The 43,412-nt window shown below is 35.8% G+C and carries 46 protein-coding genes (2 of these 46 running past the window's edge); 37 read left to right on the plus strand and 9 right to left on the minus strand.

All coding sequences use genetic code 11. The features are described 5' to 3' along the window. Nucleotides 1–783, plus strand: the 3' portion of a protein-coding gene (locus tag QUF93_RS03555) for a DMT family transporter (protein WP_289357883.1). Its footprint begins 186 nt before the window's first position; the window shows 783 of its 969 coding nt (coding positions 187–969); the start codon falls outside the window, past its left edge; the stop codon is at nucleotides 781–783. Between the two features lie 21 nt (nucleotides 784–804). After that, nucleotides 805–945 (plus strand): YrzO family protein, encoded by a 141-nt coding sequence (locus QUF93_RS03560; protein WP_199661708.1) that lies wholly within the window; start codon nucleotides 805–807, stop codon nucleotides 943–945. Nucleotides 946–1,157: 212 nt separating this feature from the next. On the opposite strand, the gene QUF93_RS03565 is transcribed toward QUF93_RS03560, so the two are convergent. Next, on the minus strand, nucleotides 1,158–1,253 hold the full coding sequence (locus QUF93_RS03565; RefSeq protein WP_070127837.1) for a DUF3948 family protein: 96 nt from the start codon (nucleotides 1,251–1,253) through the stop codon (nucleotides 1,158–1,160). A gap of 337 nt (nucleotides 1,254–1,590) precedes the next feature. Here QUF93_RS03565 and QUF93_RS03570 point away from each other — a divergent pair, with 337 nt between their 5' ends. Further along, on the plus strand, nucleotides 1,591–2,196 hold the full coding sequence (locus tag QUF93_RS03570; protein ID WP_002115430.1) for a lysophospholipid acyltransferase family protein: 606 nt from the start codon (nucleotides 1,591–1,593) through the stop codon (nucleotides 2,194–2,196). A 215-nt stretch (nucleotides 2,197–2,411) separates the two neighbouring features. Here the strand turns inward: QUF93_RS03570 and QUF93_RS03575 are convergent, their stop codons facing one another. Then, nucleotides 2,412–2,507 (minus strand): DUF3948 family protein, encoded by a 96-nt coding sequence (locus QUF93_RS03575; RefSeq protein WP_078173584.1) that lies wholly within the window; start codon nucleotides 2,505–2,507, stop codon nucleotides 2,412–2,414. 305 nt (nucleotides 2,508–2,812) lie between these two features. Here QUF93_RS03575 and QUF93_RS03580 point away from each other — a divergent pair, with 305 nt between their 5' ends. The 5 genes from QUF93_RS03580 to QUF93_RS03600 all read left to right on the plus strand — a co-directional run bounded on the left by QUF93_RS03580 (nucleotide 2,813) and on the right by QUF93_RS03600 (nucleotide 7,243). Further along, a complete protein-coding gene (locus tag QUF93_RS03580) occupies nucleotides 2,813–3,790 on the plus strand; it encodes a LacI family DNA-binding transcriptional regulator (protein WP_289357890.1) in 978 nt (325 codons plus the stop codon). A 160-nt stretch (nucleotides 3,791–3,950) separates the two neighbouring features. Then, the gene (locus QUF93_RS03585; RefSeq protein ID WP_289357893.1) at nucleotides 3,951–4,280 is read left to right on the plus strand and encodes a PH domain-containing protein; all 330 of its coding nucleotides are present in this window, start codon (nucleotides 3,951–3,953) and stop codon (nucleotides 4,278–4,280) included. A gap of 117 nt (nucleotides 4,281–4,397) precedes the next feature. Next, on the plus strand, nucleotides 4,398–5,234 hold the full coding sequence (locus QUF93_RS03590; protein ID WP_289357895.1) for a YitT family protein: 837 nt from the start codon (nucleotides 4,398–4,400) through the stop codon (nucleotides 5,232–5,234). 137 nt (nucleotides 5,235–5,371) lie between these two features. After that, nucleotides 5,372–5,728 (plus strand): YxeA family protein, encoded by a 357-nt coding sequence (locus tag QUF93_RS03595; protein ID WP_002115439.1) that lies wholly within the window; start codon nucleotides 5,372–5,374, stop codon nucleotides 5,726–5,728. A gap of 744 nt (nucleotides 5,729–6,472) precedes the next feature. Continuing rightward, nucleotides 6,473–7,243: a TatD family hydrolase gene (locus tag QUF93_RS03600; protein WP_289357896.1), complete on the plus strand. Its 771-nt coding sequence runs from the start codon at nucleotides 6,473–6,475 to the stop codon at nucleotides 7,241–7,243. Between the two features lie 34 nt (nucleotides 7,244–7,277). On the opposite strand, the gene QUF93_RS03605 is transcribed toward QUF93_RS03600, so the two are convergent. After that, entirely contained in the window at nucleotides 7,278–8,927 is a 1,650-nt protein-coding gene (locus QUF93_RS03605; protein ID WP_289357897.1) for a DUF2334 domain-containing protein, read from the minus strand. A gap of 251 nt (nucleotides 8,928–9,178) precedes the next feature. Between QUF93_RS03605 and QUF93_RS03610 the strand changes: the two genes are divergently transcribed. After that, nucleotides 9,179–9,709: a transglycosylase SLT domain-containing protein gene (locus tag QUF93_RS03610; RefSeq protein WP_289357898.1), complete on the plus strand. Its 531-nt coding sequence runs from the start codon at nucleotides 9,179–9,181 to the stop codon at nucleotides 9,707–9,709. Nucleotides 9,710–9,877: 168 nt separating this feature from the next. Here the strand turns inward: QUF93_RS03610 and QUF93_RS03615 are convergent, their stop codons facing one another. Then, nucleotides 9,878–10,672, minus strand: coding sequence for a DUF4931 domain-containing protein (locus tag QUF93_RS03615; RefSeq protein WP_289357899.1), 795 nt, complete (start codon nucleotides 10,670–10,672; stop codon nucleotides 9,878–9,880). Nucleotides 10,673–10,807: 135 nt separating this feature from the next. Continuing rightward, on the minus strand, nucleotides 10,808–10,936 hold the full coding sequence (locus QUF93_RS03620; protein ID WP_098268925.1) for a spore coat protein B: 129 nt from the start codon (nucleotides 10,934–10,936) through the stop codon (nucleotides 10,808–10,810). 421 nt (nucleotides 10,937–11,357) lie between these two features. On the opposite strand from QUF93_RS03620, the gene QUF93_RS03625 reads away from it, so the two are divergent. Next, nucleotides 11,358–11,492, plus strand: coding sequence for an RAxF-45 family protein (locus tag QUF93_RS03625; RefSeq protein WP_289357905.1), 135 nt, complete (start codon nucleotides 11,358–11,360; stop codon nucleotides 11,490–11,492). A 124-nt stretch (nucleotides 11,493–11,616) separates the two neighbouring features. Further along, nucleotides 11,617–13,497 carry a ribosomal protection-like ABC-F family protein gene (gene abc-f / locus QUF93_RS03630; RefSeq protein WP_289357907.1) on the plus strand — a complete coding sequence of 627 codons (1,881 nt, stop codon included), beginning with the start codon at nucleotides 11,617–11,619 and terminating at the stop codon, nucleotides 13,495–13,497. Between the two features lie 266 nt (nucleotides 13,498–13,763). Here the strand turns inward: abc-f and QUF93_RS03635 are convergent, their stop codons facing one another. Beyond that, complete coding sequence (locus QUF93_RS03635) at nucleotides 13,764–13,961, minus strand: hypothetical protein (protein ID WP_002115459.1); 198 nt, start codon at nucleotides 13,959–13,961, stop codon at nucleotides 13,764–13,766. 231 nt (nucleotides 13,962–14,192) lie between these two features. On the opposite strand from QUF93_RS03635, the gene QUF93_RS03640 reads away from it, so the two are divergent. The 6 genes from QUF93_RS03640 to QUF93_RS03665 all read left to right on the plus strand — a co-directional run bounded on the left by QUF93_RS03640 (nucleotide 14,193) and on the right by QUF93_RS03665 (nucleotide 21,812). Next, complete coding sequence (locus QUF93_RS03640; RefSeq protein ID WP_289357908.1) at nucleotides 14,193–15,896, plus strand: ABC transporter substrate-binding protein; 1,704 nt, start codon at nucleotides 14,193–14,195, stop codon at nucleotides 15,894–15,896. A 241-nt stretch (nucleotides 15,897–16,137) separates the two neighbouring features. Beyond that, on the plus strand, nucleotides 16,138–17,865 hold the full coding sequence (locus QUF93_RS03645) for an ABC transporter substrate-binding protein (RefSeq protein WP_289357909.1): 1,728 nt from the start codon (nucleotides 16,138–16,140) through the stop codon (nucleotides 17,863–17,865). A gap of 103 nt (nucleotides 17,866–17,968) precedes the next feature. Further along, on the plus strand, nucleotides 17,969–18,925 hold the full coding sequence (locus tag QUF93_RS03650; protein ID WP_000860734.1) for an ABC transporter permease: 957 nt from the start codon (nucleotides 17,969–17,971) through the stop codon (nucleotides 18,923–18,925). A 13-nt stretch (nucleotides 18,926–18,938) separates the two neighbouring features. After that, a complete protein-coding gene (gene opp4C, locus QUF93_RS03655; RefSeq protein ID WP_002115466.1) occupies nucleotides 18,939–19,859 on the plus strand; it encodes an oligopeptide ABC transporter permease in 921 nt (306 codons plus the stop codon). 10 nt (nucleotides 19,860–19,869) lie between these two features. Beyond that, complete coding sequence (locus QUF93_RS03660; RefSeq protein ID WP_128283251.1) at nucleotides 19,870–20,850, plus strand: ABC transporter ATP-binding protein; 981 nt, start codon at nucleotides 19,870–19,872, stop codon at nucleotides 20,848–20,850. After that, nucleotides 20,847–21,812 (plus strand): ABC transporter ATP-binding protein, encoded by a 966-nt coding sequence (locus QUF93_RS03665; RefSeq protein ID WP_088057327.1) that lies wholly within the window; start codon nucleotides 20,847–20,849, stop codon nucleotides 21,810–21,812. Before QUF93_RS03660 ends, QUF93_RS03665 begins: the two co-directional genes overlap by 4 nt. 182 nt (nucleotides 21,813–21,994) lie before the next feature. Here the strand turns inward: QUF93_RS03665 and QUF93_RS03670 are convergent, their stop codons facing one another. Then, entirely contained in the window at nucleotides 21,995–22,867 is an 873-nt protein-coding gene (locus QUF93_RS03670; RefSeq protein WP_289357910.1) for a Cof-type HAD-IIB family hydrolase, read from the minus strand. Between the two features lie 464 nt (nucleotides 22,868–23,331). Between QUF93_RS03670 and QUF93_RS03675 the strand changes: the two genes are divergently transcribed. The 14 genes from QUF93_RS03675 (at nucleotide 23,332) to uvsE (ending at nucleotide 36,589) form a co-directional block, all read left to right on the plus strand. After that, on the plus strand, nucleotides 23,332–23,448 hold the full coding sequence (locus tag QUF93_RS03675) for a DUF3948 family protein (protein WP_025988984.1): 117 nt from the start codon (nucleotides 23,332–23,334) through the stop codon (nucleotides 23,446–23,448). Nucleotides 23,449–23,491: 43 nt separating this feature from the next. Continuing rightward, on the plus strand, nucleotides 23,492–23,602 hold the full coding sequence (locus QUF93_RS03680; protein WP_001058533.1) for a DUF3948 family protein: 111 nt from the start codon (nucleotides 23,492–23,494) through the stop codon (nucleotides 23,600–23,602). Between the two features lie 34 nt (nucleotides 23,603–23,636). Then, on the plus strand, nucleotides 23,637–23,756 hold the full coding sequence (locus QUF93_RS03685; RefSeq protein ID WP_002074222.1) for a DUF3948 family protein: 120 nt from the start codon (nucleotides 23,637–23,639) through the stop codon (nucleotides 23,754–23,756). 43 nt (nucleotides 23,757–23,799) lie between these two features. Continuing rightward, on the plus strand, nucleotides 23,800–23,910 hold the full coding sequence (locus QUF93_RS03690; RefSeq protein ID WP_001058532.1) for a DUF3948 family protein: 111 nt from the start codon (nucleotides 23,800–23,802) through the stop codon (nucleotides 23,908–23,910). Nucleotides 23,911–23,953: 43 nt separating this feature from the next. Continuing rightward, a complete protein-coding gene (locus QUF93_RS03695; protein WP_434476078.1) occupies nucleotides 23,954–24,064 on the plus strand; it encodes a DUF3948 family protein in 111 nt (36 codons plus the stop codon). 414 nt (nucleotides 24,065–24,478) lie between these two features. Then, nucleotides 24,479–25,597: a 4-hydroxyphenylpyruvate dioxygenase gene (gene hppD / locus QUF93_RS03700; RefSeq protein ID WP_289357912.1), complete on the plus strand. Its 1,119-nt coding sequence runs from the start codon at nucleotides 24,479–24,481 to the stop codon at nucleotides 25,595–25,597. A gap of 71 nt (nucleotides 25,598–25,668) precedes the next feature. Beyond that, a complete protein-coding gene (locus QUF93_RS03705) occupies nucleotides 25,669–26,625 on the plus strand; it encodes a fumarylacetoacetate hydrolase family protein (RefSeq protein ID WP_289357913.1) in 957 nt (318 codons plus the stop codon). Beyond that, entirely contained in the window at nucleotides 26,591–27,763 is a 1,173-nt protein-coding gene (locus QUF93_RS03710; RefSeq protein ID WP_289357914.1) for a homogentisate 1,2-dioxygenase, read from the plus strand. The genes QUF93_RS03705 and QUF93_RS03710 overlap by 35 nt, the downstream gene beginning before the upstream one ends. A gap of 252 nt (nucleotides 27,764–28,015) precedes the next feature. Continuing rightward, nucleotides 28,016–29,431: a branched-chain amino acid transporter BcaP gene (bcaP, locus tag QUF93_RS03715; protein WP_088057333.1), complete on the plus strand. Its 1,416-nt coding sequence runs from the start codon at nucleotides 28,016–28,018 to the stop codon at nucleotides 29,429–29,431. Between the two features lie 105 nt (nucleotides 29,432–29,536). After that, nucleotides 29,537–30,811, plus strand: a complete 1,275-nt coding sequence (locus QUF93_RS03720) for an MDR family MFS transporter (RefSeq protein ID WP_002115487.1) — start codon at nucleotides 29,537–29,539, stop codon at nucleotides 30,809–30,811. Between the two features lie 301 nt (nucleotides 30,812–31,112). After that, nucleotides 31,113–32,201: a D-alanine--D-alanine ligase gene (locus tag QUF93_RS03725; RefSeq protein WP_002115491.1), complete on the plus strand. Its 1,089-nt coding sequence runs from the start codon at nucleotides 31,113–31,115 to the stop codon at nucleotides 32,199–32,201. Nucleotides 32,202–32,261: 60 nt separating this feature from the next. Beyond that, on the plus strand, nucleotides 32,262–33,638 hold the full coding sequence (gene murF / locus QUF93_RS03730) for a UDP-N-acetylmuramoyl-tripeptide--D-alanyl-D-alanine ligase (protein ID WP_289357915.1): 1,377 nt from the start codon (nucleotides 32,262–32,264) through the stop codon (nucleotides 33,636–33,638). 305 nt (nucleotides 33,639–33,943) lie between these two features. After that, a complete protein-coding gene (gene cshA / locus QUF93_RS03735) occupies nucleotides 33,944–35,533 on the plus strand; it encodes a degradosome RNA helicase CshA (RefSeq protein WP_289357916.1) in 1,590 nt (529 codons plus the stop codon). Nucleotides 35,534–35,626: 93 nt separating this feature from the next. Continuing rightward, a complete protein-coding gene (gene uvsE / locus QUF93_RS03740) occupies nucleotides 35,627–36,589 on the plus strand; it encodes a UV DNA damage repair endonuclease UvsE (protein ID WP_289357917.1) in 963 nt (320 codons plus the stop codon). A gap of 48 nt (nucleotides 36,590–36,637) precedes the next feature. Here uvsE and QUF93_RS03745 read toward each other — a convergent pair whose 3' ends face one another. Continuing rightward, a complete protein-coding gene (locus QUF93_RS03745; RefSeq protein ID WP_289357918.1) occupies nucleotides 36,638–37,231 on the minus strand; it encodes a rhomboid family intramembrane serine protease in 594 nt (197 codons plus the stop codon). Nucleotides 37,232–37,323: 92 nt separating this feature from the next. Here QUF93_RS03745 and acpS point away from each other — a divergent pair, with 92 nt between their 5' ends. From acpS to QUF93_RS03775, 6 genes are all read left to right on the plus strand, one after another. Beyond that, nucleotides 37,324–37,683 (plus strand): holo-ACP synthase, encoded by a 360-nt coding sequence (gene acpS, locus QUF93_RS03750; RefSeq protein ID WP_002009969.1) that lies wholly within the window; start codon nucleotides 37,324–37,326, stop codon nucleotides 37,681–37,683. Between the two features lie 93 nt (nucleotides 37,684–37,776). After that, complete coding sequence (locus tag QUF93_RS03755) at nucleotides 37,777–38,790, plus strand: LolA family protein (protein ID WP_002115503.1); 1,014 nt, start codon at nucleotides 37,777–37,779, stop codon at nucleotides 38,788–38,790. A 117-nt stretch (nucleotides 38,791–38,907) separates the two neighbouring features. Next, on the plus strand, nucleotides 38,908–40,077 hold the full coding sequence (gene alr, locus QUF93_RS03760) for an alanine racemase (RefSeq protein ID WP_289357919.1): 1,170 nt from the start codon (nucleotides 38,908–38,910) through the stop codon (nucleotides 40,075–40,077). Nucleotides 40,078–40,377: 300 nt separating this feature from the next. Then, entirely contained in the window at nucleotides 40,378–40,665 is a 288-nt protein-coding gene (locus tag QUF93_RS03765; protein WP_000004570.1) for an antitoxin EndoAI, read from the plus strand. Nucleotides 40,666–40,669: 4 nt separating this feature from the next. After that, nucleotides 40,670–41,020: a type II toxin-antitoxin system endoribonuclease NdoA gene (gene ndoA / locus QUF93_RS03770; RefSeq protein WP_000635965.1), complete on the plus strand. Its 351-nt coding sequence runs from the start codon at nucleotides 40,670–40,672 to the stop codon at nucleotides 41,018–41,020. A 68-nt stretch (nucleotides 41,021–41,088) separates the two neighbouring features. Continuing rightward, a complete protein-coding gene (locus QUF93_RS03775) occupies nucleotides 41,089–43,257 on the plus strand; it encodes a Tex family protein (protein ID WP_289360954.1) in 2,169 nt (722 codons plus the stop codon). A gap of 57 nt (nucleotides 43,258–43,314) precedes the next feature. Here QUF93_RS03775 and cmpA read toward each other — a convergent pair whose 3' ends face one another. Next, nucleotides 43,315–43,412, minus strand: partial view of a cortex morphogenetic protein CmpA gene (gene cmpA, locus QUF93_RS03780; protein WP_001143642.1) — the 3' portion only. Its footprint extends 19 nt past the window's final position; the window shows 98 of its 117 coding nt (coding positions 20–117); its start codon lies off the right edge, out of view; the stop codon is at nucleotides 43,315–43,317.

Genomic DNA, 43,412 nt, shown 5'->3' on the forward strand with positions numbered 1-43,412 from the left:
GCATTTCGCTTAGAAGGAAGAGGAAAGTTACTCGTCTTTTTTGGAACAATGGCGTTTACCGTATATAATGTATTAATTTTTCTAGGACAAATGTTAATGGGGAAATCAGGTGTAATGGTAGCTTCTATTATGGAGGCGCTTATGCCGATGATTTCAATTTGTATTTTATGGGGATATAAACATATAAAGCCGAAGAAGTATATGATAACGAGCATGATTATCGCGTTTGTAGGGGCTATATTTGTTATTACGAAAGGTGATATGAGTTTCTTTTTAACATTGAAAGATAACATGTTTTCACTAGCATTTATATTTGTTGGTGTTGTAGGATGGGTTATTTATACGATGGGTGGTCAAACGTGTAGCGATTGGTCAACATTACGTTATTCTACGTTGACATGTGTATTTGGTACAACTGTCACAGGGATTATAACGGTAATCATTACGGCGCTTGGATATGTATCAATTCCAAGTATGGAAACGATCTCTATTGTGAAGTATGACTTGTTATTTATGATGACATTACCAGGTATCGTAGCGTTACTCTCTTGGAATTATGGTGTGAAAATTTTATCGTCTATTAATGGAATTTTATTTATTAATTTTGTACCCATTACGACTTTAGTTATTATGATGATGCAAGGATATCAAATAACAATGTTTGATATTGCAGGAACTTTACTTGTTATTGCAGCACTTATTCGCAATAACGTTTGTCAGAGAAAAGAAGAAAATATAAATAAGCGAGTTTTACAAGAAGAGCAATTACGCCAAGCTGTTTAATAGGCAATTGGAGGATTTTACATGCTAGAAAGTTTATTGTTTTTCTTTGCTGCTGGAGTTGCCTGCGAGCTTGCAGCAATTAATCGAAACGGTCGTAAGAATATAAAACAACAAGCGGAACTGATACAGCTTTTAAAAGAGTTAAAGGAAAGAAAAATTTAAAAAGAAGACCGGGCATAGACGGTCTTCTTTTTCTATATAAAGTGAAACTTTAATCAGTGGGGGTTTTGTTTATCCTCCACTGATTATTAGTTGAACCAATCGGGCGTTTACGGGCAGTGGATCTCCCATCTAACTTCTTTGTTCCAGCTGAATTTTGAGGTGGGAGTCTTACTGCCCGTTAATGCGGGATAAAGGGGAAAGGGGACACAAAGTTATATAAGCGTAGCAGCGTAAATAAAAGCAGTAAGAAGAACAGAGCCGCTAGCTAGTCCTAAAAAATCTAATTTGTTAAAAGTGATGTTATTCATAATGCATTCTCCTTACTTGTTTAATGTAGAAGCAACAGATTTTGCATCGATAAGAGCGGATAATACCATGCCCATTGTATTTAAGAAATTGTTTGATTTCATTTTGTTCATCATATAGATCCGCTCCTTTTCAAATGGTTGTTGCCCTGTTTCTGACTTAATTGTATGAAATGTTGCAAGAAGTAACTATCGAATTAGCTTACAAGAAAATTACACTTTTGTAAGAATTGAAATTTAACAATAAATACTTATTTTTATTACCAACTCCTAAAACTTAGTGTTATAATCGTTGTAAGAAAATAATTATACTTCGGATATTCAGAAAGGAACGAAACAAATGTATAAACCAATTACATTTTCGTTGAAATATATATTTAAAATGGCCGGGAAGGTAGAAGTACAAGGGAGAGAAAAATTACCGGAAGGTGGCCCTTACGTTGTTGCGTGCACACATACAAGTTTTATGGATGTTTTAATGTTAGCAGCAGGAATGTATCCAACCCAAATTCATTACATGGCAAAAAAAGAATTGTTTGAAGGGAAATTTAAAAATTGGTTTTTTAAAAATGTAAATGCGTTCCCTGTAGACCGTGCAAATCCGGGGCCAAGTACATTGAAAATTCCATCACGCTTATTAAAAGAAGGAAAAGTAGTAGGTATTTTTCCAAGTGGAACGAGATCATCAGAAGACGTTTCATTAAAAGCTGGTGCTGTTACAATTGCAATGCGTTCTAACGTTCCGTTAATACCGGCAGCTTATGTTGGGCCATCAAGTGTAAAAGAATTAATAAAAGGGAAAAAGGCACGATTGATTTTTGGAGATCCGATTCAAATTGATGCTGGAGAACAAGTAGACCGAAAAACGGCTATGAAAATGATGACAGATGAATTAAATGAAAAGTTTGAAGAGCTAAAGGAAGCTTTGCAACCAAATGTAAAATAAGAAAAGACGACCGGGCATAGACGGTCGTCTTTTTCTATATAAAGTGAAACTTTAATCAGTGGGGGTTTTGTTCATCCCCACTGATTATTAGCCTTCACCAATCGGGCTTTTACAGGCAGTTGATCTCCCACCTAACTTCCTCGCATTCGTCGAATTCTGAGGTGGGAGTCTTACTGCCCGTTAAAGCGGGATAAAGGGGAAGGGGGACACAAAGTTTATATAAGCGTAGCAGCGTAAATGAAAGCAGTAAGAAGAATCGAGCCGCTAGCTAGTCCTAAAAAATCTAATTTGTTAAAAGTGATGTTATTCATAATACATTCTCCTTACTTGTTTAATGTAGAAGCGACAGCTTTTGCATCGATAAGAGCGGATAATACCATGCCCATTGTATTTAAGAAATTGTTCGTTTTCATTTTGTTCATCATATAGATCCGCTCCTTTTCAAATGGTTGTTGCCTTGTTTCTGACTTAATTATATGAAATGTTGCGTAGAGTCACTATCGAATTAGCTTACAGGAAAATTACACTTTTGTAAGAAAAACGAGTGAAAGTGTCATGATGAGAAGATTTGACATATGTTCATGTGATTTATTAAGTTAAAAGTAGAGGTGAGTGTATGGCTAATATTAAAGATATTGCAAAGATGGCTGGGGTTTCAGTTACGACTGTTTCGAGGGTATTAAATGATCACCCATATGTAAGTGAAGAAAAAAGGAAAGTTGTTTTAGAAATAGTTGAGAAATTGAATTACTCACAAAATGCAAATGCTGTTCATTTATCAAAAGGGAAAACGAATATTGTTGGTGTGATTTTACCGTATATTAATCATCCGTGTTTTGATGCAATGGTGGGTGGCATGATGGAGGTCGCATTAGCTCACAACTATCGAGTACTTCTTTGTCAAACGAATTACAATAAAAAAGAAGAAATGAAAAGTTTACATATGTTGAAAACAAAGCAACTAGACGGTCTTATCATTTGTTCTCGTGCTAATGAGTGGGAAATTATAGAGCCGTATGCAGCATATGGATCAGTTGTCGCTTGCGAGGATAATGATATTGAAAGCATATCGAGTGTATATACAGATCATTTTAATGCCTTTCAATTAGGGATGAGTTACCTTATTGAAAAAGGTTATAAGAAGATTGGATATTGTACGGGAAGAAAGTTAGGGCCAAGTAGTAAGAAACGTTTTGATGCTTATAAACAACAGCTACAATTAATAGATGAAGAAGTGATGGAAGATCGGATTTTCACAGAATGCTTTACATTAGAAGATGGTGTAAGAGTTGCGCATCAATTCAAGGAGATGGAGAATCCTCCTGAGGCATTAATAGTGGCGGGGGATGAAGTTGCTATTGGGATCATGACAGAAGTTAAAAAATTAGGTATTAAAGTTCCTGAGGATTTAGCGATTATTGGTTTTGATAATCAACCGATTTCTCAAGTTTTACAACTGACAACTATTGACCAAAATTTAAAGGGAATAGGTAAGACGGCTTTTGAAATGTTTTACAGGCAAGTAAGTGATGAGAGTTCTAAACAAGAAAAGGTGGAAATTCCGTATAAACTTGTGGAACGTTCTACAGTTTAGCCTTAATCCGTTATGTGTATAATCACATAACGGATTATTTTTTGAAATGTCTTTGACAGGAAACGCGTTTCATACTTTATAAAAGAGTTACACCGGTCTGTAATAATCCATGGATTCTTTTCAAGTGTTAAAACAATGAATAGAATTTGGAGGAATATGCATGAATGAACTTTTATTAAGTATGAAAAAATATGTAGAGGATGACGAACAAATTTTAGCATTTGTGATGGGGATATTTGAGGAAGATGATTTTACCTTATCATATCGAAGTGGGATTTTCGTTGCTACTACTAGACGTCTCCTGTTTTACGGGAAATTTCCGTACTATCCCGCAACATTTAAAGATTACTCATATTTGCATATAGATGACATAGATTTCCGTCCGTGTTTCGAGTTTACTTGTAATCATGAAACCGTTAGAGCTAAGTATATTCAGAAAGGGAATGTGGAGCAATTTGTTCGTGCAGTTAGAGCGAATATGAATAATTAATCACCTCTTTGTTTAAACATAATATCTTGGTCTTTGTGAGGGAAAATGCGGAATAAAAACAACTTCTAAACCTCTAGGAGATAGTGATACAATGTCAAATGGGGGGAGGTATGAACTATGGTTAATCAACGTATAAAGGAAATAACACTAATTACAATTGGTTCATTATTATTCGCAATTGGTATTAATTACTTTGCAATTCCAAACCGTTTATCAGAGGGTGGAATTATTGGTGTAACGGTTGTTACGTACTATTTATTTGATTGGTCGCCGGGGATTGTGAACTTTGCTATAAATGCAATTTTACTAGCTATTGGTTATAAATTTTTTGATAAGAAAACGATGGTTTATACAATTTTAGGGATTGTAGAAACATCCTTGTTTTTATATGTTACGGAACATATTGAGTATCATGTAAATAGTGATACGTTATTAGCGGCTCTATTCGCTGGCTTATTTGTCGGTGTCGGATTAGGTTGTATGTTCAAAGCCGGAGGTACATCAGGAGGATCGGCAATTTTAGCTCAGTTAGCCAATCAATATTTAGGGTGGAGCGTTGGTAAAGGCGTACTTATTATTGATATTGTGGTAATTGCTGGTTCTGTATTTATAATAGGACAAGAAAAAGCAATGTACACACTTGTTGCAGTATTCATCGGAGCGAAAGTGATTGATTTCATTGTAGAAGGAATGGATACAAAAACAGCTGTTACAATCATTTCAAGTCAACCGGATTTAATACGTGAAACTATTACGAAAAACATGACACGCGGTGTCACTGTATTAGAAGGACGCGGCGGATATACTGGTAAAAATAAAGAAGTGTTATATGTTGTTATTAATAAACAAGAGCTTGTTAAGTTAAAGCAAGTTATTAGCCGAGTAGATGAAAATGCTTTCGTTGTTATTCACGATGTACGTGATGTACTTGGTGGTGGCTTTAAAGCGAGCTAAAAGGTGAACGAGTAAATTCGTTCGCCTTTTTTAATTCTTACAAAAATGTAAGGGTAATGTAATGGGATTGAATGGTAGATTTTATTTCGTCTTTTTAAAATGGATGTATAGATATCCTGCAGAGGAGGAAGGTTTATATGAAGAAAAAAATGATTACTACTGTAATAGCGATAGTGGTAATAGGAGTAGTGTTACTGCCTACGAAACTTGGGCCAGTTATTGATAAATACAATCCACTTTATAAGACGAAAGAATATTATACGATAGTGAATACGATTGGTCAGCATGTTGGTGATGAATGGTACGAATATGAATTTATTGCATTTGATGAACGTGGAAGAGAGCAAAAAATAAAGAAGACTGTTAAGCATATGTTAAAGAGAGATGAAGCATTAAAGGTGTTCGCAAAAGGGCGTTACGGTGAGTCAATTGAAGAGATTGAGACTACAAGTATTCCTATAAATGCGAAGAGTAAACTTTTAACGATGAGATAGTGGATTATACCCCCACCTATTTTTTGTCGAAAATAAAAATACTAGGTAGGGGTATTTTGAAGTGCATACAAAAGCCTTAGTCCATATGGACTAAGGCTCTTTTTATTATATAAAGGGGAAGGGGGTACATTGTAGTAGCATGAGTGAAAGGTATAAGAAGAGTAGCTACTAGCAATGTAATTTGGTTATGTGAGTGTTCTTCTTATTTGGCTTACTTTCTAACTTTATTGTACGAGATGTAGGTAAAGGAAACTATCGAATTACATTACACATAGCTTACAAACATGTAAGCCTTCTGTAATGTAATTCGATGGTTAATAGATAGTGAATTTCATATAGTGTAATTAGAAAGTCTCACTGTATTACTTTCTGTTTGTAATGTTAATGAAGAATGAAAAACCAACTACTTTTTAATAGCCCTCATCTCTATTTAGATGGGGCTCTTTTTATAAACCTTACAACATTGTAAGGTTTACGTAAGTTAATTCGATAGTAATTTTGTCATATTTTTTGCATAATAGATACAAATAGAAAAACTAATTAGGGATATCGTAAGAAGGGAGAAAAATGGGATGCGTAAAGAAGAAGTAGTGAAGTTTCCGATTAAAGATTTCTGTAGCTACTTTACTGTTGCCGTAGTGTGTATTGGATTATTTGATATAATAACAAATTTAATTGTTAAATAATATAGATGATAAAACAAGAAGGGAGATCCTTTCTTGTTTTTTTTATGGGGGCATAAAGATGAAATGGATTGATAGCCATATACATGTTGATCAATATGAGGATGAAGAGAAAAGTAGATTACTTCTAGATGTGGAAAACAGTAAAGAGATACAAGGGCTTATTGCAGTATCTATGAATTATCAATCATGCCTAGAAACTCTATCTTTAGCAAAGCGATATCCTTTTATACATCCAGCAATAGGTTTTCATCCGGAGCAACCGATTCATAAAGAAGAATGTGAGCAAATTTATAAATTAATTGAAGATCATGTAGAGGAAATCGTTGCGATTGGTGAAGTGGGACTCCCATATTATTTAAGGACAGAAGATGAAGGTATTACTGTACATTCATACATAGCGGTATTGAAAAGATTTATAGAACTAGCTAGTGAGTATGATTTGCCGATTGTATTACACGCAGTGTATGAAGATGCTGACATCGTATGTGATTTACTTGAGGAATATAAAGTGTCACGTGCACACTTCCATTGGTTTAAAGGAAGTGAAGAGACAATGAAACGGATGATGAGAAACGGTTATTATATTTCTATCACGCCGGATGTTTTACATAAGGAGAAAATTAGAAAAATCGTTTCGTATTATCCACTTGAATATATGATGGTAGAAACAGATGGGCCGTGGGAATTTCAGAAGGATACGATGACACATCCTTATATGATAAAAGATGTGTTACAAGAAATTAGTATAATAAAAAAAATATCAGTAGAGAAAGTTACTGAGCAAATATATGAGAATACGGTGCGATTTTATAAAGTTAGTGAGTCATAATAAAAAACACCAAGCATCTCGCTTGGTGTTATTATTATGACTCTAATTTTTTCGCACGTCTTAATAATAAAAGAAAGACAATTATAATGAACCCAATTATAAGGAAGAACCCATATTGTTTTATATAATCAATTATGTCATTCGCACTTGTTGGTTTTTCAACGTGAATGCCGTCTTTATCAGTAGTAATATGAATATCTTTCATTTTTACTTCATTCGTTTCTTTTTGTAAATCAATCCACTCTATGTTTGGAATACTTTCTAGTTCCTTTAATACTTCTTTTAATGGTTTAACGCCCAAGTAAGGATGATAAAATGCACCGATAATTCCATCGGATAATTTTTCGACAGATAAAGCACGTTCTTTCATTTTTGCTATAGCTTGTGGCTTATCTTCTTCAATAAAGCCAACAGTTTCAGGAATTAATTTCATCCCATGTAAAAATGACGGTGTACTTATATAAGCTGGTGAGTGCATTGATTTCCAAGTTGTATCGTTTAGTTGTAGTTGCCCTACATAAGTTGAAAAATATTGTGATAGTATTTCATATCCTTTTTGAGACATTGTATAGTGCGGAGCTTCAAAGGCAACTGGATATAATTTTGCTCCTACAAGCTCTGCAATCCCTTTTTCAATATGATCTTTAGTATATTTTTCTTCGAAGGCTTTTCCGTTTTCTACGTATTTATTATAGTCCTGTGTAGATTGGAAATCGTCTTTTGTTTTTGGTTTTTCATGGTGCGGTTGACGAATTGGTTGATCAGTTTTTACATCCCAAAATTCAAAACCTTCGCCAGTTTCACTATCATAAAATTGATGGGTGTAACCATGCATAACGATAGAGCCGCCATTATCTTGCATAAAGCGTAAAACATCAATTAATTTAGAGTTATCCTTTAAATGTACTGTTTTCCCTGTGTTTGGATCTTTGTAAACAGGGATAACGGTAATCATATAAGGAAGCTTTTTCTCTTTTAGTAATTCAGCGATTTCCTTTAATTGTTTTACATCTACAGCTGGATGAACGTCTTCAAGACGTAAATAAGCTGAAGTTTTAGTTGTTTCAGGTTGTTGCCCGAAATAAGAAAATAGCATCTCACCGACGTAATGAGACATCCAATCAAAAAGATTTGGAGTTGCAACATAGTATGATGTTCCTTGGTGAACGATTAACGGGTGAGTTCCACTTGAACTTAAAGCATTAGCAAGAACTGTTCCATTTGTATCAAGCGATCGAACTAACCGTTCTTCTTCTAAGGTGTTTTTCAGCTTATGGGATGGATATTCAATTTTTTCAACTCGTATATCATCATTTTTCAATGTAATGAAAGAAAAACGATTAGATAATTGTTCAACATTTTGCCCTAAAACTAATACTGGACCTGAGAAGTTTTCTAGAAATTGTTTTGCTGCAATAGAAAAATCTTCTTTTTTCTCTCCGATATAAACAATATGTGTATAAGGAGATGATTCAGTACTTTCCTTTACTTCGTTCAAACTTTTTACTGTTATATCATTTGTAAAGTGTCCTAACTGAGTATTAAGGATTTGTACATTGTTTGTAATTTTGTTGTCTTCGGTACTATACAAAATAAGTACTTTTGGTTTTGATGATGTTTGCGCAGAGGTATGTATAGGAATGAGTAGTAAAATGCTGAAAAAGATTAGTAGAGTTCTTTTCATTTATTTATGCTCCTATTCTATATGTATATAATTCAATTTACAATTATATACAAAAAATAAATTATAGTCTATGGAAGTTACATTTTTGCACGTATTTACCAACTGTTTTTTCGCAAAAATCGGTCTAAAGCATGATGATAATATGTATAGTTATTTGCTATGATTGAAGGGTAAGAGAATGATAGAGTGCTGGTAATTGTAAAGGGAAGGCTGAAAGGGGACAAATTTCAGCGGAGAAAGAGGTAGAGGTAGTGAAGAAATTCTTTGTAGGATTTTTAGTTGTTCTTGGAGTCTATTTATATCTTCAAGATAAGTCTGAAGGAATGGATAAACTAATGAATGAGACAAGCTATGTTGATTCAGAAGAAGCAAAACAAATGAAACAAATTATTATAGAGGAAGCAAAGAAAGTAAACCTTCCAGAATGGATACCTCTTACAATTGCCGAACATGAAAGTAGGTTAAATCCAAGAAGTGTTGGAGATAATGGAACTTCATTCGGATTGTTTCAATTGCACCGCGGTGGTGGGCTTGCACCAGATCATTTAACTGATGAAGAGTTGAAAGATCCGCGTACAAATGCGCAAATTGCAATGCCGCATTTAATGAAAGGATATAAGCGCGGGGTGCAAAAAGGTTTGACTGATTTTGCATTACTGAAATATATAGCGAATACATCTGGATGGCCCGGGAATTTAGGACCAGAGTGGACGGATAACAATATGAAGTATAACGTCGGATTAGAGGATGTATACTATCGAAATAAAGGTGTGATAAAGTGAAACTTTAATCAGCGGGGGAGTTTGTTCATCCCCCGCTGATTATTAGCCTTCACCAATCGGGCTTTTACGGGCAGTTGATCTTCCACCTAACTTTCTCGGATTCACCGAGTTTTGAGGTGGGAGTTTTACTGCCCGTTAATGCGGGATTAAAGAGTAGGTTTTCTATACCTACTCTGTTTTTTTATGAATAATTTCATCCTTTTCTCTCGTGAAATACTGCGCTAGTTGTATTTTTACATCTTCTAGTTTTGTAGAAACTTGCGGTATTTTATATCCTACATACAACGGTGAAACTACAAACCTAGGAACAACTTTACAAATGATTTTTCCGTTCAGGTGATAAAAGAATAAGTTATAACTACTACACCCTTTATGGAAATCTGTTAGTATGTAACGTACAGTTTGCTGAATGTAATTTGCCATTTCATCTATAAATGAAATATCTTCAATGATGATGTTAAATTCAGTAAAACCGATAATCGGACGCTCAGAAATATTAAGTTCAATGCGTTCGTTTTTTTGTACAATTACCCCTTGGAAATTTTCCTTGTCTACGTTTTCTAGATAGTCTACATATTTCATTCCGATAATTTGCATATGTGCATGATGCAAACTTCCGCCTGAAAATGGGCCGTGATTTTTATATAAGATAACAGATGTAAATTCATCACTTTTCTGCAAGTCTAACCAGTGTTTAATGGAGAAACGAATTAGTGATCTCATATGTTCTTCTGTGTATGTTGCGATATGATCATCACAATTATCGGTTTCGATTAGCACAGTCTGAAATGTATCTTTTAATGTAGGGAATTTATTTTTTAACCAAATAATAGAGCCTTCGGTTGCTAAAATATCAGTTAAATTTTCTCTGTCGCAAAAAGGACAAGTAGCGCTTCGGTTACGAATACTTTCTGGTTTTTGTTTGCCAATATCATTCAAAAAATAAAGTTGTTGTGTATCCATTTCTCTATACCCCTTTAAAATGTGTGTAAAACTGCCGTCTAATACATTCGGGAAAGGGAAGAGGAAATCCTTTAAAGGAAACAGAGCAAAAAATAAAAGACAAGATATCCTCATTACAATAGGGTACCTTGTCTTTTATTTTTTCTTTAATAATGTGTATGGATAATATAGAGTATTTTCATTTTGTTTCTTTTTTCTATTTTTTATTGTGTATAAGGCAATTGCTGTACTTGCGATTACAATAATGGCTTTCTTCATATTCATATACCCCTTTTTATTGTTGGTTTAATTCTTGGCTAACTGCTTTTGCATCGATTAAAGCGTGTAAAACCATTTTTACCATGTTCATCATTATTCCTTCACTCCTTTTTATAATTCGTTTAGTTCTTTTACAACTGCTTGTCCGTTCACTAATACCTCGAAGATTGCTTTTACGATTTCTTTCATCATGATTGTTTCCTCCTTGTTTTTGTCTCTCTTGCTTATATCTTTATTGTATAGGGAGGTATCTTTTCGTACTATCGCTTTCCATTACGTGAACATAACAGTTTTGTAAGATTTGATGTCACTTATTGAAATGTTTAGTCTATCTTCATTATTTTCAGAAAAATGACTATTCAAACATGGAATGGGAAAGTATAATAAAGAAGTAAGTATTAAATTCCGTACGAAAGGGGTGAATGAGATGAAAAGTTCTTTAGCTGTGCGTGCCAAATTTTTAGATTATATCTATTTTTGTCGTGCGATTTTTCATGATGTAGTTGTTAACGGGATACGTATGCCCTTTTTTAACAATTGCATAGTAGCTATTGAACGATAGAAATCTCTTCACCCATTTTTGATAAACGTGTGAAAAGGGAGCTATTTGGCTTCCTTTTTCTATGCCAAAAACCATGGGGAATGTTTCTTTCCCATGGTTTTTTATATTGAAAGGAGTACGGAAAATGACAATTTGTAGTGTAAATAATGTAACGAAATCTTTTGGTGGAAACATCATATTTGAAAATATATCGCTTGAAATAAAGAATGGAGAACGTATTGGATTAGTTGGTCGTAACGGTAGTGGGAAGACAACTATCTTTCAGCTCCTAACAGGAATGGAGAGTTTGGATGCAGGAGCCATTCATATGAAGAAAGGTACATGCATCGGTCATGTAGCACAAATTCCAAAATTCAATACTGAAATGAATGTATATGATGTATTAAGCTCCGCTTTTAAAAAGGAAAAAGAGTTGGAGATAGAAATGCATGCTTTAGAAAAAAATATGGCGGAAGAAAGGGAACCGTCTGCTTTACAAAAATTGATGGAGAGGTATGGGTTAATTCAAGAAAAGTTTGCGTTTCTCGGTGGTTATGAGATAGAAGCGAATATTATGAAGGTAGCAAATGGTCTACAGGTGACGGAACTATTTCCCCGATCATTTATGGAGTTAAGTGGCGGAGAACAAACAAAAGTAAGCCTTGCGTACATGCTATTGCAGAAACCGGATTTACTTCTACTAGATGAACCAACAAATCATTTGGACTTATTTGCAGTCGAGTGGTTAGAGCAATTTCTAAAAGAATATACAGGAACAGTTATGGTCATTTCGCATGATCGCTATTTCCTTGATGAAGTTGTAACGAAAATTTTTGATTTAGAAGATGGAGAAATTCACGTGTATCATACGAACTATTCTCAGTTCGTTGAGGAAAAGGAAGAAAGGCTGCTTCAGGAGTTTCAGGCTTATCAAGAACAGCAAAAGAAAATAAAGAAAATGAAAGAAGCAATTAAGCGTCTACGTGAATGGGCAAATCAAGCAAATCCGCCGAATGAAGGATTGCATAAGAGAGCGAGAAATATGGAACGTGCATTAGAGCGTATAGAGAAACTAAAGAGACCCATTTTGGATAGAAAACAGATGGGACTTCAGTTTGAGGGGCAAGAGAGAAGCGGGAAAGATGTTGTTGTAATGAAAGAAGTGAGTAAAGGGTTTGCTGACCGATCTTTATTCGAGAAAGTAAATTTGCATATTCGTTTTCAGGAGCGCGCAGCTATCGTTGGACGTAATGGTACAGGAAAGACTACGTTATTAAAATTACTACTAGAAGAAATGAAGCAAGATACTGGAGAAATTCGGATTGGTAGTAGTGTGAAAATCGGTTATTTATCGCAACATGCGTACGCAAATATGAAGAACAATGTATTGGAAGCTTTCAGAGATTGTGTAGCTGTAACAGAGGGAGAAGCAAGACATATATTAGCACGATTTTTATTCTGTGGTCCAGCTGTTTTTAAGAAAGTAACGCAACTTAGCGGTGGAGAAAAAATGAGGTTAAGACTCGCGCAACTTATGTATCAAGATGTTAACTTTCTTATTTTAGATGAACCGACGAATCATCTTGATATTGAATCAAGGGAAGTTTTAGAGGAAGCCCTTGAACAATATAACGGGACGATTTTAGCTGTTTCACATGATCGTTATTTCTTAAATAAATTGTTTGAAAAGACATATTGGATTGATGAGCACAAATTATTTGAGTTTGCAGGGAACTATGCGTGGGCTCGTCAAAAGTGGGAAGAAAAGGTTGAGAAGCAAGTAATAAAGCAGAAACGCCAAGGAAGAACAAGTATTGAAACAGCCCCTCTTAAAAAGAAAGAAGCTAGGAATTTTGAGGAGATTGAAAACGAGTTAATGTATATAGAAGAAAGCATATATGCATTAGAATGTGAAATGGAACATGTAGTTGATGTTGGAAGACTTGAAAAGTTATATGAGGAAAAAACGAAAAAAGAGTTGTTACGAGCGGATTTATATAATGAGTTAGAGAATATTGTGGAGTAAAGAGTAGAAAGCTAATCCCTTGCAGTTTTGCTGAAGGGATTAGCTTTCTTTTTTTATAATATTATTTTACGTAGAGGATGAAATAAAAATGTGTTTCACGTGAAACAGTAAATTTGATAAATCTTTGTTACGCAATTTTCATAGGTTGTGAAACATATGAAATGGTAAGAAGAAAAATAAACGTTATTAGAAGTTTTTGATAAGGATAAAAGTATTAGCTAATTATTTCCCGAGACATAAGTTTAAAAATAAAAAAGAAAGCAGAATTACAGCTTTACGCGCTGAACTCTGCTTTCTTTTTGTGTGGTATCTTCCCTCGTTGAAATTATAATAGCGATCCCGAGCATAATAAAAAAAGCTAAAAAGAGGACGAACTTTGGGAAGAACGGGAATAGTAATAGTGCCCCGACTATTATGATTGTTAATAGCACATAGTGCAGGACATATTGGAATAGGTTGTCCATACTTTCGCCCCCTTTTTGGTAGTGGATTGTTATTATTCTATGCGTGGCTATTAGGTAATAGAAGGTGTTTTTTATTTTTTTGAGAGAAAACAATTAGCAAGGATTGACATAACTATTGAAAAGGAATAATCTTGAAATTAATTCATACTATTTTTATGGGTAAAATAAAGATAGTTACAGAAAGGTGCGTTATGTTGTTACATACTTAAAAAGAAAGTAAAGGTGAGAGTGATGCGAAAGACTTTTAAAGGAGTACTTGCTACATGTCTTAGTGTGTCAGTATTGTTAGCCGGATGTGGTCAAGAAGAAGCAGGTACAAATGAAGTTGCAAAATTACCAAGAGTGAAAGATGAATTTATTAAAGCGAGTGACAAAGCAAAAAGTCCAGCAAAGGCAAAAGAAAGAAAGGATACCTTTGTAGTGGGAATGCCGAGCCCTGGCGGGATATTCCTTCCGCATTTTATGGAAAATGGGTGGGATGGTAATATAACGCAAGCTATCTTTGCTCCTCTCGTTGGATTGGATAAGGAAGGGAAACCAATCCCAATTCTAGCGAAGAAGTGGGATATTTCGGGAGATCAGCTTACATATACGTTTCATTTGAAAGATGATTTAAAGTTTAGTGATGGTTCACCGTTAACAGCGGATGACGTAGCATTTACATTAATGTTACTGCATGATCCAACTTATAGTGGTGCAACGGACATAAGCCAAACAGCAATAAAGGGTGGGCAAGCATATAAAGAAGGAAAAGCAGTAGCTATTGAAGGCATTCAAGTCATTGATCCGAAAACAATTACGATTACAACTGAGAAGGTAAATGCCCAAACATTATCGATAATTGGTGGAGAAGTTATATCAAAAGCTTATTACGGTAAAGAGTATAAGCAAGGGAATTTAGAGTATTTAAAAGAGTTATATGGCAAGCCGATGGGATCTGGAGCTTATAAACTAGATAAATACATTCCAGGCCAAGAAGTTCGATTTGTAGCGAATGAAAATTATTTTGAGGGTAAACCGAAGATTGAGCACTTTATTTATAAAATTACAAAAGGTGATACGAATTTGCAACAGTTTCAAGCGGGAGAAGTAGATTATGATGGATTTACGACAAATGCGGAGACAATCGAGCAATTAAAAGAGTTAGGTTTCGCTAATATTAATGTGTATACAGGAAGTTCTTACGGCTACATTAAAATGAATTATAAGAAACCATACTTTAAAGATAAACGTGTTCGCCAAGCGTTTATTTACGGATTAGAACGCCAAAAGGTAATTGATACGTATTTCCAAGGTTATGCTTCACTCGTCAATGTACCAATTACACCAGTTTCTTGGGCGTATACAGAAGAAGGGATTAATAAATACGAATATAATTTAGAAAAAGCAAAGAAATTACTTGATGAAGCTGGATGGAAAGCTGGTTCAGATGGAATTCGTGAAAAAGAGGGGCAGAAATTGAAGGTAAGTTATTATGCTTCTTCTGCAAGTAAGATTAATGATGTGATGATTCCTGTTATGAAAGAAGATTACAAAAAGCTTGGTGTAGACTTTAACCCAGAATATATGGACTTTAATACGATGATTTCCAAGGTAATTAAAGGAGATTATGATTTAGCGATGGTGTCCACACCGATGATTGATGATCCGAGTGGGACAATTGAGGAATTTGTTTCGACAAGTAAACGAAACTACGATGGGTATCATAATCCGAAAGTGGATGAACTAGCAACAGAGGCGCTACAAACGTTAGATATTGAGAAGCGGAAAGAGATTTATAAGAAATTGTATCAAGAATTAAGTGAAGATCCACCAGTGATTTTCTTAAATAATAGTAAAGTGGTATCTGCTCATAACTCGCGAATTCAAGGATTACAAGAAGATAATTATAATGGTATTTTACTAAGTTTACCTAAATTAAAGATTGATAAATAATTTTGAAAAAATTCTTGAAATATTTATATAGAAAGAATTGACAAAATATATTGAAAGATATAAGCTAATAACCATAAAGTCTACCGGAAAGATCGGAATAAGATTGTTACCCCTCAAAAACATCTTTTTTTGCGTTTAAAACCGACTTTTCCGATTGGTTATAAATGTTGCTGTGGGAGGCATACATAAGGCAAGCAGTTCATAAGGTTTAATTATTAAAAAAAAAGTTAGGGTGGGGACAATGAAGAAAAAGACAAAAAAATGGGCTGGTTTATTTTCAGTATTACTGAGTAGTTCGTTTGTGTTATCTGCTTGCGGGGGACAGGAAGATACGGCTTCTACAGAACCAGTTAAACAGCAAGATTTAAAAAATATAAAAATTGAAAAGATCGCTGCGACAGATAAAAAGAAAGTGCCAGATAAAGCGAAGAATCGAAAAGATACGTTAGTTGTGGGGATTAGTAAACCAGGCGGCGTATTTTTACCGTATTTCCAACAAAATGGATGGGATGGAAACGTGACTTCTGTTATTTTTGCATCTCTTGTATCAACCGATAAACAAGGGAAACCGATTCCGGAATTAGCTGAGAAATGGGACGTTTCTTCTGATCAGTTAACATATACATTCCATTTACGTAAAGACTTGAAATTTAGCGACGGGTCGCCATTAACAGCAGATGATGTAGCGTTCACATTGACACTTTTACACGATAAGGCGTATGAAGGCGAAGTAGACATCTCTCAATATGCGGTTAAAGGCGGTAAAGAATATAAAGAAGGGAAAGCAACTTCTATTGAAGGTATTCAAGTAGTCGATAAACAAACAATTAAAGTTATGACTGAAAAAGTGAATTCACAAGCTATATTTGTTTTAGGCGGTACGGTATTGTCAAAAGCTTATTACGGAAAAGATTACAAACAAAACACAAGTTTAGATTACTTAAAAGATTTATATGGAAAACCACTAGCTGCGGGTCCATATAAATTTGATAAATATATTCCAGGCCAAGAAGTACGCTTTGTGGCAAATGAAAACTATTATGCAGGTAAACCAAAGATTCCGAACTTCATTTATAAAATTACTTCTGGTGATACGAAACTTCAATTATTCCAAACAGGTGAAGTGGACTACACTGGCCTAGGTACTGGTGACGAAATTCTTGAACAGGCTAAAGCTTTAGAATTTGCAAATATCCAAATCGAAACAGCAGCGTCATTTAGTTACATTTATATGAATAATAATAAGCCATACTTAAAGGATAAAAAGGTCCGCCAAGCACTTATTTATGGATTAGATCGTAAAAAATATGTTGATACAGCATTAAAAGGATACGGTACGGTAGCTAACGTACCAATTCATCCAACTTCTTGGGCTTATACGGAAGAAGGCGTTAATAAATATGAATACGACAAAGAAAAAGCAAAAAAATTATTAGATGAAGCAGGATGGAAAGTTGGTTCGGACGGAATTCGTGAAAAAGATGGTCAAAAATTAAAGCTCTCTTATTTCGGTCCAAGTTCGGCTAAAGATAGTGATTTATTAATTCCAATTGCGAAAGAAAATTATAAAGAGATAGGTGTAGAATTTAACCCTGAATTTATGGACTTTAATACGATGCTTTCAAAGGTAAATAAAGGTGACTATGATTTAGCTTCTGTTTCGACACCGATTACAAGTGATCCGAGTGAAACAGCTGGTGAATATTTGTCTGGTGTCAATGAGAAGAGTCTTGGTTATAAAAATGCGAAAGTAGATGAGTTAATTCAAAAAGGTATTGAGACAGTAGATATTGAAAAACGTAAACCTATTTATAAAGAATTATATAAAGAGTTAAGTGATGATCCACCAGTAATTCTATTAAACTATCGTAGAACAATTACTGGTTATAACGGGAATATAAAAGGAATTGACCCTGAAAAATACAACAGTATTAGCGCAAACTTACCAGTATTATCATTTGAAAAATAACGATAAGAATGTATAAGTAGAAGACATTTTTTCATTCGGTTAGTAATGTGCCGCTTTGAAAAAATGTTCTTCTATTTTAAGCATAAGATTGGAGAGAAAAAGGGTGAAAACATATATCGTTCGTAGGCTGTTGCAAATGATTCCTACACTATTTGGTACATCAATTATTATTTTTTTCTTGTTTGCGCTTCTTCCAGGGGATTATATTGATTCGAATCCAAAGATTACACCAGAAAGAGCAGCTGAACTTAGGGAATTGTATGGATTAAATAAGCCGATTGTTGAGCGTTATTTCCATTGGTTAGGTAATGCATTACAAGGAGATTTTGGTTTCTCGCTTCAATATCAAGAACCTGTAACGTCATTATTAAATAAGTTTATTTGGAATTCTTTTAGTGTAGCAATTATTGCGTTATTTTTTATTTGGCTAATTGCCCTTATTATCGGTGTATTCTCAGCAACAAAGCAACATTCTTTGTTTGACAAGCTTGTAACAATTGGTGTCTTTGCAGCAATGTCATTCCCTTCATTCTTTATCGGTTTGTTTTTAATTAAAGTGTTTGCGGTTGACTTTAAGTTATTACCGATAGGTGGAATGATTGATGTTGGTAGTAATTCTACTGGGTTTGCGTATGTGATAGAAGTTGCAAAACATATGGTTTTACCGGTATTTATTTTGACACTTCTTGGAGTGGGTTCATTAACTCGTTATTTTAGAACAAGTATGTTAGAGGTTGTAAGGCAAGACTACATACGAACAGCGCGAGCAAAAGGTTTAAAGGAAAAGACTGTTATTTATAAGCATGCATTAAAAAATGCAATTTTACCGGCGATTACTTTATTAGCATTTGAGTTACCAGGTTTATTTTCAGGAGCGATTATTATTGAACAAATTTTTAACTGGCCAGGTATCGGTAATATTCAATTAGAAGCACTTAATTTCCGTGATTATACAGTATTAATGGCATTTACGATGTTTCTTTCTTGTTTAACAATCGTTTCAAACTTTTTCGCAGACATTGTATATGCAGTTGTTGATCCACGTATTCGGTTGAAGTAAGGGGGGGAACGAGATGGAAACTGTTACAGAGATTATAGAGAAAAAAGGAAAAAAGAGGAAAAATGAATCATCACCGTGGCGACAAGCTCTTAAAAAGATAAAGAGAAATAAGATGGCACTAGTAGGGTTGTATGCATTAATTTTTATGTTTTTATTTTGTTTTATTGGACCGTTTTTTTCACCATATGCATCAGGAAAAATACAAGTTGCGTTAATTAACAAACCACCTAGTTTTTCTCATTGGCTTGGTACAGATCAATTAGGAAGAGATATTTTAACGAGACTAATGCAAGCGGGACGGATTTCATTAACGATTGGCCTCGCTTCAATGGTTTTATCAGTGATACTAGGGGCTGTGTTAGGGGCTATTGCAGGTTTTTATCGTGGTATCGTTGATAATATTATTATGCGGCTTGCAGATATTTTAATGTCGATGCCAGGATTACCGTTACTTATTATAATGGGGGCGATTTTATCAGAGTGGAAAGTACCGTCTGATTATCGTCTGTATGTCATTATGATTATTTTAAGTTTAGTAGGTTGGCCAGGGCTTGCACGTCTTGTAAGAGGTCAAATTTTGTCACTCAGGGAGCAGGCTTTTATGCAAGCCGCTGATGTGCTAGGAATAAAAGATTACCGAAAAATTATATATCACTTAATTCCTAATGTTTTACCGATATTAATTGTTGTATCTACATTAGGCGTTGCTGGTTCTATTTTAGGAGAGTCCGCACTAAGCTACTTAGGCCTCGGCGTTGTCCCGCCTACACCATCATGGGGGAACATGATTAGCGCAGCTAACTCACTAATTGACTTCCAAAAGCGTCCGTGGTTGTGGATTCCGCCTGGCTTTGCAATCTTTATAACAGTTGTATCTATTAATTTACTTGGTGATGCACTTCGTGATGCGTTAGATCCAAAGATGAGACGGTAGGTGAGGAGATATGAGTAGAGCGGTAGTAGAACTGAAAGATTTACAAACACACTTTCAGACAGAGGAAGGGACAGTAAAGGCTGTTAATCATGTTAGTTTTGCAGTTCGAGAAGGTGAAACAGTTTGTGTTGTAGGTGAATCAGGGTGCGGGAAGAGTGTAACGGCACTATCTATTATGGGCCTTATTGCTGAATCAGGCAGTGTAGTAGGTGGAGATATTTTATATGAAGGAAAAAGTCTTTTAGAAATGAAGGAGAAAGAACTTCGTAGTTTAAGAGGCAATGACATTGCGATGATTTTCCAAGAACCGATGACATCGCTAAATCCTGTCTTCACTGTAGGGGAACAAATTGTAGAAACGTTAAGAGAGCATGAATTACTTAGTAAAAATGAAGCATATAAAAAAGCAATTGAATTAATTCGTAAAGTTGGTATAGCTCGCGCGGATGAAATCGTCCATTCTTATCCGCACGAACTGAGTGGTGGCATGTTACAGCGTATTATGATTGCTGTTGCACTTAGTTGTAACCCTAAGTTATTAATTGCAGATGAACCGACAACAGCTCTTGATGTTACGATTCAAGCACAAATATTAGATTTACTGAGACAAATAAAAGAGGAATTTAAAACATCGATCTTATTAATTACACATGATCTAGGCGTTGTAGCGGAAATGGCTGATTACGTTGTCGTTATGTATGGCGGAAAAGTTATTGAAGAAGCTCCGGTACTAGAGATATTCCAAAATCCGAAACACCCATATACGAAAGGTTTGTTGAAATCAAAACCGGTAATGGGAAAACGAATAGATAAACTATATTCTATTCCAGGGCAGGTTCCGAATTTAGTTGGCTTAGGTGAATTTTGCTATTTTAGCGGTCGTTGTGAGCATTGTATGGAAATATGTAAAGAAGAAGCACCAAATCTGAATGTGCATGATGAGAATCATAAAGTAGCTTGCTGGTTATATGAGGAGCGTGCGGAACAATGAGTGAACCATTATTAGAAGTGAAAAACTTAAAGACGTATTTTCCAATTAAAGGCGGCATATTTAGTAGAACGATTGGACATGTAAAAGCAGTTGATGGAGTAAGTTTTACTATTAATAAAGGCGAAGTATTTGGCCTCGTTGGAGAATCAGGAAGCGGGAAAACAACGATAGGAAAAACAATTTTACGTCTCGTCCAAAAAACGGAGGGGGAAGTGAAGTTTAAAGGGCACGATGTTCATTCCTTATCCAAGGAGGAATTGAGAAAACATCGCCCTAATATGCAGCTCGTGTTCCAAGACCCATTTAGCTCATTAAATCCAAGAATGAGAATTGGAGAAGCACTTGGTGAGCCAATGTTGGCTCACGGATTAGCGACGAAAGAAAATGTTCGTGAAAAGGTGATAGAAGTATTGGAGTTATGTGGTTTAGCTCCATATCATATTGACCGGTATCCTCATGAGTTTTCCGGTGGACAACGTCAGCGTATCGTTATCGCAAGAGCTATGGTACTAAATCCAGAATTTATTGTAGCTGACGAGCCTGTGGCAGCGTTAGATGTATCTATTCAAGCGCAAATCATTAATTTATTTAGTGAGTTACAGGAGAAAAAGGGATTATCTTATTTATTCATTTCACATGATTTAAGTGTAGTGGAGCATTTATGTACAAAAATTGGGATTATGTATTTAGGAACGATTGTGGAGACGGCACCGCGTGATGAGTTATTTGCGAACCCACTTCATCCGTATACAAAAGCTTTGTTATCGGCTGTGCCAATACCAGATCCAACAGTGAAGCGAGAGCGAATTATACTAGAGGGTGATATTCCAAGTCCTGCAAATCCACCATCAGGTTGTCGCTTTCATACACGTTGCCCGTTTGCAACAGATGTTTGTAAAAAAACAGTACCAGAATTTCGTAATGTTGGTGAAGAGCACTTCGTTGCTTGTCATCATGTATAAAAGAAAAGGACTCTTTCAAATTGAAAGAGTCCTTTTTTTACCCCGCTATTTGTGGGCAGTAAGACTCCCACCTGAAAATCCGACACATGCGGGGAAGTTAGGTGGGAGATTAACTTCCCGTAAAAGCCCGATTGGTGTGGGCTAATAATCAGAGGAACCCCACCTCTGATTAAAGTTTCACTTTATTTACTAGATGAAGTTTGTTTTAAAACAAATTGCTCGATTGCATGAGCGACACCATGTTCATTGTTTGTTAATGTTACAACGTCACATAGTTTTTTTACATCTTCTTCGGCATTTCCCATTGCTATAGATAAGCCAGCAACTTCTAACATTGGTACATCATTAAAATTATCACCAATAGCAACTGTATCTTCAATTGGGATATTAAAATGGGCTGCCATCTGCTTTAGACCGTTTCCTTTATGTCCATTCTTGTCCATGATTTCTAAATTAGTAGGAGCTGATGCAGTAACCATAATATCAGCATCTTCTTGTAACATGCTTAATAGCTGTGCGCGATGACCTGCATTAAATGTTAGAATGAAGAATTTAGATACTTCTAGTTCTTGGTTATTTACGACATCTTCGATTTTTTGGAAATCAGTAATTAAGTTGGATTTTTTTTGTTTTTCTGTAATTCTTTCAAGTTCCTCAAGTGTAACATCTAGTGTATGTTTGTTTTCTTCGAATGCCTGCATGACTTGACCTTGCCATGTATAAGGAGAATAAACCCCTTTATTTGTATACAACTTATATGGGAAACCTTCAGATTCTAATAATTTTGCAAGCTTGTATACTTTATCATTTTGTAAACAACGCGAGTTAATTACTTTTCCGTCCACATAAACAATTGCCCCATTGCTTGCTCCAACTGGAAGAGATAGTTTATATTCTTCCAATAATTTCAAAGCATCCTCTTTCGCGCGGCCAGAACAAATCATTACAATATGACCAGCTTCTTCTGCGGTTTGGATAGCTTGTAAGTTCTCTTTGGAGATTTCAAGATTAGATGATAGTAGTGTACCATCCATATCTAGTGCGATTAATTTCAAAATGACCACCTCTTTGTTTCCATTATACATAGTTATATAGAGGAAACATATAAACTTATCTTGGAAAAGTAGTATTTTATCCCGCATTAATTGCCAGTAAAAGCTCGATTGGTGAGGAGGAATAATCAGTAAGAAATGGAATCCTCGCTGATTAAAGTTTCACTTTGTTTTGTAACAAAATAGAGATGAATAATATTATATTTGCTTTATGACCGTAATGTTACACTAGTGTTACAAACATGTGCGTAGTAGAAAACGCATTAAAATAAGGTTTTTGAGTGTTTATTTAAAAAAACGTAAAAAAAGTGTAATAAAATTTACGTAATTATATTGCAACGTAATAATAGTTATGTTACATTAATGTTACAAACGTTACGTTATTAAATTTAATGTAACGGCAACATAAAAACTATGAAATAAACATTTCTTAGAAATTACATATAGATAACTTATTAAAAGGGAGGATAAATGATATGAAAGAGCAAGTATTACAAGTAACAAAAGGTGACTTCGTAGGATCAGCAAGTGGAGCAGTAGTATTAACAGCGTTAATCGTATTTCTATCAAGCGTATTAGTATAATAGAAGTTTTGTAACAAAAATAAGAGAAGGGAGAATGAAAATTATGAACAACGAGCAAGTATTAAATGTAACAAAAGGTGACTTCGTAGGATCAGCAAGTGGAGCAGTAGTATTAACAGCATTAATCGTATTTCTATCAAGCGTATTAGTATAATAGAAGTTTTGTAACAAAAATAAGAGAAGGGAGAATGAAAATTATGAACAACGAGCAAGTATTAAACGTAACAAAAGGTGACTTCTTAGGATCAGCAAGCGGAGCAGTAGTATTAACAGCATTAATCGTATTTCTATCAAGTGTATTAGTATAATAGAAGTTTTGTAACAAAAATAAGAGAAGGGAGAATGAAAATTATGAACAACGAGCAAGTATTAAACGTAACAAAAGGTGACTTCTTAGGATCAGCAAGCGGAGCGGTAGTATTAACAGCATTAATCGTATTTCTTTCAAGTGTATTAGTATAATAGAAGTTTTGTAACAAAAACAAAAGAAGGGAGAATGAGGAATATGAACAAGGAACAAGTATTACAAGTAACAAAAATGGATATTTTAGTATCAGCAAGTGGAGCAGCAGTATTAACAGCGTTTATTATATTCCTTGCAAATGTATTAGTATGATGAATATTGATAACAATAAGTTTTTATACACCGTACGTACCATTATTCTAAAAAAATAAAGACTCTAGCATATTAGTAAATAGTTAATATGTTGGGGTCTTTTTTGTTTTCCTCCCATATCCCCCCTCAAGTATTAATGTTATCCCCTTATCCCACAAAATCCCGATTGGTGCGGAATAATAATCAGTGGGATGAACAAAACTTCCACTGATTAAAGTTTCACTGTATTTTAAAGAGAAAAAGGTCGAATTTTATATGTAAGAAAAAAAGAGGAATTTGACAGAAAAGATAGAAAATTTTAAAAGTCAGAATTTGTTAGCTTGCTAACTAATTTCTATTAATGAACATTGGAAGCGTTTTTGGTTAGGTTTAATTATGGATCATTTAATCTATTTACAGGGGGATGAGGAATTTATGAAACAAAAATCTATGGATACGCTAGCTGCACAAATGGAGGATTTTTTTCCGGTACGTGATGTAGATCATATAGAATTTTACGTAGGAAATGCAAAGCAATCCAGTTATTATCTTGCGAGAGCGTTTGGATTCAAAATTGTAGCTTATTCGGGATTAGAAACAGGAAACCGTGAAAAGGTATCTTATGTTCTTGTGCAAAAGAATATGCGTTTTGTTGTGTCTGGAGCTTTAAGTAGCGATAGCCGTATTGCAGAGTTTGTAAAGACTCATGGTGATGGAGTGAAAGATGTGGCTTTACTTGTTGATGATGTTGATAAAGCTTACTCTGAAGCGGTGAAGCGTGGCGCTGTTGCGATTGCTCCTCCTGAAGAGTTAACAGATGAGGAAGGTACCTTGAAGAAAGCAGTTATTGGTACGTATGGTGATACAATTCATACGCTTGTAGAGCGTAAAAATTATAAAGGGACATTCATGCCAGGATTTCAAAAGGTAGAGTTCAATATTCCATTTGAAGAATCCGGTTTAATTGCTGTAGACCATGTTGTTGGTAACGTTGAGAAAATGGAAGAATGGGTTAGTTATTATGAGAACGTCATGGGATTTAAACAAATGATTCACTTTGATGATGACGATATTAGCACAGAGTATTCGGCATTAATGTCAAAAGTTATGACGAATGGAAGCCGTATTAAGTTTCCAATTAATGAACCAGCAGACGGAAAAAGAAAGTCACAAATTCAAGAATATCTAGAGTTCTATAACGGAGCGGGTGTACAGCATCTCGCTTTATTAACAAGTGACATTGTAAAAACAATTGAAGTACTTCGTGCGAACGGTGTTGAATTTTTAGATACGCCAGATACGTATTACGATGAGTTAACTGCACGAGTGGGGAAAATTGATGAAGAAATTGATAGATTAAAAGAATTGAAGATTCTAGTAGACCGTGACGAAGAGGGTTATTTATTACAAATCTTTACGAAACCAATTGTAGATCGTCCAACATTGTTCATTGAGATTATTCAGCGTAAAGGTTCCCGTGGATTTGGAGAAGGAAACTTTAAAGCATTATTTGAATCTATTGAAAGAGAACAAGAGCGCCGCGGTAATTTATAAAATTTATATCCACCAGTAAGAATTAAGTTTTTTGCTGGTGGAAATTTCATTTTTCATAGGGAGGAATTTTGATGAAATTTGTTACATTTCGTCTTCCTTCACAAGAAATGCGAGCAGGATGGGTCCAAGGTGACAAAGTAATTGATATGAATCTTGCTAGTAATGGCACGTTACCTTCATCTATGCTCGCCTTTTTAGAGAAAGCGGATGAGTATGTAGAAATAGTGCGTAATATTCAAAATCCAGAAAATGGCGTATACCCTTTAGAGGATGTGGAGCTCTTAGCTGCCATTCCAAATCCGAGTAGTATTCGGGATTTTTATGCATTTGAGCAGCACGTCAAAACAGCTCGTGGACGCCGTGGTTTAGAGGTTGTGTCTGAATGGTATGATATCCCAGTTTTTTATTTTACAAATCATCGTGCTGTTATTGGTCCAGAAGCTTCTATTACTGGTCCAAAACATTCTCAAAAACTTGATTATGAATTAGAGATAGCTTGCGTAATCGGGAAAGAAGGAAGAAATATTTCTCGTGAACGAGCAGAAGAATATATTTTTGGTTATTGCATTATGAATGACTGGAGTGCTAGAGATTTACAGGCTACAGAGATGAAAGTAGGGCTCGGTCCAGCGAAAGGGAAAGACTTTGCAACTTCATTAGGAGCGTATCTCGTTACGAAAGAGGAATTAGACGTTTATCGTAATGGTGATCGTTATAATTTAGAGATGACTGCGCATGTAAATGGCCAACTTTTATCAAAGGGGAACTTCCAAGATATTTATTATACGTTTGCTGAAATGATTGAGCGTGCTTCGCAAGATGTTACATTATACCCAGGAGATGTTATCGGCTCTGGAACGGTAGGTACGGGCTGTATTTTAGAGCTTGGTACGGAAGAATGGTTGCAAGATGGTGATGTCGTCGAGCTCACAATTACTGGTTTAGGTATATTACGTAATACGGTGAAAAAAGAGACGAAAGCAGGTGATGGGCATGTATTATCGTCACATGGGGGAGCTTCCTCATAAACGACATGTGCAGTTTCGTAAAAAAGATGGATCGCTTTATCGTGAACAGGTAATGGGAACGAAAGGTTTTTCAGGTACACAATCTATTTTGTATCATCATTATATGCCAACTGAAGTAGGACATGCGGCATTATCGCATTCTTGTCAGTTACAGTATGAGGAAGGTGTTGCTCTTGCTCATCGCCATTTTCGCACAAAAGAGAGTAAAAAAACTGGTGATGCAGTAAGTGGCAGGACTTTCATATTAGGAAATGAGGACCTCTTAATCGGTATAGTAAATCCAACAGAAAAAATGGATTATTTCTATCGTAACGGCGATGGCGATGAAATGCTATTTGTTCATTATGGAACTGGAAAAATCGAGACGATGTTTGGAACGATTCATTATAGAAAAGGTGATTATGTAACGATTCCAATTGGAACGATTTATCGTGTTATTCCAGATGAAGGAGAGACTAAGTTTCTTGTTGTAGAGGCAAATAGTCAAATTACAACACCGCGTCGCTATCGCAATGAATATGGGCAATTATTAGAGCATAGTCCGTTTTGTGAAAGAGATATTCGTGGTCCGGAGAAGTTGGAGACATATGATGAAAAAGGTGAGTTTGTCGTAATGACAAAGTCGAGAGGGTATATGCATAAGCATGTTTTAGGGCACCATCCGTTAGATGTTGTTGGATGGGATGGGTATTTATATCCATGGGTCTTTAATGTAGAGGATTTTGAACCAATTACAGGTCGTATTCATCAGCCACCACCAGTACACCAAACATTTGAAGGTCATAATTTTGTTATTTGCTCTTTCGTACCACGTCTATATGATTATCATCCAGAATCAATTCCGGCACCGTATTATCATAGTAATGTGAATAGTGATGAAGTACTTTACTATGTAGAAGGTAACTTTATGAGCCGAAAAGGTGTGGAAGAAGGTTCTGTTACACTTCACCCGAGTGGTATTCCTCATGGACCGCATCCTGGAAAAACAGAAGCGAGCATAGGGAAGAAAGAAACACTGGAATTAGCTGTTATGATAGACACTTTCCGACCGCTGCGTATTGTAAAACAAGCACATGAGACGGAAGATGAGAAGTATATGTATAGCTGGATTGAAGAGGATTCATATACTGTGAAATAAGTAAAAGAGGCATGCTCAATTAAGGAGCATGCCTCTTTGATGGAATCGACATGTATAATAATACCAAAAACAGTTATGAAAAGATATATAGATATGATTGTGTGAATCTTTTTGTAGAAAGAAAGGGTATAATGCGTATCTCGATAGTTTTCTGTTTATTTCGACAAAAGTATTGACTAAGAAACATGTCGTGGGTAAAATGAGGGAAGTAAATTAAATTTTCAGAAAACTAAAAACATGGAGGAGCACAGTATGAAGCAAATTTTTCAAAAGAAGCCGATTTCAACGTTACTGCAAGAAAGTAAACAAAAGACATTATCGAGAACGTTAGGGGCACTTGATTTAACAATGCTTGGAATCGGAGCAATTGTTGGAACTGGTATTTTTGTTCTTACTGGCGTTGTAGCAGCGAAACATTCTGGACCAGCTATTATATTATCATTTGCTATAGCGGCATTAGCTTGTGCCTTTGCTGCATTTTGTTACGCTGAATTTGCTTCTTCAGTTCCTGTCTCAGGTAGTGTTTACACGTACACGTATGCGACGATGGGAGAAGTATTTGCATTCTTAATTGGATGGGATTTAATGCTCGAGTATTTATTAGCTACATCAGCTGTAGCAAATGGATGGTCAGCGTATTTTCAATCGTTATTAAAGGGATTTGGGATTCATATTCCGACCATTCTCTCCTCGGCCCCTGGTACAGGAAAGGGTGGAATAATTGATTTACCTGCAGTTCTAATTATTTTAGTTATGACGGTTCTTTTATCTAGAGGTGTTCGTGAAAGTGCACGTATAAATAATATAATGGTATTTATTAAACTAGCAGTTGTTCTCATTTTTATCTTCGCTGGATTTAATTATGTAAAACCTGAAAATTGGACACCTTTTATGCCATTTGGGTTAGATGGTGTAATGGCTGGAGCAGCTACAGTTTTCTTCGCATTCATTGGATTTGATGCTGTATCAACAGCCGCAGAAGAAGTGAAGCGCCCACAACGCGATTTGCCGATTGGAATTATTGCATCGTTACTAGTTTGTACGGTTCTTTACATTGTTGTTTCACTTATTTTGACAGGGATTGTTCCATACGGTCAGTTGAATATATCAGATCCAGTTGCTTTCGCACTTCAATTTATTGGACAAGATAGTTTGGCGGGAGTGATCTCAGTAGGAGCAATTACAGGAATTACAACTGTAATGCTAGTTATGATGTATGGGCAAGTTCGTGTTTCATATGCAATGAGCAGAGATGGATTGTTGCCGAAGCGTCTTGCTAAAGTTCATCCGAAATTTAAAACACCATTTTTAAATACATGGACAACAGGTATTATTGCAGCACTTATTTCAGGATTAATAGATTTAAATGTTTTAGCACACCTTGTAAATATGGGGACTTTGTCAGCCTTTGCACTTGTAGCCGTTGCTGTCATTGTGATGAGAAGAACTCATCCTGATTTACCAAGGGCGTTTAAGGCGCCGCTCGTACCATTTTTACCAGCATTAACAGTTATCTTTTGCTTATATTTGATGCTTCAATTATCAGCAACAGCTTGGATCAGTTTTGGTATTTGGATGGTTATCGGTGTAGTAGTTTATTTCGCATATAGTAGAAAGCGTAGCGTTTTAAATAGTAGTAAAAAAGAGGAAGATGTAGCGAATTTATAAGGAAAAGATCCGTTCTAATGGGATTAGAACGGATCTTTTATTTTGAAAATTTACACTTTTCTAAAAATGTTATAGAATAATGTGTGGTGAATTAGGGGGGAAGATATGAGAAATACGTGGCGAGAGTTACGAGAAATGGACCGAAACATATGGATTCGGTTTATTGGCGAAACGTTAAATGGAATTGCAATGATGATGTTGATGCCTTTTTTTGCACTATATTTAAAAGATAAGGTGGATTCGTTATTGGAAGTAGGCGTTATTATGGCACTTTCTCCAATTGCGGCAAGTTTCGGTTCCCTTCTTGGTGGGAGAATCGCTGATATATATGGAAGAAAGCCCATAATGATCTTTTCAATGGTGAGTAATGCGTTGTTAATGCTAGGTTTTTTATTTATAGAAGGATTTATTCCTTATGCTATTTTATCTATTTTTTTAGGACTCAGTAATTCATTATTTCATCCGGCTGCATCAGCGATGGTTGCGGATGTAACAGCACCTGAAAAAAGAACCGAGGCATACGGTTTATTGCGGATGGGACATAATATTGGCGCTGCAATTGGGCCGATAATGGGGGCATCGGTAGTTGTGCTTTCAAAAAATCTTGTGTTTATTATTGCCTCATCTACAATGCTATTTTATGCACTAATTGTGCTAGTTCTTATTCAAGAAACGATGCCGAAAGTTACAGATGAAAATCCGGAGAATAAAGATGAAAAAACAGGAGCAGTTTGGAAAATTGTATTTCGAGACAAAGCGTTAATGATTTATTTATTAGCAGGTATCATTATCTCGATGGGATTTTCTCAAACAGAGGGGATGTTGCCGCTTCACTTTGATAATGAAATGAAAGATATATTTGGGGAAAATAATCCGTATCCATATTTAATGGCCTTAAATGGTTTGTTAGTTGTTTTATTTCAATTTCAAATTTCAAAATGGGCAACAGATAAACCAGTTGGAAAGACGATGTTATATGGCGCTTGTTTATTTGGGATTGGCTTGTTCTTTATCGGATGGTTACCGAAGTGGTTTGGGATGGGCGGAGCAAACGCTACAGTTACTCTCATAACGTTGTTCAGCGTATATGCGGTATATACGCTAGGTGAAATGATTATGTCTCCAGTACAGATGACGTTTGTGGCGAATTTAGCACCGGAACATCTTCGAGGAACTTATATGGGGGCAGCAAGCTTACAATGGATTACAGGAAATGCATTCGGTCCGCTTCTCGGTGGTTTTTTATTGGATCAATTGCTTGGGCACATTTTATTTACAATTTTAGGTGTGGGATGTGTAGTTGCGGGTTGTATATACATTTCTTTAGACCGTCTTGTTGAGCAGAGGCAAAAGGATACGCTTACGAAACAGTCTTCTTGATAAAGTGAAACTTTAATCATTGTTTTTTCATCCTTCGCAAATAGTGGGATAATATAGGTGACATACACCAAAAGGGGATTTCTACATATTTTAGGTACATAACTAGCTCAGATTGCAATCTTACTTTAAAGTTTAATTTTGTTTAGTCATGTAGAAAATTAAATAGGAAAAGTGTAGAAAACCAATAAGTGGTGTCTTTTAATTATTTGTGAAAGTTACATTTTATTTCAAATAGGAACTACCTATTTTTATAAAAAGTGCTAAAATAGAAAAATGAAAACGATTGGTTAGGGTGATTTCATTGACAAAAATTAAATTAGGTTTATTATATGGTGGAAAATCAGCTGAGCATCAAGTTTCGTTACAGACGGCTCTTGCTGCTATTAAAGCATTAAATCAAGATAAATTCGAGATTCATCCAATTTATATTACAGAACAAGGCCAGTGGATGCGCGGTGAGCGTATTGAAGGCGAAGTAACAACTGTTGAAGCATTACAAATGAGTGGAGAAGAAAATACAATCTCTCCTGTATCATTAAGTACAGAAATTATCCCAACTGCAAATTCTAAACAAGAAGATGCAATTGATGTTATTTTCCCTTTATTACATGGACCAAATGGTGAAGATGGAACAGTACAAGGATTATTAGAATTACTGAACATTCCATATGTAGGTAACGGTGTATTAGCATCATCTGCTGGTATGGATAAAGTTGTAATGAAAAACATCTTTGCAGAAGCTGGATTGAAACAAGCGAAATATGCATCTTTCATTCGTAGCGCATGGGAAAAAGATCGTGAAACAGCGTATGAAAAAGTAGAAGAAGTATTAGGATATCCTTGCTTCGTAAAACCAGCAAACCTTGGTTCAAGTGTTGGTATTAATAAGTGTAACGATCGTGAAGAGCTTGAGAATGCATTCGAAGAGGCATTCCAATTTGACCGTAAAATTATTGTAGAAGAAAATATTGTAGGTCGTGAAGTAGAAGTTGGTGTATTAGGTAATGATGAGCCGAAATGTTCAGTTGTAGGTGAAATTGTACCGAAAAAAGATTTTTATGATTACAAATCGAAATACATCGATGGCGATACAGCATTAATTATCCCAGCTGAAATGACAGAAGAAGAGTCTAATGTAATTAAGCGAGATGCAATTATTGCATTCCAATCATTAGATGGTGCGGGCTTAACACGAGCTGATTTCTTCTTAACGAAAGATGGAGAAGTATATATTAACGAAGTGAACACAATGCCAGGATTCACGCCGTTTAGTATGTTCCCTCTATTATGGCAACATACAGGGTTACCGTATCCGGAATTAATTGAAGAGCTAATTAGTTTAGCGATTGAGCGTCACGAAGAAAAACAAAAAATTAAATATACAATCTAACAAAAAAGGAGGAAGCACTATTCGAAGGAATAGTGCTTCCTCTATGTAAGGAGTGTTTTCATGATAAATCGAACGTTAAAACAAGTAGAGCAGATGATAAATGGTACTGGATTAGCAGAGCAGTATGAGGGAATTACTATACAAGGAGTGTCTATTGATACGAGGAAAATTGAAAAAGGAAATTTATATGTTCCGATTCAAGGTGAACGTTTCGATGGACATGCTTTTGTAGATAAAGCTGTTGAAAACGGGGCGATTGCTACATTATGGATGAAGGATGTAGAAAACCCACCTGGAAATCTTCCAGTTATTTTTGTAGAAGATACACTAGCAGCATTGCAAATGTTAGCGAAAAACTATCGTGATCAATTGGATGTAAAAGTTGTTGGTGTAACGGGTAGTAATGGTAAAACATCTACGAAAGATATTGTAACGAGTCTTCTTGCGACTAAATTTAAAGTTCAAAAAACAGAAGGTAATTTCAATAACCATATCGGTTTACCCCTTACTATTTTAAATTTAGAGGAAAATACAGAAGTAGCTGTATTAGAAATGGGTATGTCAAGCCAAGGAGAAATTGAATTTCTATCTAAGTTAGCTCGTCCTAATGCAGCTATTATCACGAACATTGGTGAGGCGCACTTAATGGATTTAGGCTCTCGTGAGGCGATTGCTGAAGCGAAGTTAGAAATTGTTACAGGTTTACAAAAGGGTGGCGTGTTCGTATATAATGGAGATGAACCGCTATTAACGAATCGTGTTCCAGAAATGAATTTAGCAGCGGAAGCAGTTACATTCGGTGATGCGAGAGCAAATGATTACTATCCAACTACTGTAACATTACAGGCAACTGGAACACACTTTAAGATGAACAGGGATGAAACTTTGTCATTCTATCTACCAGTGCTAGGAAAGCATAATGTATATAATACACTTGCTTCAATGGCAATTGCGAAACATTTTGGTGTAACGTGGGAAGAAATGAAAAAAGGTTTAGTAACACTTCAAATGACAGGTATGCGTATGGAAATTGTAAAAACAGATAGTGGTTTAACAATTATCAATGATGCCTATAATGCAAGTCCGACGGCTATGGAAGCTGCGTTCCACCTAATGAATGGCTTAGATGGATTTGCTAAAAAAATTGTTGTGCTTGGTGATATGTTGGAACTTGGAAATCAAGAAGTGCAATTTCATTATGAAGTAGGTAAATTAATTGATCCAGCAAAAATTTCATATGTATTCACATATGGTAAATTAGGGGCTCAAATTGCTGAAGGAGCAAAAATTAATTTCCCTAAAGAACGTGTAACAGCGTATGAAAACAAAGAAGAACTTGTAAAAGACTTACAAGCAGTAGTTGATGCAAAAGATGTTGTGCTAGTAAAAGCGTCTCGCGGTATGAAATTAGAAGAAGTTATAGCGATGTTGAAATAATTGGTGTATATAAATAGGGATGATAGCCACGAAAATAGTGGAAACTTATAATAAGCGCTTACAGTAAATGATAAAAAAATAAAAGTAAAGAAAAAAGCTCTGAATATGAAATAAGGTAACAGTTGGGGTTTGCTTTTTACACATACAAAACATATAATTGATAAAGTGAATAACGTTTAGAAGTATTTTCGTGAAGAATATACGCCCGGTTATATACGTGAGTATTCAGGAAAAGGGCTTTTCCGCAAGTTCGGAAAACGCCTTTTTTTAAATGATAAGTATAGGATAGAAAAGGAGAAGTAACATTGACAACATTTCGAGAATTAGGATTAAGTGAGTCTTTACTGCAATCTGTTGAAAGTATGGGCTTTGAAGAGGCTACGCCGATTCAAGCTGAAACAATTCCACATGCATTGCAAGGTAAGGATATTATTGGACAAGCGCAAACAGGTACAGGGAAAACAGCAGCATTCGGATTACCACTATTAGATAAAGTGGATACAAATAAAGAAGCAGTTCAAGGTATTGTTATCGCGCCAACGCGTGAATTAGCAATTCAAGTTGGAGAAGAGCTATACAAAATTGGTAAACATAAACGTGTACGTATCTTACCAATTTATGGTGGTCAAGATATTAACCGCCAAATTCGTGCTCTAAAAAAATACCCACACATTATTGTTGGTACGCCGGGTCGTATTTTAGATCATATTAACCGTAAAACACTTCGCTTACAAAACGTAGAGACTGTTGTTCTTGACGAAGCGGATGAAATGTTAAACATGGGCTTCATTGAAGATATTGAAGCGATTTTAACAGATGTGCCAGAAACACATCAAACATTATTATTCTCAGCGACAATGCCAGATCCAATCCGTCGTATTGCTGAGCGTTTCATGACTGAGCCTCAACACATTAAAGTAAAAGCAAAAGAAGTAACAATGCCAAACATTCAGCAGTTCTATTTAGAAGTGCAAGAAAAGAAAAAGTTTGACGTGTTAACACGCTTACTAGATATTCAATCTCCAGAGCTTGCAATCGTATTCGGTCGTACAAAGCGTCGTGTTGATGAATTATCAGAAGCATTAAACTTACGTGGTTATGCAGCAGAAGGTATTCACGGTGACTTAACACAAGCGAAGCGTATGTCTGTATTACGTAAATTTAAAGAAGGTGCTATTGAAGTTCTTGTTGCAACAGACGTTGCTGCACGTGGTCTTGATATTTCAGGCGTAACACACGTATACAACTTCGATATCCCACAAGATCCAGAATCATACGTTCACCGTATCGGTCGTACTGGCCGTGCAGGTAAAAAAGGTATTGCAATGTTATTTGTAACACCACGTGAATCAGGACAATTAAAAAATATCGAGCGTACAACAAAACGTAAGGTTGATCGTATGGAAGCACCGACACTTGACGAGGCATTAGAAGGTCAACAACGTTTAATCGCTGAAAAACTTCAAAGCACAATTGAAAATGATAACTTATCATACTACAAGCGTATTGCAGAAGAAATGTTAGAAGAGAATGACTCTGTAACAGTAGTAGCTGCTGCTTTAAAAATGATGACAAAAGAGCCAGATACAACACCAATCGCTTTAACATCAGAACCACCAGTTGTTTCAAGAGGTGGCGGTTCTAAAAAACGCGGTGGTAACGGAGGCGGATACCGTGACGGTAACCGCAATCGTAGTCGCGATGGACGCGGCGGTGGCGATGGTCGTAACCGTGATCGCAATCGTGATGGACGCGGAAGTGGCGATGGTCGTAACCGTGATCGCAATCGTGATGGTGGTAGCCGTGATGGTAACCGTGGTCGTAAAGGTGAAGGTCGTCCTGGATCTTCAAATGGACGCGGCGAAAGAAAACATCATAGCCGTCCACAAGCTTAATAAAAAAAGAGAATGCCCTTTGCTGGCATTCTCTTTTTTTATTTCTGTAATTGTGCATACTACATAATAACTCGTATAGAAATGAGGTGCTATATGCTTGTAAGACTTGGGTATGTTGCGATGAGTGTGCATCTGAAGAATGCATCTCCATCTCAAACGATGACATATGCACAGTTTCAGCGGATTGATGATCGAGAGGCTGCGATTCGTAAACTCGAAAGAATCGCTAATTCGAATTTGGAAAATTGCTTACGGTTATTAAAGCATAATAAAGGACATGATATATCTTTCTTTCGACTTAGTTCCAAGCTTATTCCTTTAGCAAATCATGAGGAGTTGTTAGAGTGGAACTATATTCGTCCTTTAAAAGAAAATCTGAAAGAATTAGGTGAATATGCAATTCGTATGAATATGCGAATTGACTTCCATCCAGATCATTTTGTTGTACTAAATTCACCTGAGGAGAGTATTTTTAAACAATCTGTAAAGACATTGCAGATGCACAAAAAATTGCTTGCGGGTATGGGAATTGAACATAAGCAACGATGTGTATTACATGTTGGAGGAGGTTATAACGATAAGGAGCTCGCATTAGAACGCTTTATAGAAAATTGGTCAACTGTTCCAAGAGGTATTCAAGAGATGATTATATTAGAAAATGATGACACGACCTTTTCTTTAGAAGAAACATTGTATTTAGGTGAGAAATTAGACATTCCAGTCGTGTTTGATTTGCATCATCATATGATGAATAATGATCAGGAAGATTGGCATGAGGATTGGGCGCGTGTTGTGCACACGTGGGAATCGTCTTTGTTACCAGTTAAAATGCACATCTCTAGTCCTAGAGATGGAAAAGACCCGAGAGCACATGCGGATTTTATTGATGTAGATACCTTCGTATCTTTTTTGAAAAAGATAAAGGGGAGTGTTCCGCAAATTGATTGTATGATTGAGGCGAAGAAAAAGGACGAGTCTTTGTTTCAACTAATGAGAGATTTAAGTAAACAAACAGATGTGGAAATTGTCGATGGTGCGAGCTTCTATATTAAATAAGCTCTGCGCCATCGTTTTTTTGTCCCGCAAAAGCCCGATTGGTAAGGGCTAATAATCAGTGGGGGATGGACCAAACCCCCACTGATTAAAGTTTCGCTTTATTAAAAAAGGGGTGCAAATACCACCGATTATCAAACCTGTTAAATGGCTTATAGGATTGGCAGAGGGATTAAAGAAAGTAAATAGCAGTAATATAAGTGTCATTATTGAAAAAATAGCGATGTCTCTTGGTTTTGAAGAACGATATCGACTATACAATAAAAATAATTGGGCGCCTAGTAATCCGAAAATACCACCAGATGCTCCGGCGTGAATATATTCAAGAGGCATAATAATATAAGAAGAAATATTCCCGAGAATGCCGGAAAGGAAAAAAATAATGATGAAAGAAAAGTGTCCTAGTTGCTTTTCAATAGAAGAACCAAGTACAAATAAACAAATACTATTAGAAAGAAAATGTTGTAAGTCTACGTGTACAAGTAAGGAAGTTATGACACGCCACCATTCTCCTTTAGCGATATATTCATTGTAGGCTGCCAGGTGAAAGAGGGAAAAGTCGCTCAATATAATCATGACTAATTGTATAAGAAGTAAAGAGATGATAATCGGTTGTAAGGAAATGCGAGTGGATGGTATTAGCATGTTGTTAGTATCACTCCTTTTGCATCAGAAAGATTCTCTGTTATTCTTACAATATGAATGAAGAAAGCTAAATAGAAGAAGGGGATTTTGAAATGATTGTAGGGATTGGAATCGATATTATTGAGTTAAATCGAATTGAAAAAATGCTAGATGGAAAGCTTAAATTTATGGAACGTATTTTAACTGAAAGAGAACGTGGTGTTGCCGAGGGGCTGAAAGGAAGTCGTCTTACAGAATTCGTAGCTGGAAGATTTGCAGCAAAAGAGGCGTATTCTAAAGCGGTAGGGACCGGTATCGGGAAAGAAGTGAGTTTTTTAGATATTGAAGTAAGGAATGATGATAGAGGTAAGCCGATTATCATTACAAATACAGAGCATATTGTTCATTTATCAATTAGTCATAGTAAAGAATTTGCTGTTGCTCAAGTTGTTTTAGAAAGCTCGTCACGCTAGTCTGCATATTTTATATCTTTGTCTCATATATTTGAGGTAGCGATAAGGAAGGCATATCTTCCATTCATTTATAGGGGCAAAGGGGCTGAAGTGATGAAAAGGCGTCTGTTTTTAGTTCTTGTCGGTTTATTGACCGTTTTTGTGTTGGCGGGTTGTGTGGAAAAGAAACAGGAAGATGTTGTGAGAGATTTAGAATCGAAAGTTAAAAGTATGAAGAGTTATCAAGCTGAAGCGAAATTATCTATTAAAACAGGAAATGAACCTCAGGAGTATAACGTAGAAATTTGGCATAAAGAACCTTCGTATTATCGTGTGAATTTGCAGAATGCGAAAAAGGATCAGAGTCAAATTATTTTAAGAAATGATGAAGGTGTATTTGTATTAACACCTGCACTAAATAAAAGCTTCCGTTTTCAAAGTGATTGGCCGCAAAATAGTAGCCAGGCTTATTTATATGAATCACTTGTAAGAGATATTTTGCAAGATAAGAAAAATCTCTCTTTCGAGAAAACAGATAAATATTATGTGTTTAAAACAAAAACAAATTATCAACATCAAAATATGTTGCCGAAACAAGAAATTAAGTTGAATAAAAGTGATTTAACACCAGTCTCTGTGAAACTGATGGATAATGATCAAAATGTCCTTGTGAAAGTAGATTTCACTAAAGTAAAGTTCGATGCAAAGTTTGATAAAGGTGCATTTGATACGAAACAAAACATGTCTAGAGCACAAGTGGACGTTCAAACGGCAGCAAAAGAAGACAAACCATTTGCTATTTTGTATCCGCGTGACACGCCGCAAGGCATGACTCTGAAAGACGAAAAAGAGTTGAAGACAGACAGTGGTAAGCGTACGATACTCACATACACTGGAAATAAGAAATCTTTTACTTTAATACAAGAAAAGGCAAAAGTTGCAGAGGCCTCATCGGCGGTAAGTGTAAGTGGAGAGCCAGTTGATCTCGGTTTCACGATTGGTGCATTGACGAAAGACTCTGTAACGTGGTCGCATAACGGAGTAGAATATATGCTCGTGTCTAAAGGTTTAGAGCCGAATGAGTTGTTGATGGTTGCTCGTTCGGTTACAGCGAAGCAGGTGAAGTAAACTTCTTAGACGTGGTGATATATGTGCACCACGTCTTTTCTTAGTTTGAAGGTGGATTTCATAAAAGAAGCATATAAAAGAATAAGCTTCGCATATCGTGTATAAGGAAGTGTATTTATGGAAGAAGCACCGTTTTACCGTGACACTTGGGTGGAAGTGGATTTAGATGCGATCTATAACAATGTTACACATATTAAAGAGTTCATTCCAAGTGATGTGGAGATTTTTGCTGTAGTTAAAGCGAATGCATATGGGCACGATTATGTACCGGTGGCTAAAACTGCATTAGAAGCAGGAGCAACAAGATTAGCAGTTGCTTTTTTAGATGAAGCCTTAGTGCTTCGGAGGGCTGGTATTACTGCACCGATTTTAGTGTTAGGCCCTTCCCCACCCCGTGATGTAAATGTAGCTGCTGAAAATGATGTAGCATTAACTGTTTTTCAAAAAGAATGGGTGGAAGAAGCGATAAAGCTCTGGGATGGTTCATCAATAATGAAATTCCATATTAATTTTGATAGTGGTATGGGGAGAATCGGAATACGTGAACGCAAAGAATTAAAAGGGTTCTTAAAGAGTTTAGAAGGTGCGCCATTTTTAGAGTTAGAAGGAGTATATACGCATTTTGCATCGGCGGATGAGGTTGAGACTTCTTACTTTGATAAGCAATATAATACATTCTTGCAGCAGTTAAGTTGGTTGAAAGAATTTGGAGTGAATCCTAAATTTGTCCATACAGCCAATAGCGCTGCAACGTTAAGGTTTCAAGGGATTACATTTAATGCGGTGCGAGTTGGTATTGCGATGTATGGATTATCCCCATCCGTAGAAATACGTCCTTTTTTACCATTTAAATTGGAACCGGCGTTGTCACTTCATACGAAAGTTGCTCATATTAAGCAAGTGATTAAAGGGGATGGGATTAGTTATAATGTCACATACCGAACGAGAACGGAAGAATGGATTGCGACAGTTGCAATTGGATATGCAGATGGCTGGCTTAGAAGATTACAAGGGTTTAAAGTACTTGTAAATGGTGAAAGAGTACCGATTGTAGGGCGAGTAACAATGGATCAATTCATGATACATCTTCCTTGTGAAGTGCCGCTTGGTACGAAAGTTACACTCATTGGAAGACAAGGTGATGAGTATATTAGTGCTACCGAGATCGCTGAATATTCCGGGACTATTAATTATGAAATTATCGCAACGATAAGCTTCCGTGTACCGAGAATATTTATACGGCATGGTAAAGTTGTAGAAGTAATCAATTATTTGAACGATATATAGAAGAAGGTATTATTGCTCAGCATCTCGCCATTTAGGGGATTTTCACTAATGGAAAATAGGCTTTTTTTTGCTAGGGAGCTTCTTTTTATAATTGTTATTAATATAAATTACAATGAAATATTGCTTTATTTCTTGTTTGAAAGAGATAAAAAGTAAAGGAAGATGAATGTTTTGTTTATGAATTGGAAAACATAAGCAAGGAATAAGGAAGTCTTTGCAACAGGCTCCATACAATGGTATTATTACAATAGGTGTCATATATATATTTGGGTGTGTAGTTGACGGTGGAGGTGTATTTTTGTGTCCGAATCAAGTGTAACTACTGAAATCGTGGTTCGGTTACCAAAGCAAATGGTAACGGAATTGGACGGAATTGGAAAACAAGAGAATAAGAATCGCCATGAACTAATTTGCCAGGCAACACAACTGTTATTGCGTCAACATAAGACGAAGAAACGCTACCAACATGAATCAATGCGACGTGGGTACATTGAAATGGGAAAAATTAATCTTGGTATTGCATCTGAAGCTTTCTTAGCAGAGTATGAAGCAGCTCATACAGTAGAACGCTTAGTTAGCGGGGGGTAATATTTTGATTGTAAAACGCGGCGACGTGTATTTTGCAGACCTTTCCCCAGTTGTTGGTTCTGAGCAAGGAGGCGTTCGTCCGGTTCTTGTCATTCAAAATGACATCGGAAATCGTTTTAGTCCGACTGTGATTGTAGCGGCTATTACTGCACAGATTCAAAAAGCGAAATTACCCACTCATGTGGAAATTGATGCGAAAAAGTATGGTTTTGAGAGAGATTCTGTTATTTTACTTGAGCAGATTCGAACAATCGATAAGCAACGCTTAACGGACAAAATCACTCATTTGGATGAAGTGATGATGAGTCGTGTAGATGAAGCGTTACAAATTAGTTTAGGACTAATAGATTTTTAAATCGGCAGTTTAAGTTGCTCTCTTTACAGGGCAACTTTTTTTTATTATAGAGGAGGTTACGGTTGGATATGGAAATGGTAGATAATCGACAAGGGTTAATGAAAATGTTAGTGAAAGAATTAGGCTTTACAGAAAAGCAAGTTCGTCATGTTATTCAATTAACAGAAGAAGGTAACACAGTTCCATTTATCGCTCGTTACCGGAAAGAATGGACAGGATCCTTAGATGAGGTGCAAATTCGTGCAATCTTAGAAAGATGGCAATATATGATGCAACTAGAAGATAGGAAAGAAGAGGTTCTTCGTCTTATTGGTGAAAAGGGTAAACTAACCGAAGAGTTGCGTCGTCAGATTGTTGCTGCAACAAAACTTCAGGAAGTAGAAGATTTATATCGTCCATATAAAGAAAAAAGAAGAACGAAAGCTACAATAGCTAAAGAAAAGGGATTAGAACCGTTAGCTGAGTGGTTATTGTTATATAAAAAAGAAAATCCAGCAGAGAAGGCTATGGAATTTGTTAATGCGGAAAAAGAAGTGGAGTCTGCAGAAGATGCGTTGCAAGGTGCGCAAGATATTATTGCGGAACTTGTTTCGGATAACGCGGCATATCGTAGTTGGATTCGCAATACTACTTTTCGAAAAGGGATTATGTCTTCATCTGTAAAAGATAAAGAAAAAGATGAAAAGAATATATATGAAATGTATTATGGCTATGAAGAACCGTTGCAAAGAGTAGTGCCACATCGTGTACTAGCTATGAATCGTGGTGAAAAGGAAGACGTATTAAGAGTTTCTGTTATCACGCCAATTGAAGAAATTCTTCAGTTTTTACATAAAAAAATGATTCTTGATGAAGATTCTAAAAGTGCGTATTATGTACAATCAGCGATGGAAGATGGATATAAGCGGTTAATTCAACCTTCAATAGAAAGAGAAATTCGTAAAGAATTAATGGAAGCGGCCGAAGAACAAGCGATTCATATTTTCTCTGAGAATTTACGTAATTTATTATTGCAACCTCCGATGAAAGGGAAAGTTGTGTTAGCGGTAGATCCAGCATATAGAACCGGTTGTAAACTAGCTGTAGTAGATGATACAGGAAAAGTTCTTCACATAGATGTTATTTATCCGCATCCGCCTGTTCGTAAATATGAGGATGCAAAAACGAAAATTATTTCAATTATAGATAAATATGAAGTTGAAATGATAGCGATTGGAAATGGTACAGCTTCGAGGGAAACGGAAGAATTTATAGTAGATGTATTACAAAATGTAGAACGAGATGTATTTTACATTATTGTAAATGAAGCGGGTGCTAGTGTGTACTCAGCATCTGATGTAGCTCGCGAGGAGTTTCCGAATTTACAGGTTGAAGAAAGAAGTGCTGTTTCAATTGGGAGACGTCTGCAAGATCCACTTGCAGAGCTTGTGAAAATTGACCCTAAATCTGTTGGGGTGGGACAATATCAACATGATGTATCTCAAAAGAGATTAAATGAATCATTAACATTTGTAGTAGAGACAGCAGTTAACCGAGTTGGTGTTAATGTAAATACAGCTTCAGTTGCATTGTTACAATATGTTTCGGGGTTATCAAAAACAGTTGCCAAAAATATTGTAGCTAAGCGTGAGGAAGATGGAAAATTCACGAAGCGTACTGAATTAAAGAAAATCCCGCGTTTAGGTGCAAAAACATATGAACAATGTATCGGGTTTTTACGTATATTAGAAGGTGCTAATCCGTTAGATCGCACAGGGATTCATCCAGAACAATATAAAAATGTTGAATTGCTATTAAAGAGCCTAGGGTTATCAAAGAATGATGTGGGGAAACCAAACTTACAAAAGAGTTTAGAAGGAGTAGATATTTCTAAATTATCTCAAGAGACGGAGATTGGTGAGCCGACATTAGTTGATATTATGGATGCTTTAATTAGCCCGGAACGAGATATGAGGGATGAGTTGCCAAAGCCACTTTTGAAAAAGGGGATTTTAAAATTAGAAGATTTAAAGCGTGGTATGGAATTAGAGGGAACGATCCGCAATGTTGTTGATTTCGGTGCCTTTGTTGATATTGGTGTGAAGCAAGATGGTTTAGTACATATTTCTAAACTAAGTAAACAATATGTAAAGCATCCATTAGATATCGTATCGGTGGGACAAATTGTAAAGGTATGGGTAGATGATATTGATACGAAAAAAGGTCGTGTTGCATTATCAATGTTACCAATTGAATAGTAAGTAAAGAGAGCAGGTGAAACTGCTCTCTTTTTATGGATAGGAAAGTTTTATTGATTATGAGCTTTGGTGTATTTTACTATAATAAAACCAGCATTCATTTAGTAACTTGATTTGATACCGGTTTTTTTCGAAATATGCACGTTGCATTTGTT

It is taken from the genome of Bacillus hominis, assembly GCF_030348325.1.
In the GTDB taxonomy this organism is placed as follows: Bacteria; Bacillota; Bacilli; order Bacillales; family Bacillaceae_G; genus Bacillus_A; species Bacillus_A hominis.

What these genes read in the sequence shown, in the direction of transcription:
- QUF93_RS03575 (WP_078173584.1), bottom strand. Translation starts at nt 2,507, where the DNA reads ATGAATAACATCACTTTTAACAAATTAGATTTTTTAGGACTAGCTAGC.
- QUF93_RS03755 (WP_002115503.1), top strand. Translation starts at nt 37,777, where the DNA reads ATGAAAAGGCGTCTGTTTTTAGTTCTTGTCGGTTTATTGACCGTTTTT.
- QUF93_RS03565 (WP_070127837.1), bottom strand. Translation starts at nt 1,253, where the DNA reads ATGAATAACATCACTTTTAACAAATTAGATTTTTTAGGACTAGCTAGC.
- QUF93_RS03645 (WP_289357909.1), top strand. Translation starts at nt 16,138, where the DNA reads ATGAAGAAAAAGACAAAAAAATGGGCTGGTTTATTTTCAGTATTACTG.
- QUF93_RS03615 (WP_289357899.1), bottom strand. Translation starts at nt 10,672, where the DNA reads ATGGATACACAACAACTTTATTTTTTGAATGATATTGGCAAACAAAAA.
- QUF93_RS03635 (WP_002115459.1), bottom strand. Translation starts at nt 13,961, where the DNA reads ATGGACAACCTATTCCAATATGTCCTGCACTATGTGCTATTAACAATC.
- QUF93_RS03590 (WP_289357895.1), top strand. Translation starts at nt 4,398, where the DNA reads ATGGTTAATCAACGTATAAAGGAAATAACACTAATTACAATTGGTTCA.
- QUF93_RS03710 (WP_289357914.1), top strand. Translation starts at nt 26,591, where the DNA reads ATGTATTATCGTCACATGGGGGAGCTTCCTCATAAACGACATGTGCAG.
- opp4C (WP_002115466.1), top strand. Translation starts at nt 18,939, where the DNA reads ATGGAAACTGTTACAGAGATTATAGAGAAAAAAGGAAAAAAGAGGAAA.
- QUF93_RS03705 (WP_289357913.1), top strand. Translation starts at nt 25,669, where the DNA reads ATGAAATTTGTTACATTTCGTCTTCCTTCACAAGAAATGCGAGCAGGA.
- QUF93_RS03775 (WP_289360954.1), top strand. Translation starts at nt 41,089, where the DNA reads ATGGAAATGGTAGATAATCGACAAGGGTTAATGAAAATGTTAGTGAAA.
- QUF93_RS03720 (WP_002115487.1), top strand. Translation starts at nt 29,537, where the DNA reads ATGAGAAATACGTGGCGAGAGTTACGAGAAATGGACCGAAACATATGG.
- QUF93_RS03580 (WP_289357890.1), top strand. Translation starts at nt 2,813, where the DNA reads ATGGCTAATATTAAAGATATTGCAAAGATGGCTGGGGTTTCAGTTACG.
- QUF93_RS03595 (WP_002115439.1), top strand. Translation starts at nt 5,372, where the DNA reads ATGAAGAAAAAAATGATTACTACTGTAATAGCGATAGTGGTAATAGGA.
- QUF93_RS03665 (WP_088057327.1), top strand. Translation starts at nt 20,847, where the DNA reads ATGAGTGAACCATTATTAGAAGTGAAAAACTTAAAGACGTATTTTCCA.
- QUF93_RS03690 (WP_001058532.1), top strand. Translation starts at nt 23,800, where the DNA reads ATGAACAACGAGCAAGTATTAAACGTAACAAAAGGTGACTTCTTAGGA.
- QUF93_RS03685 (WP_002074222.1), top strand. Translation starts at nt 23,637, where the DNA reads ATGAAAATTATGAACAACGAGCAAGTATTAAACGTAACAAAAGGTGAC.
- QUF93_RS03585 (WP_289357893.1), top strand. Translation starts at nt 3,951, where the DNA reads ATGAATGAACTTTTATTAAGTATGAAAAAATATGTAGAGGATGACGAA.
- QUF93_RS03560 (WP_199661708.1), top strand. Translation starts at nt 805, where the DNA reads ATGCTAGAAAGTTTATTGTTTTTCTTTGCTGCTGGAGTTGCCTGCGAG.
- hppD (WP_289357912.1), top strand. Translation starts at nt 24,479, where the DNA reads ATGAAACAAAAATCTATGGATACGCTAGCTGCACAAATGGAGGATTTT.
- QUF93_RS03695 (WP_434476078.1), top strand. Translation starts at nt 23,954, where the DNA reads ATGAACAAGGAACAAGTATTACAAGTAACAAAAATGGATATTTTAGTA.
- QUF93_RS03640 (WP_289357908.1), top strand. Translation starts at nt 14,193, where the DNA reads ATGCGAAAGACTTTTAAAGGAGTACTTGCTACATGTCTTAGTGTGTCA.
- QUF93_RS03570 (WP_002115430.1), top strand. Translation starts at nt 1,591, where the DNA reads ATGTATAAACCAATTACATTTTCGTTGAAATATATATTTAAAATGGCC.
- bcaP (WP_088057333.1), top strand. Translation starts at nt 28,016, where the DNA reads ATGAAGCAAATTTTTCAAAAGAAGCCGATTTCAACGTTACTGCAAGAA.
- abc-f (WP_289357907.1), top strand. Translation starts at nt 11,617, where the DNA reads ATGACAATTTGTAGTGTAAATAATGTAACGAAATCTTTTGGTGGAAAC.
- QUF93_RS03600 (WP_289357896.1), top strand. Translation starts at nt 6,473, where the DNA reads ATGAAATGGATTGATAGCCATATACATGTTGATCAATATGAGGATGAA.
- QUF93_RS03605 (WP_289357897.1), bottom strand. Translation starts at nt 8,927, where the DNA reads ATGAAAAGAACTCTACTAATCTTTTTCAGCATTTTACTACTCATTCCT.
- QUF93_RS03625 (WP_289357905.1), top strand. Translation starts at nt 11,358, where the DNA reads ATGAAAAGTTCTTTAGCTGTGCGTGCCAAATTTTTAGATTATATCTAT.
- QUF93_RS03680 (WP_001058533.1), top strand. Translation starts at nt 23,492, where the DNA reads ATGAACAACGAGCAAGTATTAAATGTAACAAAAGGTGACTTCGTAGGA.
- murF (WP_289357915.1), top strand. Translation starts at nt 32,262, where the DNA reads ATGATAAATCGAACGTTAAAACAAGTAGAGCAGATGATAAATGGTACT.
- alr (WP_289357919.1), top strand. Translation starts at nt 38,908, where the DNA reads ATGGAAGAAGCACCGTTTTACCGTGACACTTGGGTGGAAGTGGATTTA.
- QUF93_RS03745 (WP_289357918.1), bottom strand. Translation starts at nt 37,231, where the DNA reads ATGCTAATACCATCCACTCGCATTTCCTTACAACCGATTATCATCTCT.
- uvsE (WP_289357917.1), top strand. Translation starts at nt 35,627, where the DNA reads ATGCTTGTAAGACTTGGGTATGTTGCGATGAGTGTGCATCTGAAGAAT.
- acpS (WP_002009969.1), top strand. Translation starts at nt 37,324, where the DNA reads ATGATTGTAGGGATTGGAATCGATATTATTGAGTTAAATCGAATTGAA.
- QUF93_RS03660 (WP_128283251.1), top strand. Translation starts at nt 19,870, where the DNA reads ATGAGTAGAGCGGTAGTAGAACTGAAAGATTTACAAACACACTTTCAG.
- QUF93_RS03620 (WP_098268925.1), bottom strand. Translation starts at nt 10,936, where the DNA reads ATGAATATGAAGAAAGCCATTATTGTAATCGCAAGTACAGCAATTGCC.